Origin of the sequence: Siphonobacter curvatus (genome assembly GCF_002943425.1) — a bacterium.
Classification (GTDB): domain Bacteria; phylum Bacteroidota; class Bacteroidia; order Cytophagales; family Spirosomataceae; genus Siphonobacter; species Siphonobacter curvatus.
Genome location: NZ_PTRA01000003.1, coordinates 1 through 57,671, shown reverse-complemented (window position 1 = coordinate 57,671; position 57,671 = coordinate 1). Strand labels below are relative to the sequence as shown.

Here is a 57,671-nt window from a genome sequence, read left to right as displayed (position 1 = left end):
AAGTAATCAAACCTACGGATGTTTCACTGGCTACGTTGAACGTATATCCTAATCCTACAGCGGATTATGTCAGCATTGCCTTAGACAATGACAACTTGGGACCGGTTGACGTACTCATTTACGACATGGCCTTAAGCCGGGTACAAAACCGCATTGCTTATAAGAAGGAGAAGACTTCATTCATCCGTAAAATTGACCTAACAAGCTTACCCAAAGGTTTGTACCTGATTGAGGTAAAACAGGGTACGCAGCGTTCCGTGAAGAAAGTCATTAAAATGTAAGGGCTTCGTTGACAGCAATTAAAAAAAGAGACTTGGCTGAAAAGCCAAGTCTCTTTTTTATAGAAAAGGGTAAATAGCGTCAGACCTATACGCCTCCGAAGAATGAGTACCTGCTTTGTAAGTACTACTTCAGCCACTCCCGCTCAATAAACTGGAAGATTTCCGGCTTTTCCCGAGCGTGTAATATCTGGGCTCCCGAGAGTTTAGGGAAAAGATTTTCGTATTCGTTGAAGGCGTGTTCCATGCCCCAGTTGGGATTGGAAAGGATGATATTGGAGCCGCCGAAGCAACTCGCCAACGCTGCCGTTCCGCCGTGCATGGAGATGAAACGCTCCGAGTTGGCGTATACCATCAACTGCAGGTGGTTGTAGCTAATCACGCTTCCCGGATGATACTGTCGATACAGATCATTCATCTGGATTACTTCGGGGTGGTTTTCCCGTAACCAGGCATGCTCTCCTAAATCAAGCGTTTCGCTGTTATCCTGTACAATTTGCGTAGGCAGGGGCCGGTTATATACGATCTGGTATTTATCCCGGCACAAGTGAATGATCCGTTCTAATTCAGCAATGCCCAGAAAATTGATGGGCGGCTGATCCCATTCGCGATTGTACTTATTGGCAATCAGCAGAATGGGTTTATCGTAAACGAACAGATCATTTTTGTAATGCTCGCGAAAGGGTACCTGAGCCCATTTCTGAAAGCTGTACGAGTTACTGTGCGTCATGTTCGGCACGTCGTAGTGATCGTACGATTCGGTCCAGATCCGTTCTTTGTAACGTTCTTCGTGATTGGGACTGAAGAAGTAAAACTCCTTGGTATTACTGGCAGAGATGGTTTTTTCAAGGGTGCCATTCAGGTGATGCCAGTACGCAAAAGGCAATACGTAGCGTAATTCCTGATCGAACTCGCCCCGATACTCGATGACTTTATATGGCTTTTTCTCTACGTAATCCTTCAGCAAAAACTTCGTCTGCACGAGTTTGCAGTAGTAATTATCCCGAATAAAGTAGAGCAGATATTTTTTCTTAATGTTGGGGTACCGAAGAGCCGCCAGTGCATACAGCGACTTCAACATCAATTTCTTCATCGTCAGCGAGGCCTTTAAAATACATGGAATGCGTTACTCCGCCCGGCGTACTTTTTCCCAGATGCCGGAGGCCAGTCCGTTCCGGTACCGAAAGTACCCCAGAATGGCACACCAGTTCATAAACGAAAAGTAGTAGGGTACAAACAAGGCCTTCACGCGAAGCTTCTTGTTTTCCAGCCAGTAGCCCAGCAATGCGGCTGCGTAAAAAGCAATCTGAGCGATCAGCAATACCGGATATAACCAGCCTTCACTGAGCAGCACCAGTAGCACATTCAAAATAAACACCAGCGGTAGAGCAAACGGAGCCACGGCCCACCGCATCATCCGGTGAGAGATGTACTGAAACGACAACCAGCCATAGCGGAAAATATTCAGCAAATGCGGTAAACGGGCAATGGACTGAAAGCCTCCCGCGGCAATGCGTACTTTACGTTTCTGTTCGTCGCCGATGGAAAAAGAAGGCCGTTCCAGGGCATAGGCCTCGGGATCGTACACCACGCGGTACCCCCGGGTGGCAATGCGAAGCGAAATCATGAAATCATCGAGCAACGTATCTTTTTCAACGTGCTCGTAAAGTTCCGTCCGAATGGCGAATAATTCACCCGCGGCCCCCACTACGCTGTAGAGTTCAGTATCGAGTTTTTTCAGGAAGGATTCGTACTTCCAGTACAAGCCCTCGCCCGCTCCGGCAGCGGCTTCATTTTCGAACGTTTGAATGCGTTTTTCTCCCGAAACAGCCCCCACTTGCGGATCGGCAAAGTGTCGTACTATGTTAGCTACGGCATCCGGATTCAGATTGGTATTAGCATCCGTATAGATAACCAGCGGTGTATGCACCCAATGCATGGCCTGGTTGATGGCTTCAATTTTGCCCCGACGCTCACTCCCGCCCATGACGGAAATTCGTGGATGGCTACCGTACTGCTGCTGCAACCACTCGGTACTCCCATCCGTCGAGCCTTCCGTTACGAAAAGAATCTGTAAGTGCTCGGGGGGGTAATCCAGTGCCAGGGAATTATGAACCTTTTCGGCCAGGCAACCCATTTCATTATACGCCGGAATGACCAGGGTGACATCGGGCTGATACGAGGCAGAAAATTGGGACGTACGCCTTTTGCGGAACTTTAGCAGCAGCCAAAGGAAGATTCCATAGCCGAGGTACGTATAAAAGACTAGAAAAATCAGGAACCAAAATAGAATTTCGAAGAAAATCTTCATATAACGTTGGCGGACGATTACATCAGTCAAAGATAGCTTTCCAGCGTAGTTCTTGAGCCGTTTTCCACGGGAATTATCATTCTTTTTTGATTTTAATGGCCGGAATACTTTTTTCTAACCACAGGAATTTATACCAATGTGTTTGTCTGAAAATAATTGCTGTCTATTTTTGTACCCAGTCCCTGACAATATTCTCCTTATGAAGCGAGTACAAGCCATTCTATCCGTTCTGATGTTAGGTAGCCTGCTGGCTTCCTGTGCTTATCAACGAGCCAATACCATTGACCAGGCTGATGTCCGTAAAAACAATAAAACGGTCTATGGCGTTTCTCCTGACAGTGCTGCCGCTCAGCTCAAAAATACCTGGCCTGATAAAGAAGGCACAGCCGAACGAGCTGAAAACATCCGTTTGAAATTACTGTCCCTGAAGGGTTCTACCCATAACTAACTCCTGGTGAGTAGGTGACAAAGTATACTCTAAAAGCGGTGATCGTAAACGATTATACCGCTTTTTTAGTTTATCGGTTTAATGAAGTACTCTCCGCCGCTATTGCTGTCATTCTTCTCATCTTATTGCATTTTTAAAAGCCTTTGACGTATGAATATTGCTTTAGTTACCGGTTCAGCCGGATTGATCGGAAGCGAATCGGTCGCTTTTCTTGCCGACAAATTTGACCTGGTTGTTGGGATTGACAACAACATGCGGCAGTACTTTTTCGGTGCCGAAAGTAGCACCGACTGGAACCGCAACCGTTTACAGGAAAGATACACCAACTACGTGCACCGCACCGCCGACATTCGTTCGGTTGAAGAATTAGCCCTTATCTTCAAGGAGTACGGCAGTGATGTGAAGATGATCGTGCATACGGCCGCTCAACCCAGCCACGACTGGGCCGCCCGTGAACCTTTTACGGATTTCTCGGTCAATGCCACCGGTACGCTGAACATGCTGGAAATGACGCGTCAGCACTGCCCTGAGGCCGTCTTCATCTTCACTTCTACGAATAAAGTATACGGCGACAATCCCAACTTCCTGCCCTTAGTAGAGCTGGAAACCCGTTGGGAAATTTCTCAGGATCACGCCTATTACGAAAACGGGATTGACGAAAATCTGAGCATCGACCATACCAAGCACTCCTTGTTCGGAGCTTCAAAAGTAGCGGCTGATGTACTCGTACAGGAATACGGCCGGTATTTTGGCATGAAAACCGGTGTTTTCCGGGGCGGCTGTTTGACGGGTCCTAACCACTCGGGTGCTCAGTTACACGGTTTTCTTTCGTACCTGATGAAATGTGCCATTACCGGTACCCAATACACCATTTTCGGTTACCAGGGTAAGCAGGTACGTGATAACATCCACGCACATGACTTGGTGAACATGTTCTGGCATTTCTACCAAAATCCACGTCCGGGCGAAGTTTATAACGCGGGAGGTGGTCGTTTTGCCAACGTTTCCATGCTGGAAGGCATCAAGATTTGTGAAGAGATTTCCGGCAATAAAATGAACTATACGTATTCAGACACCAACCGCATCGGTGACCACATCTGGTACGTGTCGGATTTGTCGAAATTCAAAGCCCACTATCCCGGCTGGAACTGGACCTACGATATCCACTCGACGCTGGTTGAAATTCACGACGGTATCGCCGAGCGTTTACGTACTGCCTAGGCGAAAAGTAGTATATTTTTAAAACACCGGGCTTACGTCCGGTGTTTTTGTATACATGGGATTTGCCTACTTGTCAGAGACCTTGCCAAAACATGCGATTCATGCGTACCTTTGTAGAACTAGTCCTATGACTTTCAACTAACTATCGACCCATTCGCAACGCTTGATCCTTCGCTTATGAAACTCAGTGTCGTCATTCCCGCGTATAATGAACAGGATTCTATTTCAGAAACCTTGCTTTCGCTGTATCAAACGTTAGCCCGCGAGGGAATTGAACACGAGATTTTCGTAACTAACGATAACTCCAAGGATAATACCTTACAGGTACTCGAACGACTGTCCTTACAGATTCCTACCCTGCATTACGAAACCAACCTGGGGCCTAACGGCTTTGGATACGCCGTTCGTTACGGTCTGGAACGTTTCTCGGGCGACTGCGTGGCTGTGATGATGGCCGATTTGTCGGATGATCCCGAAGATCTGGTAAAATATTACTACAAAATGCGGGAAACCGACGCCGATGCTGTATTCGGTTCCCGCTGGATGAAAGGCGGCAAGGTGATTGATTATCCCGGACTGAAGAAATTCATCAACCGGATTGCCAACCTGATTATCCGAATGATGATTGGCATTAAGTATAACGATACAACGAACGCGTTTAAATTATACAAACGTGAGACCATTGAAGGCATTAAGCCCTTCCTTTCCCCGCACTTTAACTTGACGGTTGAGTTACCGCTGAAAGCGTACGTTCGTGGCTATTCGTTCGTCGTGATCCCCAACTCCTGGACCAACCGGAAATACGGCGAGTCTAAACTGAAAATCAAGGAAATGGGTAGCCGTTACTTCTTTATTTTACTGTACTGCATGATTGAGAAGTTCTTTTCACGCGGCGATTTCATGAAGAAAAAATCAGCCAAGACTGCTTCGGTAAGCCGTTAAGCGTACTTCACATAGGTCAATAAAAAGAGCCATCGGTTAACCGATGGCTCTTTTTATTGACCTATGCTTCAACGGGCCGTCTATTTTCGTTTGTAAAAGACGAACCCGTTTTCCGAACCGATTTTCTTTAAGGTTGGAATGGTATCGACTTCCGCTTCCAGCAGGTTTTTAGCAATCACGTATACCGGCTTGTCCACTTCCGGGCTGTGAATAGCCCAGTCATCGTCCCAGCTTTTGGGATGGCGTTCGGGCTGCTGACGAGCGTAGAAGAAAGGTCCGTAGCTGCGGTACTTATACGTTACAATGTAGCAATCTTCGCCCTGGCGAGCTTCAAAGAACCGGATGGCCGCCGCTTGCGAGATACTCTCGATACGGGCCACAAAGAACCACAGCGTCAGGGTGGTGAACACGGCTGTACCGATAAAAAGCGTTACCAGTCCACGTTCGTACTGTTGACGACTCAGGAAACGAATACCGAAGAGAATGACCAAGAACAGAACTACACCGGGGGTAGCCTCCCAACCCGTCCAGTTGACTTTAGCATCCAGATTAGCCGCCGCAAAGCTATCGTCGGGGGCAATCTGAGCCTGTAACCAATCGACGTAGTGCGATAATATAGGTAAGCCAATGGTTAAAATGACGAAAATCCCACCCGATACCGCCAGACTTACTTTCATCCAGGTACGAAAGACAATCCGGCCCGTCCACAGACGATAAATGGTTAAACTAGCCAGATACGTTAGCGGGAAGTAACACATGGATGAGTAGTGTACGATTTTCGACTTGACGATCGTGAAGATGATCAATACTACCCAGAATAAAATCACCATCCATTTCTGGTAATCCCGCTGGTAATCCGTTTCGCCCGATTCCGTACGGAAATTCAGGGCCCGCAAAGCAAACGTACTCGCCGGGAAACAGCCAAAGAACAGAATGACGAAGTGGTAACCCGGAAAACCCGCGTGCCCGGCATCGGGGGTCGAGAATAAGCGATAGTTGTACTTGATGAATTCCTGAATAAACCAGGGACCGTGCTGCCAGGTTTCCAGGCCGTACCAGGCCAGCGTTACCAGCGAAGTCATCACCGTATAGACAATGAAGTGAAGTGGGCTAATAAATAACTTGAAGCCATTCACCACAAAGTAAACCCCAAGGGTCACACAGACCAGCATATAGGCTACGGGACCTTTCGTCAGTACACCCATCCCGAGCAGAAAGCCGCCTAGCAGGAGGTAAAACCATTTGCTCTTAGGTAGCAGAAAGGTAAAATGATCCTTCTTCCAGCGGAAAAAGATAATTCCGTTTAGTCCAATGAAAATCCAGAGGTTGAACCAGGGGTCGATAATGCCCGATCGGAAGTACAAATGCGGCAGAATGGAGCCCAGATACGTTCCTACCCAAATCAATCCAAATCGCCGATTAAATAGTCGTTCGCCCAGCAGATACAGTAAACTCAGCGTCAGGATTCCGCACAAAGCGTTGGGCAGGCGGGCTGCAAACTCCCCTACGCCAAACGTATGCATGGCTAGCGACTGTAACCAGAAAAAGAACGGTGGTTTCTCCCAGAAAGGTTTGAAGTCGACGTGTACCCGCAGGTAATCCTTGAGGACCAGCATCTCGCGGGAGATTTCCGCGAAGTTGATTTCATCCCAGTCGAACAAATGCACGCCGCCCAGGAAGGGAATAAAGAACAATCCCGCCACCAGGGCGATGAGTACTAGAGTGGTTAAACGATTCATACGTGAAAGACGATCCCCTTACTTTTTCTTACCTCCAAAGATATTGAGCACTTTACTGACCATTTTGTCATCAATACCCAGGGTACGTTTCACCCGCGTATAGGTAGCTACGGCTTGTTTATCCAGCCAAATGGCAACCGACTTGATGCCATCGCCGGGACGGGCCTGATAGTTGGTAGGACGCAGTTTGGGCGTTTCTTTTTCTTCCGTGAAGTAATACAGGGCAACGGATTTCCGCGTCATATCCTCCGGGCACTGGATGGGATCCGGCAGACCGTGGAACGAATCGTCATCGGTATTAAATACCGCAATGCGGTTAAAGATCGGAGCGATTTTTGCCTCAACCCCCGTCATTTTGCGGTCCCACAGTTCCAGATCTCCGCGGTATTCGGGTTTCCAGTCTTTGTTAAGGTACAGCAGCAAATTTACCCGGCGTCGCCAGTTTCGCTTGTGCGGGTGTACGGTAAAGTCCGCGTGCACGTTCAAAAAGCCCCCGCGTTTGGACTGGTGTAATCCGCCTCCCTCGAGCATGTCATCCGCTTTTAGATTCGGAATCCCGGTAAGTTCGCTCATAAAAGCGACAAATTCATCGGAGTTGAGGTAGGTAATCACTTCCTGAATGAAAGGGGGCAGCAGCTCCATTTTATTGAGGCCGTGCTTTTTTTCATTTACGTGTACGTAGTGAATCCACCCTTCGTCCTGAATGGCCGGAAAAGATTGCATGGCCTTTTCGGCAGCCCACTCTTCCAGAAAATTGTCAATGGAAATGTGCGGATACGGATGTTCCGTCTGATATTGAGCTTTCAACTCCGGCAATTTGGCCTTCCAGGCTTCCAGATTGACAATGTTGGCAGTAGTATGAACCGTCGTATTCATAGATGCAGAACGCAAGGAATGGAATGAAATAAGTGAGTGAAACCCAGTTGAATGTACCTCCGGTTGGTTTCCCAGAACAAAAGTAGGCCGCGAAGGGGAGTTTTCGGAATGTAGGGGTTCGTTTTTCTACGAGACCTTACAACCAAATACACGAAAGACTGGCTCCCGGCGTGGTTTGACCCTTTTTATAGCTAGCTCCCTGTAATAGCAGGGGTTGGCCTTCGGCCCCCAGCTCCCAGAGTTCTCCTTTCAGAAAAACCCCAATCGCTTTCGTAATGGACGCCTCCTGGGGGGCCCGCGTCGGGAAGCTGTATTTGTCCCAGGCTTCTGACTCGGTGAGTTTGTTCACGTCCGCTCGGGCTTCAGCGGGTGTGGGGTAATTTTGATATCCTTCCCAGGGAAGCCGCAAATAGTTGTTCAACGTAATATTCGCCGGAACGGCCAGCATACAGGCTCCCTTTTCCCGCAGATTAGCATACGCCTGCGGAAACCACGAATCCTGGTGGATGAGTACGCCCAATTTGCCAGCTGGCGTATACACCACGGGTACATCGTTGATCGTTCCGGGAGTTATATACGTTTGCTCCTGCTTGGAGAGATACGCTTTCTTTACCAGTCCCGCCAGTGAACCATCGGGCAGAAAAACGCCCGATACGCTGTACAGGGCTCCACTTTCGTAGGCTAGCTTTTGCTCTTTGATGGCGGGCTCGGGCAGTACCGTAGTTCCGGCTACAATGGTAACGTCGTAGGTACTGGCCAGGTGCGAAAAGGTTTGCTGGTAGATATTAGCCATGTCAGCGGCTTTCATCGCTAGCAAACTATAGCTGGTGGGGTCCCGCAGCTCCTGTGGAGCCTGCATCCGGGTAGACAAATACGTAAAGAAATTACTATACGTGAGCGTCCGAATGGCGTCTTGTAGTTTGGGGGCGGCGTATACTTCGCGTTTTTCGCCCACGATCACCAGCCACAGCCCAATATTTTCCGGCAACACCACAATGCTTTTCCGGTTGAGCCAGCCTTTCCGCCGGGCTTCGGCAAAATAGCCATTCATTTTCTGAAAGAAAGCCTCTTCACTGGAGTAATCGACGGGTAACATATACGGCTGAATGCCAATCAGGTTGCCCCGCCCCGAATCGCGACCCATTTCGGCAAAAGATCGGTACTGGACATCGGCCGGCGGCAGAGCAATATTTCGATTTTTATTAGACCAAATCACGTACAGAGCCCAACCTAGCATCAGCGTACCCAGGATGATCAGTAAACGTTGTTTAAACATACAGGAGCAGTTGACGTATCGCTTATTATGTGTTGCTCAGACAAAGAAACACCTGGAAGTTTAACCAGGCCTCTGCTTAATTATTGCCGTTGCTGACTATAGGTTTGTAAAAAGGCTCCTAATTCCATCAGCCAGGCTACGCCCAGGTGAATGGCAATGCCACCCCAGATCGTCCGGCTTTCGTAGGCCAAAATGCCCAAAATATAGCCTCCCAGTACGGAGCCGAGGGTTTCACCCAGCGGTTTACCAAAGTGAATACAGGCGTATACCGCCACCATTGGTAGTACCGCCCCTCGTCCCAGCACCTGAGCCATTCCAATCACCAGAAAGCCCCGCAGCAGTAATTCCGTCGACACGAAATCAAAGCCGTAACAGGCTTCAAAGCCCAGGGCCGTTACCCATTCGGATACACCCAGAGCCGCTGCCGCTCCCCAGCCTTTATAAATCGGGTAGGTTTCCAGAAAACTCGGTTGAAAGGATGCCCAGCCAATCAATGGTACCATCAACAGCAACAGGGTTCCATACATACGCAGGCTTCCCTGGTCCGGCCGGAAACCATAAAAATACGAAGGTTGTGCATCCGTCCAACGATAAAATAGGGCGAGCGGTACCCAAATGGTCAAACCCGAACTTAGGTTGGATAAACAGTAAAAAGCAAATCGATAAACGGACTCGAATGCGGGCAGCGTAGCCAGAGGTTGGTAACCCGTAAAATCCTGCCACCAGGCCAGGATAATCATCCCAAATCCGCTAAAAAGCCAGAAAGTAGGCGTTCGTAGCAAGGCCAGTCGCTGGTGAAAAAAAAGCCAGAGTAGCGTTACGGTATAGTAGACGAACGCGTCGAGTCCCAGAAAGAGTACGAAGCGAATCCAGCTTCCCCGGTAGGCATCGATGTAAGTGTCCTCCAGATCAACGGCGTAATTGAAAGCGATACAGATCGCCAGAAACAAAGCCGTACAGCCGTAGAGTCCCGGCTTAAAATCCGCCTGAATGAAATCAACGAGATAGGTGCGTAACTTCCGCATAAACCGGGTGACGTAAAAAAGGCCTTGACAACGAAATGCCAAGGCCTTTACGGCTACTTCTAATGATTAACAATTAGAATTTAGCTCCAACTTCTTTCAGAACGGCTTCAATGCCTTTCTTGTTGATCGTACGGATCGCTTGCGTCGAAAGTTTGATCTGAACCCACTCACCCGTAGAAGGAATGAAGAATTTTTTCGTTTGCAGGTTCGGATAGAATTTCCGCTTCGTTTTGTTGTTGGCATGCGAGACGTTAAAACCCGTCTGCGTCTTCTTGCCCGTGATTTGACAAACCCGTGCCATAATAGTATTTTTTATTAGTTATCAGTAGACCGAATAAATCGGCTTTAATTTCTTGAGAATCAGCCCGGTAAGAGCAGTTCTGTAAAACGAGTCGCAAAGATAGCTTTTTCGTGGGAATCAGCCAAATACAGCCCGAAAGTTTTGCATTTATTTTAATCCCCTCACCGACGATTCCTGCTCCGTGTCCAGGTTGGCCAAGTACAAATGTTGCGTTGGCAGGGCAAAGGCTACGTCCATTTTTTTCAGCTCTTCGTAAATCCGGATATTGACTCGCTGATGTACGTTCATGTATACGGTATAGTCAGCATCCAAGACGAAGTAAACGATCTCAAATTCAAGGCCGTACGCTCCGTAATTGAAGAAATGAGCCCGGTCAAACCGCACGGGACTTTGTTCTTCTACGACCTGCTTGAGCATGGCTGAAATCGCGGTGAGTTTCTCGGGAGGCGTACTGTAATTCACCTGAATTTTAAACAGTACCCGCCGCTGCTGCATATTCTTGTAGTTATGAATTCGCGAGCCCGTCAAGTCACTATTGGCAAACACCAGCATTTCCCCCGAAAGACTTTTAATCCGGGTCGTTTTCAGGCCGATGTAATCCACGACTCCCATCTTGGTATCAATGATGATGAAATCTCCGACCTCAAAGGGCCGATCAAAGAAAATGACGAAGTAATTGAATACGTCACCCAGGATGTTCTGGGCCGCCAGAGCAATGGCAATACCCCCAATACCCAGACCGGCAATAATGGTGGAGACGTTGTAGCCGAGGTTATCAATCAGAAAGAGAATGCCCAGAATCCAGATGACACTGTTGATGATGAGCATCAAACCACCCATCTGCTTGACCTTCTCCTCCCCCTGTTGCTGTTTGCGGAGATTGGCCTGTAAAACCAGCAAGATCGTCGAGGACAGAATACGTATGATCAGGATTGTAATGATGATGGTGGTAATCATCGTTACGATCTTATCGACCTTTCGAGACAGACGAATAAAATCCAGGGCAAAGTAAATGACGGCAAAATTCAGGGCTGGAATCCCAAAGCGGTCCATACTATCCACCAGATAATCGTCCAGATTGCTCTTGGTTCGGCTGGTCCACTGGCGTAGCTTTCCTAAGACTCCTTTCTTGAACAAACGTACCAGCACGATTCCCAACAGAATAATACCCAGCGTAATGAGATAATCCTGTACGGTATTTCGCCAGTAGACCCGCTGTAAAAAATCCAGATTGAAATTCATGTGTTCTCTGTTTGTTGGGAAAAAGGCCTTTATCTCTTTAACCCAAACGAGCGCCCGCTTGTTGTTATTGATTCAATTTTTGGGGGAGACTAGGCTAGCCCTCTCCCAACCCTTGCGTTAGGTAAAGCGAATGTAAATACCCATACGCCAACGGAGCTTCTTACCCACGGAGATCAGATCCCTCGTCTTTTTAGGGCTTTACTGGTTTAACGCCACGGTAACCGTTATTTTTTTTCAGGCTTGGAAAAAAATTTTTGAGCATAAAAACAGGGTTTATCCCTGCTCTATCCAGTCCCGTACCTTGCTAATAAACATTTATCAATACATGGATACTAACCAATAAACGGGCATTAAATCCACAATATTTATCCAAAAAGCATACTAAACGTATAGTAGTAGTATTTTTTTATCCCACTCTTATTTTTACTTATCCTATCCGAAACTAAATTTTATAAACAAGCACTTACCTGAAATCAAGTACCTGTACTTTGTAGTACAATTACTACTAAAATATTTTTAAGTATTATTTGTTTTTTTATTTAAAATTCATCTAGTAGCTTGGCACCATAATCCAACATTAATACTCAATTAATCACCTACGTTATGCATCAATTATCTACTTACTTCTCTGATTCTGCTCTTCTTTGGATCTATCAGCCTGTTCAGCGGCCGTAGCTTTTTGCGGCTGAAACGCGTAAGCGAGCTACGGCTTGCGACTCGCCGTTGCTGATCAGGCACACGTGTGCCCTTTTCATTCTCTTACCAACGGGTTGTGGCTTTTTACTACCCTCGGTTTCCAATGCCTCTACCGACCTGTACCAACGCTATCCAATCAACGTATATAAATTACCGTAAGCAACCGTTTAACTCAAATCTACACGTATCAATGAAAGCAAAACAACTCCTGGGCACGGCCTGCTTTGTAGCAGCCCTTTTTACCTCTTCCAGCCTGTTCGCTCAGGTAAAAGTGGGAACTAATCCCACTACAATTGAATCCACTTCCAATCTGGAAGTAGAAGCTTCTACTTCGGGCCGTAAGGTTAAAGTAGATAAGACCACTGGCCAGATGACCATTGCCGATGGTACGCAGGGGGCCGGTAAATTGCTCACTTCCGATGCCAATGGAGGAGCGAGCTGGAAATCTATTGACAACCTGCGAATTCCTGAAACCATATGGATTGGCCAACAGTCTGGCACTTATACCGTAACTCCTTGGGAAGGTGTTCACAATGTAGTAAAAGACCGGATACCCCTTGTTCCCCGCACTGGCTCAATAGCTGGTTATAATACAACTACTAAGCAATACACTATTCAGGAAAGTGGGTATTATCGAATCCATGCGGGTGGAAACGTCGCCGGTACTGTTTCTGATCCTGCTCGATATGCTTTGGTACACTTTTACATTGGCTTTAATGGGGGACCTGGAGTTTTAATGCTCTATGACAAAGTTTCTACGGGTAATCGGCCTTATTTAACTGTTTTCTGGGAGGGATATCTAACTGCTGGATCCACCTACAACGTTTTTATTAATAATTTGACAGCATCAGGTAATGTTAGTGATGCCCAAAACATCAACGTAACGAGTGCCTTTATGTCCGTTACCAAGCTCTTCTAAGCCTATTTACTAATTGTCAGTATCCATACTATCATTTAAGCGTACAATTTTTATAAGCCTCTATTCAGAGGTCAGCCTTCCGTGCTACAATCTCTTTCAAAAACCAATTATCACCCATTCCAATGACACCCAAACAACTACTCAGCACGGGCTGCTTTTTCGTAGCCTTTATGTCCTCTGCTACGCTATTCGCTCAGGTAAAAGTGGGCTCTAACCCGACCACGATTGGCTCTAATTCTAATCTGGAAGTTGAAGCGACGAATGGCAATAAAACCGTCGTTCAAAAAGACAACGGTAATGTCGGTATTGGTACGGCGACACCGGGGGCAAAACTGCACGTAGCGGGCAATCAGATTTTGGGACAAGCGACTGCTTTGAACTCTATTTCAGCCACTTCGCAAGTGGTGCGGGATAATTCGACGGGCGAATTAAAGGTGTTACAAAACGCTCCGAATAACTCGTTTCCTATTTCAAACGTCACGTATACCATCAGTAACGTACAAAAAGATTGGCTTGGTGATTTTGATACCAAAATCAATAGTTCGCAGTACGTAGTCATTATAACCGGAATAATCTTCGGCAAGACCAATCTGATACCTTCGGGCAATTTACCTGGTTATAACCCATTGAATTATCGGGCCTTTGTGGGGGGCAGTACCTGGCACCTTTCGGCGGATTATAATGGTGGTACCACCGCTGATAACTTAAACGGGACCTGGGTAATCAACTGTCTGGTAATTAGTAAAGCTATCCTTCAGCAATTACCCGAACAGACGGCAGATTTAGGTGGTACGAATACCGGAGCCGCCGCCGCCTCCCCCGCTGGTTTGTAATCAGCGAAGCTTAGTACCTCGCTTTTACTATTCATTCAACCAAATCCACCATTTCCAATGGCACCCAAACAATTACTCGGCACAGCCTGCCTTGTAGTGGCTCTGCTGACCTCTTCCAGCCTGATGGCTCAGGTGAAAGTCGGCACGAACCCAACTACGATTGAAACCAACTCCAATCTGGAAGTAGAAGCCTCTACCTCGGGCCGTAAGGTTAAGGTCGATAAGACTACGGGCCAGATGACGATTGCCGATGGTACGCAGGGAGCGGGGAAAGTGCTCGGTTCCGATGCCAATGGCGGAGCGAGCTGGCAATTGCCTCTTGTAGGTTCTTTAGTTAATGCTAATACCCTGGGGACTACGCAAACCATTACGGAAACGGTCAATTAGGTTAGGGTCTATTCCGGTGGAAATATAACTTTCCCCGAAGCAGGTACTTACATTATTTATGGAACCTATTGGATACCCTTTGGCTCTACCACTAGCTATACGGATGCCCGGCATTGTTTTATAAATCTAGGCTTTTCGAGCAGTGCCACAACGTATACCCAAGTGGGATTATCGTCTCAATGGCGGTATGTCCCTGCCCAAGCTAATGCTAACTCCATCCCTTCTGTTAAAATAACGGTTACGAAAGGACAAACGCTGTATGCGTGGTTCTTCACGGGTTATTTCCAAGGCAATATCTACTTAACTGATCTGTACGCCGTTGGGCCCTTCTAATACAAGAGCTTGAACGTAAGCAACAAATAACTGATCTTTTAATGAGGGTAGAGTCGACGAATTTTATTTAAAATATTCTCATAGCACATCATGAAAAAACAATATTTACCAGCCTTAACGGGTTGTCTGGCTGTGTTCTGCCTGATGGCTTCCAACCTAAGTACCTTTGCTCAGCAAGGTTCTCAGGGTAATACTACCATCTTCGGTGGTGCTCAAATGACCGTCTTTGGTGCTCACAACTTTGCCAATGGGGGTTCCGGCGTTCAGCCCGGTATTGTCAACACCATCCGCACGGCTCCCTACGGCGTGCTGAACTTTGGTACGGCGGCTACGTCCAGTGGAGCTTCCGATGCAGCCCACGTCGATGGTTACGTTCAAAAGTTTGGTACGACTTCGTTTGTCTTCCCCGTGGGCGACAACGGCCAGTACGGACCCTTTGCCGCCGCCGCCGATGGCACCACCGGAGCCTACTTCCACGTCGACCCTTCTTCGGCCATCACCTCCATGGTCGGCGGCGGTAACTATCCCGTCCTGCCCACGGGAGGGCCCTTTGCTACTTCCAGCAAAGCCACCGACGTCACCACCGTCAGCACCAAGGAATACTGGGACATCGACGGCACCAATGCCACTAAAATCACCCTCACCTGGGACGCCATCAGTGACGTCACCACCCTGACCGGCAGCAGCCTCACCAAGCTCGGCATCGTCGGCTGGAACGGGGCCCAGTGGGTCAAAATCCCCGCCACCGTCGATGCCACCTCCATTCTGGGCGGCACCAGCTCCCTAACGGCGGGTTCCATCACCACCAATACGGCCCTGGCCCCTAATACCTACACGGCCTACACCCTGGCATCGGTCGTCAATGCCGTGCCCGACTTGACCCCGGCCCAGTTCTTCTCCAACTCCTCGCTCAACGTTGGGGATTCCATGGACTACGTGCTCACCGTCAGCAATGTCGGTCCCGTGGCCACCAGCGGACTCATTGAATTCTTCGTTTCCCGCTTTGGCTCGGCCACCGGCTTAACCATCACCCTGAGCACGGCCTCCAGCCTGACCATCGATGGGGATGAGTTTATCCTCAATAACAACGAATTCGACATCACCACCACCACGGGCCGCTTCAGCTTCGCTTCCAAAGCCGGCGTGAGCATCCCTTCCCTGGGCTACAAAAACATCGGTTTTACCGTCACCCGCACGGGCGGTGAACCCGGTTCGACCAACAACACCGCTACCATCATTAACAACACCGGTGGTGGCGAAACCCCCGTCAACAACAACACCATCGCCAACCCTATTACCAAGCTTTAATTTAATTTGCTATGAAAAAGCTCACTCTCTTTACCTGGTTTTTGTTGCTGGGTACATTCCTGCAAGGCTACGCTCAATCGGGCGATTTAGAAGTCGTTTCCATTGACCCGGCCAAGTCCCCCCTCTCGGTGGGCGAAACCTCGGAGTTGATTCTGGCCGTCAATCAAAACGGTCCCCAGGACTTGCCCACGGGCTCGGCCCGGGTAACGATTTCGATGGACACCCGCTACACCAACTGGGTGACGCCGCTGACCATTACCGACGAATGCGGGGGCATCTGGACGCTGCAAACCACGAATGTGACGGGTACCACGGCCCAGATTCAGATTCGCAACAACGGCGGTCCGCTCACCTTTCTGGCCGAATGTATCATTCACATTCCCATCCAGGCCGTGGCCGTAGGTAAGGGTTCCATCACGGTAGGTTCGACCGTCTTTGGTCCGGGCGTAAGTGACCCCAATGGCACCAACCAGGGAGCCAATAGTGCGGTGAACGTGATCGGACCCACTCCGGTCACGCTGGGCAGCTTCGTGGCCAGCAAAGAAGGGCTGAGTGCTCAGCTGGGCTGGGTGACCTTGCAGGAGAAAAACACGAAAAGCTTCGAAGTCGAGCACAGTCTGGATGGACGCAGTTGGCGGCAGCTGGGTTCGGTAGCAGCGGTGGGTAACAGCCTGACCCAGCAGCGCTACAGCTACCAGGACACCGACCCGGCCAACGGGCTAAATTACTACCGCTTGCGGATGGTGGACTTGGATGGTCACACCGAGCTGTCGCGATCGCAGAGTCTGTCGTTTGAGCGGGGCCTGCAAGCCAGCGTATATCCCAATCCGGCGGTGGATTATCTGACCCTGGAGGTCAAGGATATCAGCAAGGTAGCCAGTGTGCAGATTCTCTCGACGACGGGCAGGGCGGTTTACGAGAGTGCGGCTCCCGCCACTCAGGTCAAGGTCAGCAGTCTGACCAAGGGTCTCTACCTGGTCCGCTTCCAGTTCAAGAACGGTTCCACCGAAACCTATAAAGTCATTAAGCAATAAGTACTAGTGTATGATATACCTACCGCTGGCAGAGCTAAACTTCTGCCAGCGGTAGATTCAGACTGCGATAGAAGCCATCTTTGATGGTAACTACTCATTTCCTATCCAACCCCATACTTATGAGTCATTTTACGCTTCCCACCTCGGTTATTTCGGCTCCCTCCCGTCGGGTTATTCATCGCCTGCGGAAGGGAAACCGTACAGGAAAAGGCTTATTATTGATTACGGGTTATGATTACTTTTTAACCAAACGGGATTATAAACGCCTTTTACCCCAATACGAAGAAGTTATTCTGGTGCCTCGGCATACTGACGACGAGTATTTGTTGAATGTGATTCTATACCCCATTCTCAGTAAATACGCCTTGATTCATCTGGTGGCTAATCCAGAGTACGATCAGCAGCACCATCAGGTTTACCAGTTTATGGTCAAACAGAGTAAGATGATTCGAGTCAGTACCATCACTGATTTCTGCGAACAGATGCTAGGGAAAGTGTACATTGCTCAAAACGCCCACGAACGCACCTTTACGAACGATTTACCCGTTTTTAGACCTGGGATTCGCGTTTTGAAGAAAGGCATGGACGTGCTGGCATCGATCTTCTTTTTGTTTTTTACCTCTCCATTCTGGGTCTGGTGTGCCCTTCGAATTAAGCAACAGTCACCGGGACCTGTTTTCTACCGGCAAGCCCGCGTTGGACGACAGGATCAGGAGTTTTACTGCGTCAAGTTTCGCTCCATGCGACTGGATGCCGAGGTAGCTGGAGCGGCCTTCTCCAGTAAAAAGGATCGTCGTACCTTCCCTTTTGGAGCGTTCATGCGAAAAATTCGACTGGATGAATTACCCCAGTTTCTCAATGTACTCAAGGGTGAAATGTCATTGGTAGGTCCTCGTCCGGAACGTAAGGTATTTACCACTTCTTTTGAGAACCAGATTCCGCATTACCAAACCCGTCATCAGGTGAAACCGGGCATTACAGGCTACGCCCAGATCTGTTATCCGTACGGAGCAGGCGTAAAAGATGCTCGTCATAAACTCATGTATGATCTTTATTACATCAAGCACTGGAGCATTCGGTTGGAAGCCTATATCCTCTGGCGTACGGTGATTACCGTTATTACGAAACAGGGATGCTAACTCCTAAGACCCACCCTATATGTCCGAAGAAACCCTCCGAATTATTCTGATTCTTTGCATCGCCTTCGTTGTACAGTGGGTTGATCAAAAGCGAAGAAAACGAAAAAAAGTTACTAGTCCCGTTTTGATACCCAAACCTACCTTATCCAGACTTTACCGACATTCGCTACGGATGAAGCAACTTCGCCAAACCGTACGTACTCCCTCTTCCAGGCGATACCAGACGAAAGAAATAGTTACTTATAAGATCTAGTAAGCGGGTACTTCTCTGTCATTTCAGGGAAGTACCCCTTTTACTTGTATACGTGACCTAGTCTTCTGCTTCTAGTTCAAAAATACTCTCCAAGGGCTTTTCGAAGTAACGGGCAATTTTAAGGGCCAGTACCGTAGAGGGTACGTACTTGTTCGCCTCAATGGCATTGATCGTCTGGCGGGACACCTGTACGGCTTCGGCCAGCGTAGCCTGCGTAATATCTTTGATTGCCCGCTCGACACGAATGGTGTTTTTCATAAGCTTCTTGATTCTCCCGGTAATGGACGCAACGCCTATACGAGGGGCATCATGTTGCGTCTGAATAGCAGGGGTTTAATGTATAAAATCCAGTTAAACCGGATGACAAAGAAGGCTAAAGCCGTAAAAACGTTGTAAATCAAAATGCTTAGATAGGCTCCATTGTATACCAGTAGAGTGGCCAGAATGATTAGCAACGCATTAATCATGACGCCCCACTGCAGGGATTCGAGCCGTACCTGTGCTACCCATTCATCTTCTTTCCGTTCTTTGGAGAAAGCCACCAGCACAAGGCCAAGGGTCAGCCCTACCGTGATGATTTCATCCAGCAGGTTATTTTGCGTATTGCCCAAAAGCTCCGCATCCCAGGTCAATTTCTGAGGAATATGAATCGTAAGCCAGTCAACCGACTTTTCCAGATTCGGGAAATAGGTCTCCCGAAACATGTAAATAATCCCCAGAATCAAAAAGCAAAAAGTCAGGCCCCAGCCTAAAGCCTTGGCCCAGTGCGGAAAAAGAAATCTCGTTTTCATAGGTAATAGATCCGTTAGTAGAGTGGAAACTAATTTTTACTAAATGTAAAGTATACATTACTTTATGACAAAATAGTATGTCAATTATTTTTATAGACCATAAAAAAAACGCTGGCAGGGCTTGAGCCTCACCAGCGTTCGAGTATATACAAATGATTCGTCCTTACGCTACGACTTCCACCTTCACACCCAGTTCTGCTTCGTCCAGTTCGACGGCTACACTGTCGGCCAGCGTATCGAGCAGGTTCAGACTCAGGGCCTGTACTTCGGTGCAAATGTATTCGCGGTTCGTTTCCAAAGCCGTTTTTACCAATGCTTCAGTCGTAGTCACCGAAATGGCAATCTTATCGGCTACTTCGAAACCACTATCTTTCCGCAGGTTCTGAATCCGGTTGACAAACTCACGGGCGATTCCTTCGTACCGCAGTTCTTCCGAAATGCTTACATCCAGCGCTACCGTCAGTCCGTTTTCCTGAGCGGTCAGGAAGCCCGGCAGATCTTCCGTCAGGATTTCCACGTCGCTTAACGTGATTTCATGGGTACCGCCTACGGTCAGCGTACCGGCTTTTTCCAGCTCGGCAATATCGCTCGTGGTCATGGCCTGAATACCGGCAGCTACTTCCTTCATTTTTGGACCGAATTTGGGGCCCAATGCTTTGAAGTTTGGCTTCACCTTTTTGTTCAGTACACCGGAAGCATCATCGAGTAACTCGACCGACTTTACGTTCACCTCGGCCTTGATGAGTTCCTCAACCCGAGCCAGCCGTTGTTTCGTGAATTCGTTGAGCACCGGTACCAGTACCCGCGAAAGCGGTTGCCGTACCTTGATTTTATTAACTTTGCGGATGGAGTGTACCAGCGAAGAAACCCGCTGAGCCAGTTCCATCGACGCTTCCAGTTCCAGATCAATGTAATGCTGATTTGCCGCCTGCAAGTCCGTCAGATGTACGGAAGGGTACTGCAAGGCAGAACCATTGGCTACGGCCGCTTGGCGAACGCCTTCCGTCAGGTTACGGTACAGCCAGTCGGCATAGAACGGGGCAATCGGTGACATCAGCTGCGACACTTTCAGCAGACATTCCTGCAAGGTTTCAAACGCCGCCCGTTTGTCAGCGGTCAGTTCACCTTTCCAGAAACGTCGGCGTGACAGACGCACGTACCAGTTCGACAAATGATCGGATACAAACTCCTGAATGGCCCGACCTGCTTTCGTCGGTTCATAGTCGGCGTAGAAACCATCTACATCTTTGATGAGCGAATGGAGTTTTGAAAGAATCCAGCGGTCCATTTCGCTCAATTGCTCGTACGGTACCCGATTGCTTTCGTCCAGGGTATAGCCGTCGAGGTTAGCGTACAGAGCAAAGAAGTTATACGTATTCGTCAACGTACCGAAGAATTTGTTCCGTACTTCGGTAACGCCTTCCAGGTTAAAACGCAGGTTGTCCCAGGGATTCGAGTTGGTAATCATGTACCAGCGAATCGGGTCCGTACCATACTTGGCCAGCGCTTCGAACGGGTTCACGACGTTGCCTTTCCGCTTCGACATTTTCTCGCCGTCCTTATCGAGTACCAGACCCGTTGAGACGACGTTTTTGAATGCTACCGAGTTATTCAGCATGCCTGAAATCGCGTGCAACGTAAAGAACCAGCCCCGGGTTTGATCCACGCCTTCGGAGATAAAATCGGCCGGATAGCTTTTTTCAAAGATATCCTGATTTTCGAAGGGGTAATGCCACTGCGCGTAGGGCATCGCTCCTGAATCGAACCATACATCAATCAAATCGGACTCACGGTACATCACCTTACCAGAAGCCGATACCAGGAAGATGTCGTCTACATACGGCCGGTGCAGATCAAACTCGCCCGTACCCACTTTGGCCAGATAGCCTTCGTTGGCGGTCTGTTGTTCCGCACTCAGACTGTCGGATTTCAGAGAGTGTTCCAGGGCGGCTTTCAACTCGGCAATCGAGCCAATACAAACTTCTTCCCCGTCTTCGCTCCGCCAGATGGGCAGCGGCGTTCCCCAGTAACGGCTCCGGCTCAGGTTCCAGTCAACCAGGTTTTCCAGCCAGTTGCCGAAACGACCCGTACCCGTACTTTCGGGTTTCCAGTTGATGGTTCTATTCAGCGCTACCAGTTCGTCTTTTTTCGCCGTTGTCCGGATAAACCAGCTATCAAGCGGGTAATACAGTACAGGTTTGTCCGTCCGCCAGCAGTGCGGGTAGGTGTGGTCAAACTTCTGAACGTTAAAGGCTTTGTTTTCCGTTTTCAACAAGATGCCGATGCGTTCATCGACCGACAGGTATTTGTCGCGGCCCTGCTTTTCACGTTCGGCTTCTTTCTGTTCGTCGGACAGGTATTGTTCCTTTACAAACTCACCCGCAAAATCCGTCACCTCCGCTACGAAGCGACCCCGTTTATCCACGAGAGGTACGTCTTTCCCGGTTTCATCCTTCACCATGATGGCGGGGATACCGTTTTGCTGCGATACCCGGAAATCGTCCGCTCCAAAGGTAGGAGCTGTATGTACAACACCCGTACCGTCTTCCGTCGTCACGAAATCACCCATGATGACGCGGAACGCCGGACTTTCGGGTTGTACGTAAGGCATCAGTTGTTCATACTCGATGCCTTCCAGGTGTTCGCCTTTCAAATCCATCAGGACTTTCCAGGGAATGAGTTTGTCCCCCGGCTGATAGGCCAGCAAATCGCCGTCTTTTCCTTTTTCGGGGAAATAGCCACTCACCCGATCTTTCGCAAGGATGACGTTGATCGGCAAATGCGTATAGGGATTATACGTCTGGATTAACTGGTAGTTAATGTTTTTACCCACCGTCAGGGCTGCGTTGGAAGGCAGCGTCCAGGGCGTGGTCGTCCAGGCCAGGATATAGACATCATCGCTATCGGCCGTATCGAAGAGGTAACCCGATTTTCCGGTCAGTTTTACTTTAAACTGGGCGACGATGGATACGTCCTTGATTTCCTTGTACGTACCCGGCTGGTTGAGCTCATGCGAGCTCAGGCCCGTACCCGCCGCTGGCGAGTAGGGCTGAATGGTATATCCTTTATAGAGCAGCCCCTGGTTATGCAATTGCTTGAGCAAATGCCAAACGCTCTCAATGTATTCGTTATGGTAGGTCACGTACGGACTTTCCAGATCGACCCAGTACCCCATTTTTTCGGTCAGGTCATTCCACTGGTCCGTGTACCGCATGACCGTTTCCCGGCACTTGCGGTTGTATTCCTCTACACTGATTTTCTTACCGATGTCTTCTTTGGTGATGCCCAGCTCTTTTTCCACCTGTAACTCAATGGGCAGACCGTGCGTATCCCAGCCACCTTTCCGTTTGACCTGGCGACCTTTGAGGGTTTGGTACCGACAGAAAATATCTTTAATCGACCGAGCCATCACGTGGTGGATACCCGGCGTACCGTTGGCCGACGGGGGTCCTTCAAAAAACGTAAAGCTGGGCTTACCTTCCCGCAGTTCAATCGATTGCTCGAAAATCCGGTTGTCTTTCCAGAATTGCCGGACTTCGTCGGCGACAGCGGCGTAATCGAGATTTTTGTATTCGGGGAAATTCATAGATGCTATGGTATGGAAACAAAAGACTAGATCTACCTATCAACACTGATACTTGTGTACTTCGTTCCAGCCTTTCGGAGAAGACGATAGATTTGCAAAAGTAAGATTTTCGGGCGAGAAAAGATAGTAATAAGTCCCCATGGCCCGCATGACAAACGTTAAGATAGAAAGCGAAGTTGACCGAAAAGCCGTACCCAATACCTTTATTGAGCACTTGCCCGTTAACGGTACACGTAAACCCAGAAAATGCACTACTGGCCAGCAACAAACAACCCCTAACTAATCCTCGCCCAGTTACTTTCATTTTCCCGAATCTGATCGAGCTGGCTCCGGATGGCCTGGTTTTTCGGCAGTACCAATTCAGGATCTTCTTCCAAGATGCCCTGAGCCGACTCGCGGGCCGCCTTTAAGATTTCCCCGTCTTTCGACAGATCAGCCAGTAACAAATCTACCACCCCGCTTTGCTGCGTGCCCGCCATGTCGCCCGGCCCCCGGAGACGTAAGTCGGTATCGGCAATCACGAAGCCATCGTTGGTTTCGGTCATTACTTTCATGCGGGTACGGGTTTCGGCACTGAGTTTCAACCCCGTCATCAGGATACAATAACTCTGATCCGCCCCCCGTCCGACGCGGCCCCGTAGCTGGTGCAACTGCGACAAACCGAAGCGTTCGGCACTTTCAATGATCATGACCGACGCGTTGGGTACGTTCACGCCTACTTCGATTACCGTCGTGGCCACCATAAGCATGGTTTCCCGACTGATGAACCGCTGCATTTCGAAGTCTTTGTCCTTGGCGGGCATTTTACCGTGCACAATACTGATCTGGTAGTCCGGGAACGCCCGAACGACACTTTCGTATCCATCCATTAAATCTTTGAAATCCAGTTTTTCGGATTCTTCAATCAGGGGATAAACGATATAGATCTGCCGTCCTTTTTGTAGCTCGTTCCGCACGAAGCCAAAGACTTCCAGCCGGTGCTGATCGGATTTCCAGCGAGTGACGATGGGTTTGCGGCCCGGCGGCAATTCGTCGATTTGCGAAAGGTCCAGATCTCCGTATAAGGTCATGGCCAGCGTACGCGGAATGGGCGTGGCTGTCATCACCAGAATGTGCGGATAGATGACTTCGTTTTTCTGCCAAAGTTTGGCCCGCTGGGCTACACCAAAGCGGTGTTGCTCATCAATGACCACCAAGCCGAGATTCTTGAATTGGACAATGTCTTCCAACAGAGCGTGGGTGCCCACCACAATATGAATGGAGCCATCGAGTAAGCCTTCGTGCAGTACTTTCCGATCTTTTTTCGGGGTCGAACCCGTCAGCTTGGACATACGCAGGCCCATGGCTTCCGCAAAAGGCAGCAAGCCTTTGAAATGCTGATCGGCCAGAATTTCGGTAGGAGCCATTAAACAGGCCTGCGCCTCGTTTTCGATGGCCAGTAACATGCAGATGAAGGCTACAATGGTCTTGCCGGAACCCACGTCACCTTGCAGCAGCCGGTTCATTTGCTTGCCCGAACGCATGTCTTCGAAAATCTCACGAATGACCCGTTTCTGGGCTCCGGTCAGATCGAAGGGCAGATGCTTTTCGTAAAAGTCACGAATGAGCTGCGTCCGTTGAAAAACCTGGCCGGGATATTCCGTTCGCCGCAGGATTTTCTGTTTGATGAGTCGGAGCTGATTATAAAAGAGCTCCTCGAATTTCAGGCGTCGTTTGGCCTGATGAATGTGCTGTTCGTTTTCCGGAGCGTGAATGCCCCACAAGGCCTGAGCCTTGGATGCCAGCCGGTATTTTTCGATGAGGAAGCTGGGCAGGGTCTCCCGGATGTGTGGTCCGGCCAGTTCGAGTACCTGCCGCTGCCACTTAGCAATCGCTTTGGCATCGACGTACCGCTTGCGGAGTTTTTCCGTCAGGTTGTACACCGGTTGCCAGTAGCCCCCTTTTTCGTTTTCGGCCGTCAGCAGGTCCATTTCCGGGTGTACGATCTGAAACTTGCCGTTAAAACTCGTGGGCTTGCCATAGACAATGTACTGTCCATCCCGGTGTAAGCTTTTTTCCAGGAATGAAATGCCCTGAAACCAGGTTAGTTCCATGGTTCCTGAACCGTCGCTGAACTGGCCGACCAAACGAGCCTTATGCCCTTCACCGATCACCTCCCAGGTACGCAGCCGTCCTTTGATTTGGGCTCCGGCCATTTCTTCCCGTAATTCCGAAATTCGGAAGAACCGCGTACGGTCTTCGTACCGGAAGGGATAATGTTGGAGTAAATCGCCAAATGTAAAAATATTCAATTCCGTATTGAGTAGGGCCCCTTTCTGCGGGCCTACGCCTTTGAGGAATTCAATTTTTGTATCAAAAAAATTTGTTGGTCGGTCCATGGTACTAACGTATTCGCTCTTCCGCTCCCCGGTTGTGTCTATCGGGTATTTCCAGCCTGCTACACAAAAATAACATCGGTAAGCTCCTTTGATGACCCGATGGAAGGGTTAAATTAATTCGGGAAAGGGAAGGCACCAAAAAAGGCACTACCCTTTCGGAATAGTGCCTTTTTACGAACCAGTAGTGCAGAGACCGCTTAGGGGTTTTGCACCACCTTGGGGTTTACGTTCAGCTCCGCCCGTGGGAAGAGGTACTGCCATTGGGGATCACCGGCGGGAATGGTCATCACCAGGGCCAAGGCTTGCTGATGGTTGGTTCCTGTACGATCCAGGGCTTGGTTGAGGCGTTTCAAATCAAAGAAACGGAATCCTTCACCCCAAAGCTCTACCCGACGTTGCGTCAGAATTTCGTTCAGCAGAGCCGTACCGGTAGCTGTACTTTGCTTGTAGGACGGATCACGCGATACGACCAGATCGTAAAGGACTTTAGCAGCGTCGGCATCTTTACCGGCGTGAGCCAAGGCTTCGGCTTCGATCAGGTACATTTCGGCGGCCCGCATAAAGGCTACATCGCCTAAGCTACTGCTGGAGCTTTCAGAAAGGAACTTACGGTTCATATAAGCGGCCCGGTTACCTGAAGGAGGAATCGGGAAAGCGGTATTTTTACCCGTTGGGTCCCACAATTGCTTCCGAACGTCTGTACTGGCAATCGTTTCGTACAACTTGGAATTGATAGCTTTCGGGTTCGTACGAACGTTCGTGGAATTAAAGTTCGCCGACATGAAAGCAAAGAACGAGTGGAAGTACGTCGTTTGCGTCGACAAGGGGTTACTGCCCCAGATCCACTCCGGATTGCTGATGCTGTTGAACCCTTGCAGGTACTGAGTCTGTGACATCAGCGTGTATTTCGCACGAGCGTCTTTGGCCAACGTAGCCGCTTTCGTCCAATCACCCATCGTTAGAGCGACGCGGGCATAAATACCCTTCGTCGAACTAATGTTGAAGTGTGATTTAGGGTGCGTAGCGGTCACGGTACCGAACAACGAGACGGCTTCATCCAGGTCTTTCGTTACCTGAGCATATACTTCAGCTACCGTAGCCCGAGCCTGTCCTTCCGTCGTGTTGATGGTCATAACGGGAACACCCAACTGCGTGTTGGCTGCCCCTGCCTGATACCGCTGTCCGTATAACTGAACCAACATGAAATGACACCAGGCCCGGTAGGTCAGCGCCTGAGCCTTGATATCGTTCTTCTCCTTCTCATCGCCCGTGATTTTATCGATATTGGCGATAATCATATTGGCGTTGGCAATGAGCTTGTAGTAGAACAGGTACGTGAAGCGTACGGTACTGGCCACGTCACTGCGGTGCATGGTCCAACGGTACGTACCGTTGTACCAGCCGTTTCCGGTGCTCGTCATGACCACGTCGTCACCTAGGGCATCGAAGTGGATCATTAGGCCCATTTGACCGGCCTGATCCATATCACCCTGCTGGCTGTATAGCTGACGGTGAATTCCGTTGAGAGCCGCCCAGGCGTTAGGCAAACTGGTGAACACATCCTGCTCGGATACGGCATTGGTCGGTTGCGTTTCCAGGTAATCTTTATCACAGGCCGTCAGCGAGAAGGCTAGGCCGGCCATAAGCAGATACTTACTGATCTGATTAATTTTCATGGATTTTAATGCTTAAAGAGTCAGGTTCAATCCTACCGACACAACCCGGTTGGGGATGTAGGCATTATTCACGATACCGTTAAATGACTGCGTTACGTTCATACCCTTGCGAGCCGAGAACAACCACAGGTTTTCACCACTTACGAATACCGACGCATTCTTTACATTAATTCGGTTCAGCAGAGCCGGAGCGAAGTTGTACGATAAGTTTACCGTACGAATACTCAAATACGAAGCACTCGTCAGCCAGCGATCCGAAGCTGCATTAAAGAAGCTACGTCTGGCTTCATCCATCCGGGGTACATCCGTTACGTCACCTGGGTTCTGCCAGCGTTTGAGTTGGTCTTTGTGCAGAGCGGTTCCGTAGTTACCACCGGCCATCAACTGAGCGTAGGAATTGTCCAGAGCCAGGCCACCGATTTGGTAATTCAAAAGAGCCATCAGCGTAAACCGCTTGTAGCTAAAGGTGTTTGAGATACCACCGTATACGTCCGGAATAGAGCTTCCTGCGTAGTGGAAACGGGCGTTGTTGGAGTTGTTGGTTACCGTATCCTGTCCGATCACGTACGTTTTCGTCGTTGTGCTGTTTACCCACTGATCGGCCCGGTACAAGGCGTCTCCATTTTCGGAATCCACGCCGTACCATTCTCTCAGCCAGAAATCATAGATCGATTGACCGACCGCCCGGCGGAAGCTTCCGCTGATGATGGGTTTGTTGTTTTCGGGCAACGACGTAATGCGGTTTTTCAACATCGTAGCGTTCACATCAATGTTCCAACGGAAATCGTTTTTACGAATGATGTCGGCATTTACGTGAAGCTCGATTCCTTTGTTCCACATCGAACCAATGTTGGCCAGTCGCTCCGAAAGACCACTTGCCAGCGAAATAGGTACGCTAAAGAGCAGGTTATCTGACTTGCGGTGGAATACTTCGATGCTACCCGACAGGCGATTGTTGAGTAAACCGTACTCTAGTCCTAAGTCAATGCTGCGGTTCGATTCCCACTGCAAGTTATTCGCTGCCAATTGACTCTGGATGAAACCAGATTCACTATTGTTGTTATAGCTTTGACCAAAGGCGTACAGCGCCGGATACGCGTAGTAAATACGGTTTCCGTCTGAATCCAGAATACCATCGTTTCCAGAAGTACCCACGGAGCTTCTCAGCTTCAATAGGTTCACCCAGGAAATACTCTTCATGAAATTCTCATTGTCCAGACGCCAGCCGGCTCCTACGGACCAGAAATTACCCCAACGTGACTCGCGGGCAAACTTTGAAGTACCATCCCGACGGAACGAGGCAGACAGGATGTATTTACCATCGTAGTCGTAATTCACGCGGGAGAAATAGCCTTCCGTGCGATACTTGTCCGTGTAGGAAGTTGACGAGTTGATCGTCGTGAAGTTCCCCAGCTCATCGTTACCCGTTACGATCTGACCCTGACTCATCGCGTAGATGTAATTGTAGGTCCAGTCGTAGTTTTCGTGACCCACCAAGGCGTCAATCGTATGGTGCGTATGGAACGTTTTTGAATAGTTCAATAATTGGTTGATGTTATACGTAGTCGTCTGACGGTTCGTACGGTTGGCACGACCAGCGGGAGCTCCGTCCCCTACTAACGTGTTGTCATAACCAATGCCTAAATCGCTCGTAATATCTACGCTGACGTTGGTCGTAAACTTAAAGTCTTTCAGGAACGTCACTTCGCCGTACGTACGGGCACTCAATACATTCCGACGACGCAGGTTTTTATTGAGTTCCGTTTCAGCAACGATGTGACGACCGGGACTCGCTCCAGCCGGACGGGAAGGCAGACCCAGAGCCGTCATGTTACCCAAATCGTACTGAGCATTACCAGCCGCGTCCAGAATCAGTTCACCCGATTGCGGATTACGAGCATACACCGGATAAATCGGTCCCATACCCCGGGCAAAATTGAAGGGGTTGGCATACCCGCTGCTATTATCTACCGTATTCGCCTGTTTGGCATCGGTTACCGTTCCAGCTAAGTTCAAGCCCGTTTTAAGCCACTTCGTAGGTTTGAAGTTCGCGTTCAAACGACCCGTATAGCGTTTAAAATCGGAGTTGATCAGATAGCCTTTTTCATTGACATAACCCATGGAAACGAAGAAATCACTCTTATCGCTGCCACCACTGTAGTTCAGGTTATAATCCGCACGGCTTCCTTGACGGGTCAAGGGGTCAGCCCAGTTCAGATCATTCGGGTATTTCAACCGAGCATTCGGGTTGATTTTTCCGTCAGCCGTAACGATTTCGTTATCGGCTACATTGAAGGGATTGTAGCCCAACAAACCTTTGATACCTGCCGTAGCCCGAGCGTTAGCGGCATCCAGACCGATTGCTGAAGCAGCAGGAGCTCCGTAGGAAAGGCTGTTCCGGTACGCTTCCCACATCAGCGGGTAGTACTCAAATGCATTCACGCGATCGTACTCGGGAATACCCCGAGACATCACACCCTGACTGGCGTTGATCGTGAACTGGCTTTTGTTGGTTCCTTTGCGGGTCGTAATCATAATTACGCCGTTGGCCGCCCGTGATCCATAAATGGAAGAAGATGCGGCATCTTTCAGCAAGGAAATGCTCTCAATATCTGAAGGGCTGATGTTGGCGATATTACCCGAGTAAGGTACCCCATCGACTACATACAAGGGATCATTAGAAGCATTGATCGATCCAAAGCCGCGTACACGGATGGAAGGACCATCGCCCGGTTGACCACTACCCGCACTCGCCTGAATACCCGCAGCTACCCCGGCCAGCGCGTTGTTGATGTTGGAAATCGGACGGGTTTGGAAATCCTTTGTACTCAGCTGGTTTACCGAACCTGTAAACAGTGCTTTTTTAGCCTGTCCGTAAGGTACCTGAACAACAACCTCTTCCAGGTCTTTCGCATCCTGCTTCAACTGCACATCAACCACCGAGTTGTTACCAATCGGCATCTCCATCATCACAAATCCAATGGACTTAAAGACAAGCACGGTACTTCCAGCCGGAATGTTAAGCGAATACTTACCCTGACTGTCCGTAACGGTTCCGGTAGTGGTTCCCTTTACCAGTACGCTTACGCCCGGCACTGGAGAGTTGTCCTCTACCGCCGTAACCGTCCCCCTCACTAACGTTTGAGCGTAACTCAAACTCATGCTTAGCAGAAATGCTAAGCAAAGAAGTAACTTTTGTTTCATTGATAGTTTTAGTTAGGTAAAACCCTGGAGAAGTGTAAAAAAAATATTGACTTAATCTAGATTTCTGGAAATTAGATTTTTCTAATATCTCGCTTGGCTCGTTACCCGCGAAACAATACTAAATCTTTCAGAGAAGAATAAATCTCAGCACTTCTTACTCGGATAATTTTACAAAAATATAAAATGAGCATTAAGAATAAAGCGTTTTCAGTAACAAAAAATTAATTTATATTAAAACCAGGTTAGTAATGAAATAATATTTGGCAAACAAAAAATGTACTTGAAGATTGTACTTTGTAAATAAACCCAGGCTAAGCCCTTAAATCAAGACTTACATTTAGTATAATATATTTTTACCAATTAGACGATGTGTGAAATATTATTTTACCATACAGGCTAATGGCCAATTTTTATTGAGCGGTTTTTAAAATTTACCCATATCTTCTATACGTAGCTTTATAGAAGTATGTGTTTAGTGAAATGCAAACCCTGGATTCAACGTTTTTCCGGAGATAGTTTTCATCTTCGTATATGCCTATGAATAAATGGTACCTTGGATTAGTCCTCTTTTGGGGCGTGCTTTCGCCTGCCTGGGCCAATCACATTGTTGGCGGAAATTTTGAAATGGTGGCGGTATCCAATACGCCCGGCCGGTTTCATTTATACATGAATTTATTCTTCGATGAAATTGGCGGCAGAACCTCCCCCAAGGAACGCGACATTGTGATTTCGATTTTCCGAAAACGGGACAATAACCGTGAGGTAAATATTCGGATGGATCTGGAGAGCGATCAGCCCCTTCGCTATACCAATCCGAGCTGTGCAGAAGCCCGAAATTTAAAGACCTCCATCCTCCGTTATCATTATGAGCTGAATCTGGACCCCAAGCAATACAGCGATCCTCAGGGGTATTACGTCGCTTTCGAACGGTGTTGCCGGAATACCGCCACGGTGAATCTGGTATCACCCGGCCGGTCGGGGATGGTTTTTTATCTGGAATTTCCGGCTCTGCAACGCAACGGACAGGCTTTCCAGAACTCGTCGCCCGTCTTTGGTACGCCCAACGGCGAGTATTTGTGCGTGAATAAGCCTTTTACCCTCAACTTTGGAGCCAGCGATGCCGACGGTGATCAATTACGGTATTCGCTGGAAACGCCTTACATGGGTTTTACGACGGACGCCCGTCCCAATCCTTCCATACCGGCTCCCAGCCCCTACCCCTTGGTGAGCTGGGGGAATTCGTACGGAGTCAACAACCAGATCCCGGGAAATCCTGCTTTACAAATCAATCCGAATACGGGCACGCTCAGCGTAACGCCCTCGCAATTGGGTCTTTTTGTCTTTTCCGTACAAGTAGAAGAATACCGGAATGGGGAGAAAATTGGAATGGTTCGTCGGGATTTTCAGCTACTCGTCGTCGATTGTCCGGACAATACCTTACCCGATCCGATCGTGTTTCAAACGGACTCTACGAAACAACTCCTCCAAGGCGAAGTTTGCGAAAGCGGCTCTTTTGATTTGAAAACCCGACAACTACCCAATGCGTCCTACCAATGGCAGAAAGACGGACGTAATATTGAAGGAGCTACCTCCTGGCAGTATCAGGCTCAATCGCCGGGCACCTATCGCGTGGTTATCAGTTCGACTACTGTTTGCTCGGCCTCGAAAGAATCCGAATCCGTTACGCTGACGCTCAAGCCCGGTCCTGCGGCCAGCATTACGGCCGACGTACCCCTACCTGCTTGTGCTACGCAACAAATCATACTCTCGACGCTGACGGGCAATTACAGCTACCGTTGGCAGCGAGATGGCGTATCGCTACCCGAAAACACGTCCTCGATTACGGTCACCCGGGGCGGATTGTATGCGGTACGGGTACAAAGTCTGGACGATGCTTGTTACTACACCCCTTCCCAGCAAATTGACATTTACGACACGCCGCAGGCCCGCTTTCAAAATCTGCCTCCGGCGAATCGTTTTTGCCGGGATGCCAACGTAACACTGATGGCCTACGATTCCACGGGTTACCAGTTTCAGTGGTACCGCAACGGCCAGCTCATTGCCGGAGCTACGCAAAATCGCTACGTTGTTCAGGCGTCGGGGACGTATTCTTTTCAAGTCAAAATTGGAAACTGTACGGCTTTTTCACCGGACTATACGGCGGAGCTTTACCCGGAAACACCTGCCACGTTTGAACCCATCCCTTCCATTTGCCAGAGCAACGTGACCAAACTTACGCTTCGCGGTACGCCCGCGGGAGGCGTCTTCGCGGGTCAAGGCGTGATTTCGGGTACGGATCAGTTCGACCCTTCGCTGGCGGGCGTGGGGAGTTTTCCATTGACATACACGTATACCAATGAACAGGGTTGTAAAACAGTAGTGGAACAAACGGCAACCGTTTCGCCCGCTCCGCGACTTAATGCGGGGCCGGACCTGGGTTTTGTCCGCGGGGAATCGGTCGTCATCCAGACGCAAAGCGACGACAACCTGTCCTTTGAATGGACCCCCGCTACCGGCCTTAGCTCGACGACCATTCAAAGTCCTACGGCCGCTCCGGATCAGACCACCCGTTATACCGTTCGGGCCACCTCCGCGGCGGGTTGCCAGGTGGAGGACGACGTACTGGTGACGGTGTGGGAAGCCCTTACCATTCCCAATGCCATCACCCCCAATGGAGATGGTACCAATGATACCTGGGAACTACCGGGCATTGAGTTCTATCCCAACGCCGATGTGCGGATTTTTAACCGCTGGGGTACGGAAATCTTCGTTTCCAAAGGTTACGGTACTACTTTTGATGGCACCTACAAGGGTACCCGATTACCGCCGGCTACGTACTATTACGTCATCCAGCCTAACAATGGTCGACCGACCCTGAAAGGGACCTTGACGCTGGTCTACTAACCTATGAAACTCAGTATCATCACCATTCATTATAATCAGGGCGAGGGTTTACGGAAAACGCTGGAAAGTGTCTGGAGTCAGTCCGTACAGGATTTTGAATTCCTGGTGATTGATGGCGGATCGACGGACGGTAGCGTAGAGTTTCTGCGGGAACAGGAGGCAAAGCTTACCTACTGGTGCAGCGAGCCGGATGGTGGTATTTACCCCGCCATGAATAAAGGCATTGCCAAGGCTAGTGGGACGTACCTGATGTTTCTTAACGCGGGCGATTGCCTGAGTGACGCCTCCGTCATTAAAACCTGCCTTGAACAAATCGAAGCACACCCGACCGTAGACGTTTTCTACGGCGATATGTACGGCTTTCAGGGCGATGTTACCCAAAAATGGCTGCACACGCACCCGGCTACGCTGGATTTACTTTTTCTGGAAACGCAGAATCTGAATCACCAGTCGTCGCTTTTTCGGGCGGACCTTTTTCGGGAATTGGGTCCGTATCCAGCTTCGTATCCACTGGCGGGGGATCACTGGCTTTTCCTCCGTAGCTTTCTGGCGGATAAAATATTTCACCATATTAGTTATCCACTGGTTGTCTTTGACTACGGCGGCGTGGGTTCCCGCAACCGGGAGCAGTACGTACGGGAAATGGCGGCACTCTGGGAGGAACTTGTCCCCGCGTACGTCCGCAGGCTCATGCCCGAGTACCGATCTTTAAAACATCAAACGTCCCGCGGATTCATTCGTACGGCCATTCGGCTATACCAGACGTTTTATCGACAGAAAAAATAAGCTCCTTGCATGTCCCCGCTTGTATCCGTTATCATTCCCTGTTATAATTCCGGAACGTATCTACCCGAAGCCCTATCCAGCGTAGAAGCGTATCGGGGTTCGTACGCGTACGAAATCATTATTATCAACGACGGCTCAACCGACGCGTATACGCTTGAGTACTTACGGGAACTAGAAACGCGGGGATATCCGATTCTTCATCAGGAAAACAAGGGAGCCGCGGCCGCCCGCAATACGGGTGTTCGGGCCGCTCGGGGGAAATATCTGCTATTGCTGGATAGCGACAACCGAATTCGTCCGGCGTACCTTGAGAAAGGAATTCCCGTACTGGAATCGCGGCCTGACGTGGGCGTGGTTTACGGTAATGCTCATTTTTTTGGAGATACCACGCGGAAAGGTTTCAAAGCTGCCGTATTCGACGGTTCGCAGCTGTTTATTTCCAATGCGCTGGATATGTGTACGCTCGTTCGGAAAACCGTCTGGGAACAGGTCGGAGGACTGGACGAACAAATACCGGGTTGTGAGGACTGGGAATTCTGGATTCGCGTGACGCAAACCGACTGGCAATTTTTCCACATTTCGGAAACGCTATTCGATTATCGGATTCGCCAGGGTTCGTTATCGGATTTTACGAACCTGGAAACGGACGACCGGATTTACGCGTACCTCTACGCCAAACACGCCCGTACCATTCGCGAGCAGTACCAGATTAATCTGAAGAAAGCCCGCTTGTACGACAAAGCCATTGAGCAGCCGTTTCGCTACTTTTTTAAATTCATTTTCAACAAGTATTTCAAGAAAACGAAAGACAAAGTATAGCCATGCCCGAGCCTCTACGCGTAACGCTGGTACAGACCGACTTGTACTGGGAAAATCCAACGGCGAATCTGGCGATGCTGGAAGAAAAGCTGAGTGAACACTCGGAACCAACGGATGTCATCATTCTGCCCGAAATGTTCACGACGGGTTTCACGATGAATCCGGCCGCGGTGGCGGAACCCATGAATCTGACCACTACCCGCTGGATGCGGCAAATCGCTGCTCAGTACGAAGCAGTGGTGCTGGGAAGTTTTGTAGTACAGGAAAGCGGAAAGTATTACAACCGGCTCGTGTGGATGCAGCCCGACGGGACCTGCGAAACCTACGACAAGCGGCATCTCTTTCGGATGGGGAACGAACATGAGGTATATACAGCGGGTACCCGGCGACTTATCCACACTTGGAAAGGCTGGAAGATTTGTCCCCTCATCTGTTACGATCTGCGATTCCCGGTTTGGAGCCGGAATGTGGATAACCAGTACGATCTGTTGATTTACGTAGCCAACTGGCCCGCCGCCCGGGAAAATGCCTGGAAGAGCCTGTTAACGGCCCGAGCCATTGAAAATCAATGCTATACCGTAGGCGTTAACCGCGTAGGCAACGATGGTAAAGGCGTACCGCATGCTGGAGCTTCGGGTTTAATTGACTTCAAAGGCAACTGGATAAGTTATCCACATAGCGATCCACTTATCCACACCTATACCCTGAATCACGAAGAGTTATCCACATTTCGGGATAAGTTTCCAGCGTATCTGGATGGGGACCGATTTGAAATTGTAATGTAGCCCGATCCGAGCGATGCGTTTACAACCTCGCTCGGATCGTTTATTCCAGTACTTTCGGCACGCGGAAATAGTTCTCATCCCGCTTGGGAGCGTTCACGAGTCCCTGCTCGTGCGTAAGGGTTTGCCGGGCTTTATCGGGCCGTAAGGCATTTACTTCCAGACTCATGTGGGTCAGGGGTTCTACCTGCGTAGTATCGAGTTCGTTGAGCTGTTCCATCCAAGTCAGTACGCTGCTGAGCGTATGGGTCAGCTCTGCTTCTTCTTCGGGACGAATAGTCAAACGGGCCAACTGGGCCATTTTGTGTAGGGTCTGTTTTTCAACTTGCATAAGTGAGTTGTCAGTTTGCTGTTTTCCGTTTTCAGAAGTTAACCACGGAGTTACTCAGCCTGAGGCACCAAGGTAAGGGCGTTTTCCTTGGTGAACCTTGGTATCTTCGTGCCTTGGTGGCAAAAATACTTTTTAAATCACCGTCAGCCGTTTGTATTCACTGGCATGAGCCTTCGGATTCGCCGTGTACTCATCCAACGTACGTTGAATCGTTTCGAAGACCTGATGCCGTAAGTTTTCCACATCTGCTTCGGTCAGACCCTTCGTTGGAATGGGCGTATGAATTACTGCCCGGACGGCTCCAGGATTCAGCCGCATATTCTTCTTATCGGGCAATAACAGGTAATTATTCAGTAATGAAATGGGCACCAGCGGTACTTGCTGGCGAATGGCCATCCGAAACGCTCCATCCTTAAAGGCCGGGTGCATCTGCGGTGGGTTCGTTGCCCGAATGCCTCCTTCCGGATAGATTACCATACTTCTTCCTGATTCCAAAGCCCGGTACGAGCGTTGCAAGGATTTCGAACGACTCTGGGGATCATTCCGATCTACCTGAATGTGCAGTTTCGAAAACATGTACCCAAACAACGGAGCTTTCTTCAAAACGCTTTTTCCCAGAAAGGCAAAATAGTTATCCACAATCAGCATCATCGAAGCCACGTCCAGATACGAAAAGTGATTGGACGCAAAAACGTACGCCTGCTTAGGATCGGGTTTACCACTTTCGTATCGGACCAGAATCGGCATACCTACCAGGGGGAAAAACAGGTGAGCCCACACCCGGTTACAGCGGTGAGCCAGGGGTTTCCAGGCTTCTTTTTGCAGGAAAATATACTGAAACGGGAAAATCAGCAGAAACGTAAACACAAACCAAAAGGCCGCCCAGATGGAATACACATTCACGAAAAAACGCCGCATGGTTCGGATCAACAAGGGTGAATCGTTCGACTTTCGTCTACTTGAACTAGAGTACAGTTCGCAAAAATAAGGCATCCATCAGCAAATCAGTGCGTTTGTGAAACGTCAATTCAAGAAATGCCCCTTCCGAGCCGCTTCCGAATTGCGTATCTTTGCGTAATAAATTCTGTTGAGGGTGATTTTTCCTCCCGAACGATGACTACCATGAGCACGATTTCCAAAACGTATTCGCCCACCGAGGTTGAAGATAAGTGGTACGCCTACTGGCTCCAGCACAAGCTTTTCGCGTCCCAGCCTAATCCTGAAAAAGAGCCGTACACCATTGTGATTCCTCCCCCAAACGTCACGGGAATCCTGCACATGGGCCACATGCTCAACAATACAATTCAGGATATTCTGGTCCGCAAGGCCCGTATGGAAGGTAAAGAGGCGGTATGGGTGCCGGGTACGGATCACGCCTCTATTGCCACGGAAGCCAAAGTCGTAGGCATGCTCAAGGAGCGGGGAATCGCCAAGACCGATCTGAGTCGCGAAGAGTTTCTTTCGTATGCTTTCGAGTGGAAAGACAAATACGGCGGAATCATTCTCGAACAACTCAAGAAACTCGGAGCTTCCTGCGACTGGGACCGTACGCGGTTCACCATGGACGAGAAGTACTACGAGTCGGTAATTGATGTATTCGTTCGTCTGTATAACAAAGGCCTCATCTACCGGGGCGTACGGATGGTCAACTGGGATCCCCAGGGAAAAACGGCACTATCGGACGAAGAGGTAATCTTTAAGGAAGTACAGTCCAAGCTGGTCTACATTCAGTATCCGGTAGTCGGTGAAGAGGGAGCCTCGGTAACCATTGCTACCGTTCGCCCGGAAACCATCATGGCCGATGCGGCCATCTGCGTTCACCCGGAAGACGAACGGTACACGCACCTGCACGGCAAGAAAGTACGGATTCCGTTAATTGACCGGGAAATTCCCGTGATTCTGGATGAATACGTAACAATGGATTTCGGTACGGGAGCTTTGAAAGTAACGCCGGCTCACGATTTAAATGACTACGAACTGGGCCAGAAACACCGGCTGCCCGTGATCGATATTTTGAGTGATGACGGTACGCTCAACGAAAAAGCCCAGCTTTTCGTGGGCATGGATCGTTTTGCGGCCCGCAAAGCCATCATCAAGGAACTCGAAGAAAAGGGTTACCTGGAAAAAATTGAGGAGTATAAGTCGAACGTCGGTACGTCCGAGCGTACGGGAGCCGTTATTGAACCCAAGCTGTCCATGCAATGGTGGCTGAAGATGGATGATATGGCTAAGCCCGCGCTGGATTCAGTGATGAACGACGACGTAGCTTTGATTCCCGCTAAATTCAAGAATACGTACCGCGTGTGGATGGAAAACATCCACGACTGGTGTATTTCCCGGCAACTCTGGTGGGGTCAGCAGATTCCGGCCTTCTATTTGCAGGACGGTACCATCATCGTTGCTAAAAACAAACGGGAAGCCCTGCGAAAAGCTCAGCACGAAATGCAGCTATTCGCCTTGACCGAGCAGGATTTGGAGCAGGACCCGGACGTACTCGATACCTGGTTCTCATCCTGGCTATGGCCGTTTGGCGTATTTGATGCCCTTTCGAATCCGGATAACGAAGACATTAAGTTTTATTACCCCACCAGCGATCTGGTGACGGGTCCGGATATTCTGTTCTTCTGGGTTGCCCGGATGATTATGGCGGGCTTTGAATTTATGGGCGAGCGTCCGTTCAAGAATGTATACCTGACGGGTATCGTTCGGGATGCGAAGGGCCGGAAAATGTCCAAGCAACTCGGGAATTCTCCTGACCCACTGGACCTGATTGCCAAATTTGGTGCTGATGGCGTTCGGACGGGACTTTTGTTCTCCGCTCCCGCTGGTAACGATTTGCTGTTCGATGAAAAACTCTGCGAACAGGGACGGAATTTCTGTAACAAAGTATGGAATGCCTTCCGTCTGATCAAGGGCTGGGAGATTTCCACGGAATCCGCTCCGGCTTCGAATCAGCTGGCCTTTACCTGGTTTGAATCCAAACTCAACGCCACGCTGGCCGAGATTCTGGATCACTTCAGCAAATTCCGGATTTCGGATGCCCTGCACGCGGCGTATAAGCTGATCTGGGATGAATTTTGCTCAAATTATCTGGAAATCATTAAGCCCGAATTCGGCAAACCTATCGACGCTGAAACGTACGAAACAACGGTTGTTTTCTTCGAACGCCTGATGGCTTTGATGCACCCGTTCATGCCGTTCATTACGGAAGAAATCTGGCAAAACCTCCGCGAACGTTCCCAGGGCGAAAGCCTGTGCCGGGCGGCATACCCCACCGTGGGCACCATCGATGCTGCACTGGTAGCGGACTTCGATGTTCTGTTTGAAGTAGTAACGAAAGTTCGGGAAACCCGTAACTCGAAGGGTCTTTCCCCGAAAGAAACCCTGCCGCTAGTGGTTCGTACGGATAATACCGAACGCTATCAGAACGTGGACCCCATCATTCAGAAACTGGCCAATACCACACCAATTGAGTTTGTAACGGAAGATGTAGCGGGTGTTTCGCCCTTCCTGATTAAAGCCGATAAAATCTTTATCGCTTTGGGTGAAAAGATCGACGTGGAAGCCGAACGCGACCGTTTACAGAAAGAAATCGAGTATAACGAAGGATTTATGAAATCCGTAGACGCGAAACTTTCCAACGAACGCTTCGTACAGAATGCGAAACCCGAAGTCGTAGAGAAAGAACGTCAGAAGAAAGCCGACGCCGAATCAAAGCTGGTAGCCTTGCGTGAAGCATTGGTGAATTTGGCTTAGTAGTTAGGTGGATGGTTAGTGCCTCCTGAAAAGCCTTTGGTTTTTTCAGGAGGCTTTTTTATGTATCGTCAGTTGCGTCGATTCACACTCTCCCTACAGCTAAAACTTCCGAATTAACACCACTCCGCCCACAATCAGCATCGCACCCACGATTCGCCCGATGGAAATGGGTTTGACGGCTACGCCCAGCCAGCCGTAATGATCGAGCAACAGGGATACGATCATTTGTCCCAGTACCACTAGTCCAAAGGTTAAGGCTACCCCCAGGCGCGGCATTACCACAATGACCGTACTGATGTAATAAGCTCCCAAAACGCCAGCAAACCAGACGTACCAGGGAGCCGTTTTCGCCGCCGCCACCGCTTCCCCAAAGGAGGTTCGGGTTGTCAGGCTTGCCAGGAACAGAACCACTACCCCCATAACAAAGGAAAAGAAAGCCGCCCAGAGTGCCTGTCCGGTCAGTCGGGCCATCTGAGCATTTAACCCCGCCTGCGTAGGAAAAACAGCCCCGCATAAAATGGCCAGTACGAAAAAGATAAGCTGTTGCATAAAGGGCGTTTGAATGGGTTTGATAAAGGTATGAGATCGTTTGCTAAAGCATCCCCTATTACTACAACCAACTTCAACCTTTATTCACTAATTTAACAGGTCAACGATTTTTCCCATGCAAAAAAAGAGAACCCTTTTGTCCCTATGCCTGCTCAGCATGGGCTTCGGAGCTTTTGTCATGAAAGCCGTCGATGATCGGGCCATTACCGCCGCCGTCGTCAAAGAAGCCGAAAAGCTACTGGGTCTGGAATTTACCGCCGCCGAAGCCGACTCCATGCGGGGCGAGTTACTCAGCAAACGTCAGAGTTACGAGCGTATGCGGAAAGTCGAACTAAGCAATGACGTCGCTCCCGCTCTGTACTTCAATCCCTTACCGCCAAACTTTGTTTTTGAAAGTCAGACGCTGCCCTTCAAAGTCGCTCCCGCTGGCAAGGTAAAATTACCAGATAATCGTGACGAGCTGGCCTGGTATTCCGTACGCGAACTGGCTGAATTACTGCGAAGCCGGCAGCTCACGTCGGTTGAATTGACCCGCTTTTTTCTGGAACGTTTGAAGAAATACGACGTACACCTACACTGTGTCGTTACCCTGACGGAGACCCTGGCCCTGCAACAAGCGGCACAGGCCGATGCCGAAATCAAGGCGGGTAAGTACCGGGGCCTATTGCACGGTATTCCCTACGGAGCAAAAGACCTGCTGGCTCAGAAAGGCTACCCAACCACCTGGGGTTCGACCGCCTACAAAGATCAACAGTTCGCCTATACTGCCACGGTCATCGAACGACTCGAAAAAGCCGGAGCCGTACTCTGTGCCAAGCTCACGCTGGGCGAGCTGGCGATGGGCGACGTCTGGTTTGGGGGTAAAACCCGGAATCCTTGGAATCTCAACCGGGGCTCCAGTGGCTCCTCGGCGGGTTCGGCCTCGGCCGTAGCGGCGGGCTTACTGCCTTTTGCCATCGGTTCGGAAACCCTGGGCTCCATTGTTTCCCCATCGAGCGAATGCGGCACGACGGGATTACGGCCCAGCTTCGGTCGCGTGCCCCGCACGGGAGCCATGACGCTCAGCTGGAGTATGGACAAACTCGGTCCGCTGGCCCGTACCGTGGAAGACTGTGCCATCGTTTTCAACGCCATCCAGGGTCCCGACCAGAAAGATTATACGATCATGAAGGCTCCGTTTAATTACGACGGCACCCAAACGTCCCTGAAAGGCTTAAAGATCGGATATCTTCCCACGGCCTTTGATCGTAACTATCCTACTAAAACGCAGGATTCGCTAACCCTGGCTACCTTACGATCCCTGGGTGCCGAACTTGTACCGATGCAGTTGCCGGAGTATCCCGTCAGTGATATGGCTTTGTTATTAACGGTGGAGGGAGCTTCCGCCTTTGACGATTTAACTACTAGTAACCGCGACGATCTGCTGGTTCAACAGCATAAAAACGCCTGGCCCAATTATTTCAGAGCCAGTCGCTTCGTACCGGCTGTGGAATACCTGCGGGCAAATCGGTTACGGACGAAACTCATCGCGGCTATGCAGGAGAAAATCAAAGGACTGGACGTCTACCTAACGCCTGCTTTTGGAAATCCTAACCTGACGCTGACGAACCTGACGGGCCACCCCTGCGTAGTGTTGCCGAACGGTTTCCGAAGCGAGCAGGGCGTGCAGCGACCAACCAGTATTACGTTTATGGGATCCTTATTCGGGGAAGCCAAGCTGCTTCAGGTAGCCAAAGCCTATCAACAGGCCACGAACTGGCATCGGCAACACCCCAAGCTTTCGTACAACCATGATTAAATACCGTCTCTATCCCACCCTAATGCAGCTGTTTTCGTGGTACCATCACGAACTCCGAAACGCGGATGGAGAATTATACGTAACGGAGCGGCACCTGCTGGATCGGATCAACCGGGTCCCGCAACCTACTACACCCGCCCAGCAGCGGGGCATTAGTTTTGAAACCGCTTTGACTACCGGACGGGGGGAAGAGCAATTTCCGGCTCCCATCATCGAAGCCATGCGAAAACAACTCCCCATGCGGTACAAAACCCAGTTTTTCGTGCGTACGGCGATTAAGAATGTGGAGTTTTATGGACTGATTGACATAGTGGGCGGCGACCGGGCGATTGATATTAAAACGACCTCCCGGTACGAGCCTCCCAAGTTCGCCCATCACTTTCAGACCCTGTATTTGCTGGGTTTGAAAAGCTGGAATATCAAACAACTGGATTACCTGATTACGGATTTCAAGGAAGTGTATACCGAAAGTTATCATTACGACACCTATGACTTCCAGCCTTTACTCGACGAGCTGGAGTTGTTCACGGATTTTTTAGAGACGCACCGTCCGCAGATTACGGACAAGAAGATATTTAACAATGCCCAAAACGGTTTACAAACATCTCTTTTTTGACCTGGACCATACCCTCTGGGATTTCGAACGCAATACCAACGAAACGCTCGTAGAGCTTTTTGAAACCTTCGATTTACGGAAAATCGGCGTAAAAAGTGCGGAGGATTTGCAGCAAACGTTTCACCGGGTCAACGCCGAACTCTGGGAACTGCACGATACCCGTCAGATCTCGCAGGAAGAACTCCGTAGTCGCCGTTTCCGGCAGGTACTGCAAGTACTCGGCTGCCCGGAGGATAGCTCCTGTGATGAATGGACGGACTGGTATCTGGCGAATTGCCCGTACAAACCGCATTTACTGCCCGGAGCCCTGGAATTGCTGGAGTATCTGGCCCCCCGCTACGAAATGCACATCATTACCAACGGTTTTGGCGAGGTGCAGTACATCAAAATGGATAGCAGCGGGCTAACGGGTTATTTTAAGGAAGTGATTACCAGCAAGCGGGCCGGAGCCAAGAAACCCGAACCCGAAATGTTTCAGTATGCCATGACGGCCGCGGGTTGTACCGCCTGCGAATCGCTGATGATTGGTGATAACCCCGAAGCCGACGTAGCCGGTGCCCTGGGCGTGGGTATGCACGCTGCCTATTTCCGGCCCCGGCAATCACTCTACCCGGAACGGGAGGCGACGTATCAGCTAAGTTCGTTACTGGAACTGAAGCAGTGGCTGTGATTAAACTGTATACGCTTACTTTTGTGGACTACTATCATGCGTATGTCCGAAGCTTTTCAGTATCCCCAACAGGGAATTCGTTTAACGGTAGATGCCGTGGTGTTTGGATACCACTCGGATCGGCTACAGGTTCTGTTGATTCGTCGCAAGTATGCCCCTTTTGAAGGACAGTGGGCCTTACCGGGCGGTTTCGTTGCGGAGCCAGAGAGCCTGGAACAGGCCGTTGAACGCGAACTTTCGGAGGAAACGGGCCTGAAAATCAACTACCTCGAACAACTCTTCAGCTTCGGCGAACCCCGCCGGGACCCCCGGTTTCGGGTGGTTTCGATTGCCTATATGGCCATTATTCGTTCGGACAACATGCCACTACAAGCTTCGACGGATGCTACGGACGCCCAGTGGTTCGATACGCAGGAACTGCCCCCGCTGGCTTTCGATCACGCCCAGATTCTGGAGAAAGCCATCACCCGACTCCGCTCCAAACTGCGGTATCAACCGATTGGCTTTGACCTGCTGCCGGAAAAGTTTTTGTTCAGTGATCTGGAACGGCTCTACAGTACTATCCTTGATCAACCGCTGGACCGGCGGAATTTTCGCAAGAAGATACTTAGTTTTGGTATCCTTGAAGAATTATCCACCAAAGTCTCCGATGGCCGGGGCCGCCCTGCTTCGCTGTATCGCTTCGATCTGGACCGCTATCAGGCCCTGCAACACGAAAATTTCTACTTCGAAATTCCCTGATTTCTATTTTGCGTAGTTTTTACACAAAATTTTTCCTGATTTACTTGTAGGATTAATCGGCCTCCTACATATTTGCGTAAAATATACGCAAATATGAAAGTTCTCAATCTCGAACCCACCTTTCAGCCCTACGGCCCTGGTTTGGCTTATGAGGCGTTTACATTCAACGGCGGCGAGCCCCACATTCGCATTCAGGAACCCGTCGCCGGAGCCGACGTTCAGGTGACTACCCGCATACGCTCGTTCCAGGATATGGGCCTTTTACTGGTAGCCGTTGATGCCCTTCGGCGGGCGGGTGTACAAAACCTGTATTTGTTTCTTCCTTATTTTCCCGGTGCTCGTCAGGATCGTTGTACGCAGGTGGGCGAAGCCCTTACGGTGAAAATCTATGCAGATCTGATCAATGCTCTACAATTCAAAGAAGTACAGATTTTCGATCCACATTCCGACGTCACGCCTGCGTTACTGCAAAACGTAAAAGTCATTTCCAATCAGACGTTTGCTCTAACGTGCCTTGCTTCCCTTTCAGACTACCTACTCATTTCGCCGGACGCCGGAGCCTTGAAAAAGACCGTAGCCCTGGCCCAACGTCTCGGCGTTGCTTACGTGGAATGCAGCAAAAAACGCAATACCGTTACGGGTCAGCTCAGTGATGTTCGGGTATACGCGGACGATTTGCGGGGACAGACCTGCGTCGTAGTTGATGACATTTGCGACGGCGGTGCCACGTTTCTGCAATTGGCCCAGGCTTTACGTCAGCACGGAGCGGGTTCACTGGTTCTAATCGTTAGTCACGGAATCTTTAGCCGAGGCTTCACCGAGTTATCCGCCTACTACGATCGGATCTTCAGTACTGATTCCTTCCAGACGCTTTCCAGCGACGCCCTGACCCAAGTTCCTCTTTCACCCGCTCTTTTCTAATGCCTTTCGCTATGAATCCCATTCATCTCTCCGACGGTTACAAAGTCGATCACCGCAACCAATACCCAACGGGTACCGAACTGGTATACAGCAACTTCACACCCCGTAAAAGTCGCATTGAAGGCGTCGATCACGTGGTTTTCTTTGGCTTGCAATACTTCATAAAGAAGTATTTGCTGGAAGAATTTGAGGAGCAGTTTTTCAAAAAACCGAAAACTGAAGTCGTAAAAAAATACCAGCGACGGATTGAAAACTACCTCGGCAAAGGAGCCATTACGTACGACCACGTCGAAGCCTTGCACGAGTTGGGTTATTTGCCGCTGGAGATTCGGGCCCTATCCGAAGGTACACTGACGCCCTTCCGCGTACCGATGTTTACAATTCAGAATACACAACCGGAATTTTTCTGGCTGACCAACTTTCTGGAAACCCTGCTTTCCTGCATTCTCTGGCTACCCTGCACCAGTGCCACCACGGCGTTTCATTACCGGAATCTACTGGATCAATACGCTGAAAAAACGGGCGGTGATACTGCTTTTGTCCCCTGGCAAGGGCACGATTTCAGCTTTCGCGGGATGGCCGGACTTGAAGCTGCCGAGCTGAGTGGAGCCGCTCACTTGCTGAGTTTTACGGGTACGGATACCATTCCGGCCATCGACTTCCTGGAAACCTATTACGGGGCCAACGTCGATACAGAACTGGTCGGCGGTAGTGTTCCCGCTACTGAACACAGCGTCATGTGCATGGGTACGCAAAGCGGTGAGATAGATACCTTCCGCCGCCTGATCAACGAAATTTATCCACGCGGGATGGTTAGTATTGTCAGCGATACCTGGGATTTCTGGCAGGTGATTACGGAATTCATGCCTGAGTTGAAAGAAGCTATTCTGAGCCGGGAAGGCAAAGTGGTGATTCGTCCCGACAGCGGCGATCCGGTTTTAATTCTCTGTGGAGATCCGGCAGCTCCTGTGGGAACGCCCGCCTACAAAGGAGCCGTGGAGTGTTTGTGGGAAACGTTTGGCGGTACGATCACCGCCACGGGTTACCGCCTACTCGACGCTCACATGGGGTTGATTTATGGAGACAGCATTACGCTGGAACGTTGCCAAACCATCTGCCAGCGGCTGGCGGATAAAGGTTTTGCCAGTACGAATGTGGTTTTCGGCATTGGGAGTTACACCTATCAGTACGTCACCCGCGACACCTTTGGCTTCGCCATGAAGGCGACCTATGGCGTAGTCAATGGCGAAGGACGGGCCATTTTCAAAGATCCGAAGACCGATGACGGTACCAAACGTAGTGCCAAAGGACTCATAAAAGTGGAAGGAGAAAATGGCTGGGTAAGCGGTCTAAGCGACGAGGTAAGCCCGGAAGGGGCCACGCGTGGCTTATTACAAACCGTATTCAAAGATGGGAAATTACTAGTAGAACACCGTCTAGCCGACATCCGTAACCGATTACAGCAGCAGCGGAAATTCCTTTTGCAAGCCAGTAACTAAAGTAAACTCCGCAAACGACTGGCGTTCAGATCGCAGCGGTAGGCCGAAATTTCCGGGTGCTTGTTACACTTTTTGAGCACCTCGGCCCACTTTTTCCGGCGGGCTTCGCTTTCGTTCAAATACCAGACCCCTTCGGCAGGCATGCTTACGAAAACCATTCGCAATCCCAAGCGTTCATAGACGGCCCGCTGGGACGGTGTTCGATGTACGTTGAATTCCGGTAAAAGCAACAATCCATCCGCCTGACGAATCGTTTCCTCGCTCGTAATCGGACATACGCTGAATTCATTTAGGAACGCTTCAGGAAAAAAGGGCACTAAATTTTCGTCAATATATACGTTCATTGGACCGGGCGATTAACAAAAAACAACGCTTCTTCCACCTGTGTCTGCGTCAATCCGTACAGTTGAGCAATCGTAGGCGTATCCTCTCCGCCCAGGTGGAGCCGGTGCAGGGTTTCGGCCAGAATATTCGTACCCTGGACGGTAGGCTGTCCGAGCTGCCGCTGTGGATCAATCACCACTGAACGGTCTTTACCCAGGGGCCAGAATTTCGACGCCAGCTTATCGGCATCGAATTCAATCTTCCGGCAAAACCCTTCCATGACTTCCTTGATCTCGTACTGAAGTCGGGCATCCGCCGTAATCAGGATTTCATTACCAATTTCGACGAATAACGTCTTACTATCGGTTAATAAAAACGAAGAAGCAAAGGGGAAAGGCGTCTGTAACAGGCGTGAACTGACTTCGTGAGCCTGCAGGATCTTGGGCGTGGAGATACCCAGCTCCCGCAGTTTGAAGAAGACGTAAAACTCGATGAGCGTCTGAAAATTCACCACCCGCTCCCGGCCTTTCCCCCAGGAATAGGATATTTTGGTCGTTGCCGAAAGTCGTCCGTTCCAGAATTCATCCAGCCAGCGGCGTACCCGCGTGAGGGGAAGTCTCAAAATCTGAGCCACATCGGGCACCGTGTAGATACCCGTTCCCAAGGCAGGTTCAATCGACTGGATTTCTTCTGGATTCATACGTCGTACGCACTTCGGGATTTACCGCTTAATACACAAACTCACCAAACTCGCTACGCACGGTTACGCGTTTGCCTTCGAAGGCCTCCACGCGACCGATCACCTGAGCCTCAATGCCAAACGAATGGGCAATTTCAATCACTCGCTGGGCCTGACCCTCGGGCAGGTATACCTCCAGGCGGTGACCCATATTGAATACTTTGTACATCTCCGACCAAGCCGTACCGCTTTCCTGCTGAATGAGCTTGAACAGCGGCGGAATCGGGAAGAGATTATCTTTAATGACGTGTAAATTATCGATGAAATGTAACACTTTCGTCTGGGCACCACCCGAGCAGTGTACCATTCCATTCGGACGGATTTCGCTGAGCAGGGCTTTCACAAAGGGTGCATACGTCCGCGTGGGTGACAGCACCAGTTGTCCTACGTTCAGCGGCGTACCTTCTACGGGTTCGGTCAGTTTTTTCGAACCACTGTAAACCAAGTCAGATGGCACTTCCGGATCGAAGCTCTCGGGGTAGAGCGAGGCCAGATAATGGCCCAGTACATCATGGCGGGCCGAAGTTAGTCCGTTTGAACCCATTCCTCCGTTGTACTGATCTTCGTAGGTTGCCTGGCCGAACGAAGCCAGACCTACCACGACATCTCCTGCCTGAATGTTATCATTCGAAATGACATCTGAACGTTTCATGCGGGCCACTACCGTACTGTTCACCGTAATGGTACGTACCAGATCGCCTACATCCGCCGTTTCACCGCCCGTTGAGTAGATCTCGACGCCGTATTCCCGCAACATCGCCAGCACTTCTTCTGTACCGTTGATGATCTGGGAAATGACCTCGCCGGGAATCCGGTTTTTGTTTCGGTCAATCGAACTGGAAAGCAGAATAGGCCCCGTACAGCCTACGCACAGCAGGTCGTCGGTATTCATAACGATGGAATCCTGAGCAATGCCCTTCCATACGGAAACATCGCCGGTTTCTTTCCAGTACAGATACGCCAGAGCGGTTTTCGTACCCGCTCCATCGGCGTGCATGACGGTACAATAGTCCGGATCGCCCGCGAGCGTATCGGGAACGATCTTACAGAAAGCTTTAGGAAAAAGGCCTTTGTCGAGAGCCGCAATGGCCTGATGAACGTCTTCTTTGGAGGCTGAAACGCCCCGTTGTGCATAGCGATCTTGCATGCCGCAAAGGTAGGGCGATTTTACGAGTTTAGGGTTTTCCGTTTCGAGTTTTCTACGGATACCAGCCCAGGGAGTATACGCTTTGGGGAGAGGTTTTTTAAATCTTCCGTTTCAATTCAAAGTGTTTACCCAGATATACCCGCCGTACCACCGGGTCAGCGGCCAGCTCTTCGGGCGTACCGGATCGCAGGATTTTCCCTTCGAACAGCAGATAGGCCCGGTCAGTGATTGACAGGGTTTCGTCTACGTTGTGGTCGGTGATGAGAATACCGATGTTACGATATTTAAGTTTGGCCACGATCCCCTGAATTTCTTCGACGGCAATCGGGTCCACCCCGGCAAAAGGTTCATCCAGCAGAATAAACTTGGGATCTACCGCTAAACTCCGGGCGATTTCCGTCCGCCGACGTTCTCCCCCCGAAAGCACCTGCCCCTTATTTTTTCTAACGTGGGTTAAGCTCAGCTCTTCCAGTAGCGATTCCATTTTCTCCTTGCGTTCGACCTTGTTGAGATTGCCGCGTAGTTCGAGTACCGCCAGCAGGTTCTCCTCCACCGTCAGGCTTCGAAAGACGGAAGCTTCCTGAGCCAGATAACCAACGCCCAGACGGGCCCGCTTGTACATCGGCAGATTCGTTACGTCCAGATTATCGAGGTATACTTTTCCGCTGTTGGGCTTCACTAGGCCCGTAGCCATGTAGAAAGAGGTCGTCTTTCCGGCTCCGTTGGGTCCGAGTAGTCCTACAATTTCTCCCTGAGCCACCTGGTAACTCACGTTGTCATTCACCAGCCGCTGTCCGTATTTTTTTACCAGGTTTTCCGTGCGAAGAATCATGTCGATAGTGGAAAAGTATAAGGCTTTACTAGCTAAAACTTAATGTCTTTAATCTGTAACTGAAGGCTCCGTTTACCCTGAAACTCATTGATCTCAATCTGGTAGCAGAGATCAAAGGGACGCCCGTCGAGCAATCGTTCGTAAAAGTGTGCCATGCCGAATCCGATACACGAGAAAATAGCCGAGCCTTGCTGGCGAATATCCATTTTCAGGTGCTTTTCTTTCAGGATTCGCGGTGTGCCATATAAATGCACCTGTTCGGCGACAAATACGGGCGTCATATTTTCCGGACCAAAGGGTCCCATTTGACTGATTATGGCGTGAAATTTCTCCGAAATGGCGGATAAAGGTAATTTCATATCTACCTCTACCAGTGGTTTCAAATGCTCCACCTGTATTTTCCGGGATACTACTTCTTCAAATCGTTGCTGGAAGGCTGGAACATTTTCTACTTTCAGCGTTAAGCCCGCCGCGTACATATGGCCGCCAAACTGTTCCAGTAAGTCCGAACAAGCTTCGATGGCTTCGTAAACGTCAAAACCGGGGACCGAACGAGCCGAACCCGCCGCTTTTTCATTGGATTCCGTAAGAATAATCGTCGGCCGGTAGTACTGCTCAATGCAACGACTTGCGACGATACCAACAACCCCTTTGTTCCAGTCATTTTTGAAGAGTACCGTCGATTTGGCGGACTTCATGAGTTGATCCCGTTCAATCATTTCCAGGGCTTCCTGGGTGATTCGGGTATCAAACTGGCGGCGATCCGTATTATGAACGTTGATAATTCGGGCGAATTCTTCGGCCTCGTGTTCATCCTCGCTCAGCAAAAGATTCACGGCATCGTAGGCATGCTTGATGCGTCCGGCCGCATTGATTCGCGGGCTGAGTCCAAAAACCACATTGGTAATGTCCAGCGGTGGCTTTAGTGAAGCGGCCTTGATGAGAGCCTGAAGACCCGTACGCGGAGCGGCATTGAGTCGTTTTAAACCGTAATGAGCCAGAATCCGGTTTTCGCCCGTAATGGGTACGATATCGGCGGCGATACTAATGGCCAACAGATCCAGATACTCGAACAAGGGCTCAACGGGTAGCTGATGGTACTGGTTGTAGGCTTGCAGCAGTTTGAAACCGACGCCACAACCGGTTAACTCTTTGAACGGATACGGACAATCTTCCCGCTTGGGATCAAGTACGGCGACGGCATCGGGTAATACCTCACCGGGTCGGTGGTGGTCACAAATGATAAAATCAATACCCAGACTTTTGGCTTCCGCAATCAGCTCTACGGATTTGATCCCGCAGTCGAGTGTGACAATGAGCGAAAAGCCTTTTTCAGCGGCGTACCCGATACCCGGACGCTGAACGCCGTACCCTTCCTTGTAGCGATCCGGAATGTAAAATTCGAGGTTGGGATAAAATGTCTTGAGATAGCCGTAGAACAAAGCCACCGAAGTAGTACCGTCTACGTCATAATCGCCATAAATCAGAATTTTTTCCCCCTTGTCAATCGCCCGACTCAAACGCTCGACGGCCCGATCCATATCCTTCATCAGATTCGGATCGTGCAACTGACTCAACTGTGGACGAAAGAACGACTTCGCCGTATCAAATTCGGTGATGTTTCGTTGCCAGAGCAGCGTTGCCAAAAACGAGTTCACATTGATTGCCTGAGCCAGGGAATCAATGGCTTGCTGCTCTTCCGTTGTTCCAGGAAGTTTCTGATATGTCCAACGCTTCTCAACCATACGTGCAAAATAACGAAGAAACCGGGCGGGGTCGGCACCATTTAGAAATTTTAAGCCACCTCAGGTACCGGTATATAACAAACGAGTCGCCCTTTTCAGAACGACTCGTTTGATTCACTCAAGTTCTACGTCCCGCTTACAGCGTTTCCATAGCCTTGCTGGTATCCTTACTTTGGCGTTTATCATCCATGGTATTAAATATATAATCCCAAAGTGGAGAGGATACGCCAAATACTACGTTGCCGTCCTTGTAATGATGGATTGCATGATTAATCCACAAATGCTTTAAAAAGTTCTTCGGTGGTGCGTACGCGTGTACACAATAGTGCACGAGCAAATAACCGGCGTATCCCCAGATGAAGCCCGGGAAAAACGCATACGCTGCTTCACCCATCAACAGGAAGAAAATAGCGAACAGCGTACCGGAAATGATCACGGCCAGGATCGGAGGCATCGCCAGACGGCTTTTATCTTTCGGGTATTCGTGGTGTACGCCGTGCGTAGTATACTGAAACTTTGCCCGAGCAGGTGTAGTGGGCTCAATATGGTATACGCTACGGTGCATCCAGTACTCAACGAACGTAAATGCAATCAGGCCTACAACGAACAAAACGCCGATCAACCAGTTGGTTAGATCCGTATGCGTGAATGCGTACCAGCCCAATACGGCTCCAAGAATAAAAAACAAAGAAACCGGAATCGCAATGTGGGTCCGGGAAAGAGCTTCTAGAATGGGATTATCGAAAAGCTGTTTGGTGCCGTTATTTTTCGGCTTGATTTTCTGTGGTTCCATGGCTACACGTAAGGAGGAAAGTGTAGAGAAAGTATAAATAACGGGGGCAAAGGTACGGCTGAATGGCTTTTCTTGCTCCTTAAATTTTTAATTAGGATGGATTTACGTGCGTAGGCTCCGCTTCTTCAACTTCTGACTTGATAATGGGCTCTTTGGAACGGATGATTAGACGTAAGGACTGATCGTAAGTAATGTAGTTCCAGACCCAGTTAATGAAGATCATCAGACGGTTTTTCACCCCCACAATAGAGACCAGGTGAACAAACATCCAGGTAAGCCAGGCCAGAAATCCCTGAAATTTCAGGAAAGGTAAATCCACTACAGCTAGGTTGCGACCTACCGTAGCCATCGAACCAAGATCTTTGTATTTGAATGGAACCAGGTTTTCTTTCCGAATAATTCGAATTAAATTTTTGGCCAGTAGTTTGCCCTGCTGAATGGCCGGCTGAGCCAGCTGGGGGTGACCGTCTGGAAATTTTTCGTCGCCCATCACCGCCGCAATGTCACCAATGGCAAATACGTTGGGCAGACTTTCAACCTGACAATACGCATTGGTTTTGATCCGCCCCCCGCGACCCATGACTTCCGAGGGAATCCCTTCGAATGTAGTAGCTTTAACGCCCGCTGTCCACACCAGGTTATCGGTGCGAAGTTTCGTACCGTCGAGCAAATACACGTATTTTCCGTCGAAATCCGTTACTCGGGCATTCAGCATGACATTGATTCCCAGTTTTTTCAGGTATTGTTCCGACTTAATCTGCGACTGGCGGGACATGGGTTCCAGCAGTTCTCCTCCGGATTGTACCAGATAAATCTGCATTTGCCGGAAATCCAGCTCCGGGTAATCCTTGGGCAGAATGTGCACTTTCATTTCAGCCAGCGTGCCGGACAACTCTACGCCCGTTGGCCCGCCTCCTACCACGACGACGTTCATCAGCCCCTGCCGCTCGTCCAGATCATCGGAAATCAAAGCCCGTTCGAAATTCTCCAGCATTCGGTTTCGTAAGGCCAGAGCCTCACCGACGGACTTCATGGGTAAGGCCCGCTCGATGATATTCTTCATCCCGAAAAAGTTAGTTTCCGCACCCGCCGCAATAATCAGATAATCGTACGAAATTGCCCCCATTGTGCTGGTTTCTACTTCCTGCCGTTCGGTATCGATGCTGGTTACACTGGTCACCCGAATGTGCATATTCGAGCGATTTTGAAAAGCCTTTCGTAAGGGAAATGAAATCGAACTGGGTTCCAGCCCCGCCATCGCTACCTGATAAAATAGTGGCTGAAACTGGTGAAAGTTATTGCGATCAAGTAATACGGTCTGAATTTCCGGGTATGTGGCGAGTTTTCGAGCCACGGCGAGTCCGCCGAAACCAGCTCCAATAATTACGACCCGCTTTTGAGATGTCTTGGGAATACCTGAATACATATGGCAATCGGTTGAGAAGAACGTTACAGCGTACAGGTTCGCCTCTCCCTACTCTGCTACCTGATACCCTGCTATGGTGCTTTGTTTCAATACCTTTTCGTAGAAAAATTCGTACCTCGGTAAAATACGATTAATATCAAATTCTTTCGCCCGAGCCAGTGCATGAGCCCGAAAAATAGGCAATTGATCATCCTGAAGGATAATCGCTGCTTTTTCAGCCATATCGGCAAAATCGCCAATGGCTGAAATAAAACCGGTTTTGCCCTGAATATTTACTTCGGGAATCCCTCCGGCGTCGGAAGAAATAATCGGTACTTCACAGGCCATGGCTTCCAGAGCGGCCAGCCCAAAACTCTCCTTTTCGGAAGGCATCACGAATAAATCGGCAATGGAAAGTACTTCTTCGATGGCATCGAGCTTACCCAGGAAGCGAACGTCCGAGCTAATGCCTAATTCACGGGCCAACTTCTCCAAACCAGCCCGTTCGGGTCCATCACCAATCAGTAGAAGCTTCACGCAGGCTTTTTCTCGTAAGAGAGCAAACATGCGTAAGATGTCGTCAATCCGTTTGACTTTCCTGAAATTAGAAATATGAACCAGAATCTTTTCGCCATTGGGGGCAATGGCCGTTTTGAAGTGGTCTTTTTTCTGTTTGCGGAAACGTTCTAAATCAATAAAGTTCGGAATCACTTCGATTTCCCGCTCAATAGGAAACTGGTCGTAGGTATCTTTCCGTAAACTTTCCGAAACCGTAGTTACGCCATCCGAAGCATTAATGCTAAACGTGACGACGGGCTCGAAGGATGGATCTTTTCCGACTAAAGTAATGTCTGTTCCATGCAGTGTAGTAATAACGGGAATATGGATGCCTTGCGTGCGTAAAATCTGCTTGGCCATATAAGCCGCAGAAGCATGCGGAATGGCGTAATGCACGTGCAGTAAGTCGAGCTGATGATTTTTTACTACTTCCACCATCTTACTCGAAAGAGCTAATTCATACGGTGGATGCTGAAACAGCGGGTAAGAAGGAATAAAAACCTCGTGGTAAAAGACATTTTCATTAAAGAAGTCCAGACGGGGAGGTTGACTGTACGTAATAAAATGAACACGATGTCCATTTTTGGCGAGTGCTTTCCCAAGCTCGGTAGCTACTACGCCACTTCCGCCGAAGGTTGGGTAGCACACAATGCCGATATTCATAGTGATAAGTAAGTTAGTCGGGTGTACAACAGAATGAATTCCGGGTTGGTTTCGCAAGGAAGCTACAAGTCCTGTATTAATTTTGGATGACCTGTTCGTTCAATACTACGTTTTCATTCGCTGCTTTAGCGTAGAATGGGTACTCGTTCTGATTTTTCAAAGCCATCGCTTTATGCGTCATAAACCCAAACCTACTAGTAGTCAGATTACAAGCGGCTTTCTTCGATTGATTCGGTGGCCTAATTTACTCATTCTGGCGGCTACGCAATACCTGGTCTATACTTGTCTTATTTTTCCGGAACGTTCCTGGACGGCGGGCTTCCAGGATACTCCTCTCTTCTGGCTGATTTTTTCAACCACCTGTATTGCCGCTGCGGGTTACATCATCAATGACTACTACGACATTAAAATTGATCTGATCAACAAACCAGATAAAGTAATTATTGGCCGCTATTTAAAACGCCGCTGGGCGATGGGTATCAACCTGGGGCTAAATTTTATGGGCGTAGCGGCGGGATGGCTGGTGGATAAGAAGATTTTTCTGATCAACGCGTGTGCTTTCTTTTTTCTCTGGCTGTATTCCAATCACTTAAAACGGCTGCCGTTTTGGGGTAATCTGATGGTGGCTTTTTTAACGGCCCTCTCCCTGATTGTACTAGCGGTTCATTACCAGATTCACGAACGGGAGGTGTACATCTACGCCCTGTTCGCGTTTACCATATCCTTGATTCGGGAAATCATTAAGGATATGGAAGACGTTCGGGGGGACGCCTCATTCGGCTGTCAAACCTTACCCATTCGCTGGGGACTCGTACGAACCAAGTATTTTCTGGAAGTACTCATTGCCGTTTTCCTGGTGATTCTCTTCGTCATGACGCGGCCCCTGCACGCTCCTACGCTCACGTATATTTTCATGGTGATTTCTGTACCGATCCTGTTCATGGCTTACCGGCTTTTCTACGCGGATACCAAGCAGGACTTTGCCTTCCTGAGCAGTTGGTGCAAGTATATCATGATGGCTGGCGTACTAACCATGCTTTTGGTATGAATTAGGAGAAGGCTAAGGTTGTTTCCTGAGCAGTAACGGTCAATTCAGCGGTTCTGCCCAGCGGTAAGGCTACATTAACGGCCTCATGACCTACGGGAAAATCAAAGGCGATCGGGAAATCATACGCATCCGTCCAGTATCGAACGATTTCGTAAATGGAGCTACCAAAATCTTCGGGCTGGTCTTTCAGATCAGAAAAACTACCTACTAGTAATCCAGCCAAGTTTCCTAGCTTTCCAGCCCGATGTAAGTGTACCAGATAGCGATCCAACGCATAATGATACTCGTCGGTATCTTCCATAAAAAGGATACAGCCTTCGGTATTAATTTCCGAGCGAGTACCCATCAGATGAGACAGTAGGCATAAATTTCCACCGATTAAAGGAGCCTGTACCTGGCCCAAACGGTTGAACGCCTGTGGAGGGCTCTGATACCGTACCGATTCGCCGAAGAGTACCTTTCGCAACGATTGTAGTGAAAATTCATCCCAAGCAAAAGTCTTTGGCATCGGTCCATGGATACTTTCGTATCCTAAAGCGTAAACATCACAGAGTACAGCGGTAATATCCGAAAAGCCGACGATCCATTTCGGCGATTTTCCAAAAGCCTCATAGTTAATCTCATCCAAGAAACGAGTCGTTCCATACCCCCCGCGAGCCGAGAAAATAGCTTTTACGGAAGGATCATCCAGAAACTGTTGGAAGTCTTCACAGCGTCTGGTATCAGGGCCTGCAAAGCCATGGAAACTTTCATTCAAAGATTTACTCTCTACAACGTTCAGTCCCCAGCTTTCCAGAATTTCTCTGGCAGGAATCACGTATTGATCATAATCGATTTTACTGGCCAAAGCAGTAATGGCTACGGTATCACCCGCTTGTAGGGCATTGGGACGAATCATATTCAAATCATTACAGGCAGTCTAGCCGACCGCCGTCTACGGGTAAGTTAATGCCATTGATGTAAGCAGCAGCAGGTGTACAAAGGAAAGCCGCAGCAGCTCCGAATTCTTCGGGTTTTCCGATGCGGCGGAGCGGTACGCCCTGAGCCATTTCCTGCTTAACTTCTTCAGCGGTTTTGCCTTCTTTCTGAGCCCGACTTTCGGCTAGCGAAGTCAAACGACTGGTGTCGGTATAACCGGGTAAGACATTGTTAACCGTAATACCCCAAGGACCTAATTCGGTAGCTAAGGTTTTAGACCAACTAGCAACGGCTCCCCGAATAGTATTCGAAACGCCCAAGCCCGCTAGCGGAGCTTTCACAGAAGTAGAAATGACATTGACAATACGGCCATACCCAGCCTCTTTCATACCGGGCACCAGTAATTGAACCAGTAGCTGATTACAAATAAGATGGCTATTAAATCCCTGCAAAAAGGATTCTGGCTTAGCCTCTAGGATAGATCCTCCCGCTGGGCCGCCGGTATTATTAATTAAAATGTGAATCGTGGAATGTTCAGCTAAGGCTGTACGCACGGCTTGCTGAACCTGTTGGGGGTACGTAAAATCAGCAACGAGATACGAATGATGCTGATCGTTCGCTTTCGCTAACAGCGAAAGCTTTTCCTGGAGCGTTTTTTCGTTACGAGCTAATAAGATAACGTTAGCTCCTAGTAAAGCCAATTCCTGAGCAGTGGCCCATCCGAGTCCCTGGGTACTGCCACAAACCAAAGCGGTTTTGTTATGAAGATTTAAATCCATAGCAACTGAGTTTGCTGCAAGTTTATGGATTTATACGAACAATAAGGCAGAAGATTTAAAAGCTGTACTTAATCTACTATTGTATATCGGAGTAGAAATACGATAGTGTTCAAAAGGTATAATACTGTATACTAAAGCTATTACAGACGGTATAGGTGGAAAGGATCAGATAAATAATAGTAACGCTATCATCTAGGGTAGCCAGCAAAAAAAAGAAGCTCCTATGGAAGGGAGCTTCTTTGATAAAGGGGAGGCGATTACCTACTTTCCCGGGGGTGAACCCAGTATCATCGGCGGAGCGGGGCTTAACGGCCCTGTTCGGGATGGGAAGGGGTGAACACCCGCCCTATGA

49 protein-coding genes and 1 rRNA gene (1 of these 50 running past the window's edge) are annotated in these 57,671 nt (G+C 49.5%); 22 read left to right on the top strand and 28 right to left on the bottom strand.

Annotated elements, in window-relative coordinates:
• Nucleotides 1–281, top strand: partial view of a carbohydrate-binding protein gene (locus C5O19_RS17280; RefSeq protein WP_104714659.1) — the 3' end only. The gene continues 3,109 nt to the left of window position 1, outside the view; the window shows 281 of its 3,390 coding nt (coding positions 3,110–3,390); its start codon lies beyond the left edge, outside the window; the stop codon is at nucleotides 279–281.
• Between the two features lie 124 nt (nucleotides 282–405).
• On the opposite strand, the gene C5O19_RS17275 is transcribed toward C5O19_RS17280, so the two are convergent.
• Together C5O19_RS17275 and C5O19_RS17270 are read right to left on the bottom strand one after the other, a co-directional pair.
• Nucleotides 406–1,371, bottom strand: coding sequence for a hypothetical protein (locus C5O19_RS17275; protein WP_104714658.1), 966 nt, complete (start codon nucleotides 1,369–1,371; stop codon nucleotides 406–408).
• Between the two features lie 33 nt (nucleotides 1,372–1,404).
• The gene (locus C5O19_RS17270; RefSeq protein WP_104714657.1) at nucleotides 1,405–2,589 is read right to left on the bottom strand and encodes a glycosyltransferase family 2 protein; all 1,185 of its coding nucleotides are present in this window, start codon (nucleotides 2,587–2,589) and stop codon (nucleotides 1,405–1,407) included.
• 199 nt (nucleotides 2,590–2,788) lie between these two features.
• Between C5O19_RS17270 and C5O19_RS17265 the strand changes: the two genes are divergently transcribed.
• The 3 genes from C5O19_RS17265 (at nucleotide 2,789) to C5O19_RS17255 (ending at nucleotide 5,200) form a co-directional block, all read left to right on the top strand.
• Nucleotides 2,789–3,037, top strand: coding sequence for a hypothetical protein (locus C5O19_RS17265; RefSeq protein WP_133163383.1), 249 nt, complete (start codon nucleotides 2,789–2,791; stop codon nucleotides 3,035–3,037).
• 150 nt (nucleotides 3,038–3,187) lie between these two features.
• Nucleotides 3,188–4,258: an NAD-dependent epimerase/dehydratase family protein gene (locus C5O19_RS17260; protein WP_104714655.1), complete on the top strand. Its 1,071-nt coding sequence runs from the start codon at nucleotides 3,188–3,190 to the stop codon at nucleotides 4,256–4,258.
• Nucleotides 4,259–4,435: 177 nt separating this feature from the next.
• Nucleotides 4,436–5,200, top strand: a complete 765-nt coding sequence (locus C5O19_RS17255) for a glycosyltransferase family 2 protein (RefSeq protein WP_104714654.1) — start codon at nucleotides 4,436–4,438, stop codon at nucleotides 5,198–5,200.
• An 80-nt stretch (nucleotides 5,201–5,280) separates the two neighbouring features.
• Here the strand turns inward: C5O19_RS17255 and C5O19_RS17250 are convergent, their stop codons facing one another.
• From C5O19_RS17250 to C5O19_RS17225, 6 genes are all read right to left on the bottom strand, one after another.
• Entirely contained in the window at nucleotides 5,281–6,939 is a 1,659-nt protein-coding gene (locus C5O19_RS17250; protein WP_104714653.1) for an ArnT family glycosyltransferase, read from the bottom strand.
• Between the two features lie 18 nt (nucleotides 6,940–6,957).
• A complete protein-coding gene (locus C5O19_RS17245; RefSeq protein WP_104714652.1) occupies nucleotides 6,958–7,815 on the bottom strand; it encodes a 2OG-Fe(II) oxygenase in 858 nt (285 codons plus the stop codon).
• Between the two features lie 136 nt (nucleotides 7,816–7,951).
• On the bottom strand, nucleotides 7,952–9,091 hold the full coding sequence (locus C5O19_RS17240) for a nitrilase-related carbon-nitrogen hydrolase (RefSeq protein ID WP_104714651.1): 1,140 nt from the start codon (nucleotides 9,089–9,091) through the stop codon (nucleotides 7,952–7,954).
• 80 nt (nucleotides 9,092–9,171) lie between these two features.
• Entirely contained in the window at nucleotides 9,172–10,116 is a 945-nt protein-coding gene (locus tag C5O19_RS17235; RefSeq protein WP_104714650.1) for a CPBP family glutamic-type intramembrane protease, read from the bottom strand.
• Between the two features lie 73 nt (nucleotides 10,117–10,189).
• Nucleotides 10,190–10,417, bottom strand: coding sequence for a 50S ribosomal protein L28 (gene rpmB / locus C5O19_RS17230; protein WP_094812054.1), 228 nt, complete (start codon nucleotides 10,415–10,417; stop codon nucleotides 10,190–10,192).
• A 147-nt stretch (nucleotides 10,418–10,564) separates the two neighbouring features.
• Nucleotides 10,565–11,659, bottom strand: a complete 1,095-nt coding sequence (locus tag C5O19_RS17225) for a mechanosensitive ion channel family protein (RefSeq protein ID WP_104714649.1) — start codon at nucleotides 11,657–11,659, stop codon at nucleotides 10,565–10,567.
• Nucleotides 11,660–12,545: 886 nt separating this feature from the next.
• Between C5O19_RS17225 and C5O19_RS17220 the strand changes: the two genes are divergently transcribed.
• From C5O19_RS17220 to C5O19_RS17195, 6 genes are all read left to right on the top strand, one after another.
• Nucleotides 12,546–13,274 carry a hypothetical protein gene (locus C5O19_RS17220; protein ID WP_104714648.1) on the top strand — a complete coding sequence of 243 codons (729 nt, stop codon included), beginning with the start codon at nucleotides 12,546–12,548 and terminating at the stop codon, nucleotides 13,272–13,274.
• Nucleotides 13,275–13,396: 122 nt separating this feature from the next.
• A complete protein-coding gene (locus C5O19_RS17215; protein ID WP_104714647.1) occupies nucleotides 13,397–14,107 on the top strand; it encodes a hypothetical protein in 711 nt (236 codons plus the stop codon).
• Between the two features lie 57 nt (nucleotides 14,108–14,164).
• The gene (locus tag C5O19_RS17210; protein ID WP_104714646.1) at nucleotides 14,165–14,494 is read left to right on the top strand and encodes a hypothetical protein; all 330 of its coding nucleotides are present in this window, start codon (nucleotides 14,165–14,167) and stop codon (nucleotides 14,492–14,494) included.
• Between the two features lie 423 nt (nucleotides 14,495–14,917).
• Nucleotides 14,918–16,135, top strand: a complete 1,218-nt coding sequence (locus tag C5O19_RS17205; RefSeq protein WP_104714645.1) for a hypothetical protein — start codon at nucleotides 14,918–14,920, stop codon at nucleotides 16,133–16,135.
• Between the two features lie 11 nt (nucleotides 16,136–16,146).
• Complete coding sequence (locus C5O19_RS17200) at nucleotides 16,147–17,169, top strand: T9SS type A sorting domain-containing protein (RefSeq protein ID WP_104714644.1); 1,023 nt, start codon at nucleotides 16,147–16,149, stop codon at nucleotides 17,167–17,169.
• A gap of 119 nt (nucleotides 17,170–17,288) precedes the next feature.
• The gene (locus C5O19_RS17195; protein ID WP_104714643.1) at nucleotides 17,289–18,308 is read left to right on the top strand and encodes a sugar transferase; all 1,020 of its coding nucleotides are present in this window, start codon (nucleotides 17,289–17,291) and stop codon (nucleotides 18,306–18,308) included.
• 310 nt (nucleotides 18,309–18,618) lie between these two features.
• Here C5O19_RS17195 and C5O19_RS17190 read toward each other — a convergent pair whose 3' ends face one another.
• The 6 genes from C5O19_RS17190 to C5O19_RS17165 form a co-directional block, all read right to left on the bottom strand.
• Nucleotides 18,619–18,819, bottom strand: a complete 201-nt coding sequence (locus C5O19_RS17190; RefSeq protein ID WP_104714642.1) for a helix-turn-helix transcriptional regulator — start codon at nucleotides 18,817–18,819, stop codon at nucleotides 18,619–18,621.
• 35 nt (nucleotides 18,820–18,854) lie between these two features.
• Nucleotides 18,855–19,352 carry a hypothetical protein gene (locus C5O19_RS17185; protein WP_104714641.1) on the bottom strand — a complete coding sequence of 166 codons (498 nt, stop codon included), beginning with the start codon at nucleotides 19,350–19,352 and terminating at the stop codon, nucleotides 18,855–18,857.
• A 163-nt stretch (nucleotides 19,353–19,515) separates the two neighbouring features.
• Nucleotides 19,516–22,938 carry an isoleucine--tRNA ligase gene (ileS, locus tag C5O19_RS17180; RefSeq protein WP_104714640.1) on the bottom strand — a complete coding sequence of 1,141 codons (3,423 nt, stop codon included), beginning with the start codon at nucleotides 22,936–22,938 and terminating at the stop codon, nucleotides 19,516–19,518.
• A 275-nt stretch (nucleotides 22,939–23,213) separates the two neighbouring features.
• A complete protein-coding gene (recG, locus tag C5O19_RS17175; protein ID WP_104714639.1) occupies nucleotides 23,214–25,316 on the bottom strand; it encodes an ATP-dependent DNA helicase RecG in 2,103 nt (700 codons plus the stop codon).
• Nucleotides 25,317–25,513: 197 nt separating this feature from the next.
• Nucleotides 25,514–26,992: a RagB/SusD family nutrient uptake outer membrane protein gene (locus tag C5O19_RS17170; protein ID WP_104714638.1), complete on the bottom strand. Its 1,479-nt coding sequence runs from the start codon at nucleotides 26,990–26,992 to the stop codon at nucleotides 25,514–25,516.
• A 12-nt stretch (nucleotides 26,993–27,004) separates the two neighbouring features.
• Nucleotides 27,005–30,154 carry a SusC/RagA family TonB-linked outer membrane protein gene (locus C5O19_RS17165; RefSeq protein ID WP_243406430.1) on the bottom strand — a complete coding sequence of 1,050 codons (3,150 nt, stop codon included), beginning with the start codon at nucleotides 30,152–30,154 and terminating at the stop codon, nucleotides 27,005–27,007.
• A gap of 579 nt (nucleotides 30,155–30,733) precedes the next feature.
• On the opposite strand from C5O19_RS17165, the gene C5O19_RS17160 reads away from it, so the two are divergent.
• Genes C5O19_RS17160 through C5O19_RS17145 form a run of 4 tightly spaced genes read left to right on the top strand, consistent with a single transcriptional unit; the run spans nucleotide 30,734 to nucleotide 35,490 of the window.
• Nucleotides 30,734–33,100: a gliding motility-associated C-terminal domain-containing protein gene (locus C5O19_RS17160; RefSeq protein ID WP_165796050.1), complete on the top strand. Its 2,367-nt coding sequence runs from the start codon at nucleotides 30,734–30,736 to the stop codon at nucleotides 33,098–33,100.
• Between the two features lie 3 nt (nucleotides 33,101–33,103).
• On the top strand, nucleotides 33,104–33,886 hold the full coding sequence (locus C5O19_RS17155; RefSeq protein ID WP_104714635.1) for a glycosyltransferase family 2 protein: 783 nt from the start codon (nucleotides 33,104–33,106) through the stop codon (nucleotides 33,884–33,886).
• A gap of 9 nt (nucleotides 33,887–33,895) precedes the next feature.
• The gene (locus C5O19_RS17150) at nucleotides 33,896–34,705 is read left to right on the top strand and encodes a glycosyltransferase family 2 protein (RefSeq protein WP_104714634.1); all 810 of its coding nucleotides are present in this window, start codon (nucleotides 33,896–33,898) and stop codon (nucleotides 34,703–34,705) included.
• A 2-nt stretch (nucleotides 34,706–34,707) separates the two neighbouring features.
• The gene (locus C5O19_RS17145; protein WP_104714633.1) at nucleotides 34,708–35,490 is read left to right on the top strand and encodes an amidohydrolase; all 783 of its coding nucleotides are present in this window, start codon (nucleotides 34,708–34,710) and stop codon (nucleotides 35,488–35,490) included.
• Nucleotides 35,491–35,530: 40 nt separating this feature from the next.
• Here the strand turns inward: C5O19_RS17145 and gatC are convergent, their stop codons facing one another.
• Nucleotides 35,531–35,818, bottom strand: a complete 288-nt coding sequence (gene gatC, locus C5O19_RS17140; protein ID WP_104714632.1) for an Asp-tRNA(Asn)/Glu-tRNA(Gln) amidotransferase subunit GatC — start codon at nucleotides 35,816–35,818, stop codon at nucleotides 35,531–35,533.
• A 132-nt stretch (nucleotides 35,819–35,950) separates the two neighbouring features.
• The gene (locus C5O19_RS17135; protein WP_104714631.1) at nucleotides 35,951–36,736 is read right to left on the bottom strand and encodes a lysophospholipid acyltransferase family protein; all 786 of its coding nucleotides are present in this window, start codon (nucleotides 36,734–36,736) and stop codon (nucleotides 35,951–35,953) included.
• A gap of 204 nt (nucleotides 36,737–36,940) precedes the next feature.
• On the opposite strand from C5O19_RS17135, the gene C5O19_RS17130 reads away from it, so the two are divergent.
• A complete protein-coding gene (locus tag C5O19_RS17130) occupies nucleotides 36,941–39,574 on the top strand; it encodes a valine--tRNA ligase (RefSeq protein ID WP_104714630.1) in 2,634 nt (877 codons plus the stop codon).
• A 99-nt stretch (nucleotides 39,575–39,673) separates the two neighbouring features.
• Here the strand turns inward: C5O19_RS17130 and C5O19_RS17125 are convergent, their stop codons facing one another.
• Nucleotides 39,674–40,123: a DMT family transporter gene (locus C5O19_RS17125; protein WP_104714629.1), complete on the bottom strand. Its 450-nt coding sequence runs from the start codon at nucleotides 40,121–40,123 to the stop codon at nucleotides 39,674–39,676.
• 115 nt (nucleotides 40,124–40,238) lie between these two features.
• On the opposite strand from C5O19_RS17125, the gene C5O19_RS17120 reads away from it, so the two are divergent.
• The 6 genes from C5O19_RS17120 (at nucleotide 40,239) to C5O19_RS17095 (ending at nucleotide 46,368) form a co-directional block, all read left to right on the top strand.
• Nucleotides 40,239–41,921 carry an amidase gene (locus C5O19_RS17120; protein WP_104714628.1) on the top strand — a complete coding sequence of 561 codons (1,683 nt, stop codon included), beginning with the start codon at nucleotides 40,239–40,241 and terminating at the stop codon, nucleotides 41,919–41,921.
• Entirely contained in the window at nucleotides 41,914–42,537 is a 624-nt protein-coding gene (locus C5O19_RS17115) for a hypothetical protein (protein WP_094812961.1), read from the top strand. The genes C5O19_RS17120 and C5O19_RS17115 overlap by 8 nt, the downstream gene beginning before the upstream one ends.
• Nucleotides 42,503–43,207 carry a YjjG family noncanonical pyrimidine nucleotidase gene (locus C5O19_RS17110; RefSeq protein WP_104714627.1) on the top strand — a complete coding sequence of 235 codons (705 nt, stop codon included), beginning with the start codon at nucleotides 42,503–42,505 and terminating at the stop codon, nucleotides 43,205–43,207. The genes C5O19_RS17115 and C5O19_RS17110 overlap by 35 nt, the downstream gene beginning before the upstream one ends.
• 42 nt (nucleotides 43,208–43,249) lie before the next feature.
• Complete coding sequence (locus C5O19_RS17105; protein ID WP_104714907.1) at nucleotides 43,250–43,948, top strand: NUDIX hydrolase; 699 nt, start codon at nucleotides 43,250–43,252, stop codon at nucleotides 43,946–43,948.
• Nucleotides 43,949–44,041: 93 nt separating this feature from the next.
• Entirely contained in the window at nucleotides 44,042–44,869 is an 828-nt protein-coding gene (gene prs / locus C5O19_RS17100) for a ribose-phosphate diphosphokinase (RefSeq protein ID WP_104714626.1), read from the top strand.
• 11 nt (nucleotides 44,870–44,880) lie between these two features.
• On the top strand, nucleotides 44,881–46,368 hold the full coding sequence (locus tag C5O19_RS17095; protein ID WP_104714906.1) for a nicotinate phosphoribosyltransferase: 1,488 nt from the start codon (nucleotides 44,881–44,883) through the stop codon (nucleotides 46,366–46,368).
• Here the strand turns inward: C5O19_RS17095 and C5O19_RS17090 are convergent.
• From C5O19_RS17090 to bshA, 8 genes are all read right to left on the bottom strand, one after another.
• The gene (locus C5O19_RS17090) at nucleotides 46,365–46,712 is read right to left on the bottom strand and encodes a hypothetical protein (RefSeq protein WP_104714625.1); all 348 of its coding nucleotides are present in this window, start codon (nucleotides 46,710–46,712) and stop codon (nucleotides 46,365–46,367) included. The two genes, C5O19_RS17095 and C5O19_RS17090, sit on opposite strands and share 4 nt — an antisense overlap.
• The gene (locus C5O19_RS17085) at nucleotides 46,709–47,392 is read right to left on the bottom strand and encodes a DUF433 domain-containing protein (protein WP_104714624.1); all 684 of its coding nucleotides are present in this window, start codon (nucleotides 47,390–47,392) and stop codon (nucleotides 46,709–46,711) included. The genes C5O19_RS17090 and C5O19_RS17085 overlap by 4 nt, the downstream gene beginning before the upstream one ends.
• 28 nt (nucleotides 47,393–47,420) lie before the next feature.
• Nucleotides 47,421–48,578, bottom strand: coding sequence for an AIR synthase related protein (locus C5O19_RS17080; protein ID WP_104714623.1), 1,158 nt, complete (start codon nucleotides 48,576–48,578; stop codon nucleotides 47,421–47,423).
• Between the two features lie 97 nt (nucleotides 48,579–48,675).
• Complete coding sequence (gene lptB / locus C5O19_RS17075) at nucleotides 48,676–49,410, bottom strand: LPS export ABC transporter ATP-binding protein (RefSeq protein ID WP_094812947.1); 735 nt, start codon at nucleotides 49,408–49,410, stop codon at nucleotides 48,676–48,678.
• A gap of 32 nt (nucleotides 49,411–49,442) precedes the next feature.
• On the bottom strand, nucleotides 49,443–51,155 hold the full coding sequence (recJ, locus tag C5O19_RS17070) for a single-stranded-DNA-specific exonuclease RecJ (RefSeq protein ID WP_104714622.1): 1,713 nt from the start codon (nucleotides 51,153–51,155) through the stop codon (nucleotides 49,443–49,445).
• 136 nt (nucleotides 51,156–51,291) lie between these two features.
• The gene (locus tag C5O19_RS17065; RefSeq protein WP_104714621.1) at nucleotides 51,292–51,948 is read right to left on the bottom strand and encodes a sterol desaturase family protein; all 657 of its coding nucleotides are present in this window, start codon (nucleotides 51,946–51,948) and stop codon (nucleotides 51,292–51,294) included.
• A gap of 91 nt (nucleotides 51,949–52,039) precedes the next feature.
• Entirely contained in the window at nucleotides 52,040–53,374 is a 1,335-nt protein-coding gene (locus tag C5O19_RS17060; protein ID WP_104714620.1) for an NAD(P)/FAD-dependent oxidoreductase, read from the bottom strand.
• A 48-nt stretch (nucleotides 53,375–53,422) separates the two neighbouring features.
• The gene (bshA, locus tag C5O19_RS17055; RefSeq protein WP_104714619.1) at nucleotides 53,423–54,574 is read right to left on the bottom strand and encodes an N-acetyl-alpha-D-glucosaminyl L-malate synthase BshA; all 1,152 of its coding nucleotides are present in this window, start codon (nucleotides 54,572–54,574) and stop codon (nucleotides 53,423–53,425) included.
• 172 nt (nucleotides 54,575–54,746) lie between these two features.
• On the opposite strand from bshA, the gene C5O19_RS17050 reads away from it, so the two are divergent.
• On the top strand, nucleotides 54,747–55,622 hold the full coding sequence (locus tag C5O19_RS17050) for a geranylgeranylglycerol-phosphate geranylgeranyltransferase (protein ID WP_104714618.1): 876 nt from the start codon (nucleotides 54,747–54,749) through the stop codon (nucleotides 55,620–55,622).
• A gap of 1 nt (nucleotide 55,623) precedes the next feature.
• Here C5O19_RS17050 and C5O19_RS17045 read toward each other — a convergent pair whose 3' ends face one another.
• From C5O19_RS17045 to rrf, 3 genes are all read right to left on the bottom strand, one after another.
• Nucleotides 55,624–56,520 carry a S66 peptidase family protein gene (locus tag C5O19_RS17045; protein ID WP_104714617.1) on the bottom strand — a complete coding sequence of 299 codons (897 nt, stop codon included), beginning with the start codon at nucleotides 56,518–56,520 and terminating at the stop codon, nucleotides 55,624–55,626.
• 10 nt (nucleotides 56,521–56,530) lie between these two features.
• On the bottom strand, nucleotides 56,531–57,319 hold the full coding sequence (locus C5O19_RS17040; RefSeq protein ID WP_104714616.1) for an SDR family oxidoreductase: 789 nt from the start codon (nucleotides 57,317–57,319) through the stop codon (nucleotides 56,531–56,533).
• A 248-nt stretch (nucleotides 57,320–57,567) separates the two neighbouring features.
• Nucleotides 57,568–57,671, bottom strand: a 5S ribosomal RNA gene (rrf, locus tag C5O19_RS17035); the annotation flags it as partial.

Excerpts from the sequence above, each read along its gene's own strand:
- C5O19_RS17275 (WP_104714658.1), bottom strand. The coding sequence starts at position 1,371 with ATGAAGAAATTGATGTTGAAGTCGCTGTATGCACTGGCGGCTCTTCGG.
- C5O19_RS17270 (WP_104714657.1), bottom strand. The coding sequence starts at position 2,589 with ATGAAGATTTTCTTCGAAATTCTATTTTGGTTCCTGATTTTTCTAGTC.
- C5O19_RS17265 (WP_133163383.1), top strand. The coding sequence starts at position 2,789 with ATGAAGCGAGTACAAGCCATTCTATCCGTTCTGATGTTAGGTAGCCTG.
- C5O19_RS17260 (WP_104714655.1), top strand. The coding sequence starts at position 3,188 with ATGAATATTGCTTTAGTTACCGGTTCAGCCGGATTGATCGGAAGCGAA.
- C5O19_RS17255 (WP_104714654.1), top strand. The coding sequence starts at position 4,436 with ATGAAACTCAGTGTCGTCATTCCCGCGTATAATGAACAGGATTCTATT.
- C5O19_RS17250 (WP_104714653.1), bottom strand. The coding sequence starts at position 6,939 with ATGAATCGTTTAACCACTCTAGTACTCATCGCCCTGGTGGCGGGATTG.
- C5O19_RS17245 (WP_104714652.1), bottom strand. The coding sequence starts at position 7,815 with ATGAATACGACGGTTCATACTACTGCCAACATTGTCAATCTGGAAGCC.
- C5O19_RS17240 (WP_104714651.1), bottom strand. The coding sequence starts at position 9,091 with ATGTTTAAACAACGTTTACTGATCATCCTGGGTACGCTGATGCTAGGT.
- C5O19_RS17235 (WP_104714650.1), bottom strand. The coding sequence starts at position 10,116 with ATGCGGAAGTTACGCACCTATCTCGTTGATTTCATTCAGGCGGATTTT.
- rpmB (WP_094812054.1), bottom strand. The coding sequence starts at position 10,417 with ATGGCACGGGTTTGTCAAATCACGGGCAAGAAGACGCAGACGGGTTTT.
- C5O19_RS17225 (WP_104714649.1), bottom strand. The coding sequence starts at position 11,659 with ATGAATTTCAATCTGGATTTTTTACAGCGGGTCTACTGGCGAAATACC.
- C5O19_RS17220 (WP_104714648.1), top strand. The coding sequence starts at position 12,546 with ATGAAAGCAAAACAACTCCTGGGCACGGCCTGCTTTGTAGCAGCCCTT.
- C5O19_RS17215 (WP_104714647.1), top strand. The coding sequence starts at position 13,397 with ATGACACCCAAACAACTACTCAGCACGGGCTGCTTTTTCGTAGCCTTT.
- C5O19_RS17210 (WP_104714646.1), top strand. The coding sequence starts at position 14,165 with ATGGCACCCAAACAATTACTCGGCACAGCCTGCCTTGTAGTGGCTCTG.
- C5O19_RS17205 (WP_104714645.1), top strand. The coding sequence starts at position 14,918 with ATGAAAAAACAATATTTACCAGCCTTAACGGGTTGTCTGGCTGTGTTC.
- C5O19_RS17200 (WP_104714644.1), top strand. The coding sequence starts at position 16,147 with ATGAAAAAGCTCACTCTCTTTACCTGGTTTTTGTTGCTGGGTACATTC.
- C5O19_RS17195 (WP_104714643.1), top strand. The coding sequence starts at position 17,289 with ATGAGTCATTTTACGCTTCCCACCTCGGTTATTTCGGCTCCCTCCCGT.
- C5O19_RS17190 (WP_104714642.1), bottom strand. The coding sequence starts at position 18,819 with ATGAAAAACACCATTCGTGTCGAGCGGGCAATCAAAGATATTACGCAG.
- C5O19_RS17185 (WP_104714641.1), bottom strand. The coding sequence starts at position 19,352 with ATGAAAACGAGATTTCTTTTTCCGCACTGGGCCAAGGCTTTAGGCTGG.
- ileS (WP_104714640.1), bottom strand. The coding sequence starts at position 22,938 with ATGAATTTCCCCGAATACAAAAATCTCGATTACGCCGCTGTCGCCGAC.
- recG (WP_104714639.1), bottom strand. The coding sequence starts at position 25,316 with ATGGACCGACCAACAAATTTTTTTGATACAAAAATTGAATTCCTCAAA.
- C5O19_RS17170 (WP_104714638.1), bottom strand. The coding sequence starts at position 26,992 with ATGAAAATTAATCAGATCAGTAAGTATCTGCTTATGGCCGGCCTAGCC.
- C5O19_RS17165 (WP_243406430.1), bottom strand. The coding sequence starts at position 30,154 with ATGAGTTTGAGTTACGCTCAAACGTTAGTGAGGGGGACGGTTACGGCG.
- C5O19_RS17160 (WP_165796050.1), top strand. The coding sequence starts at position 30,734 with ATGAATAAATGGTACCTTGGATTAGTCCTCTTTTGGGGCGTGCTTTCG.
- C5O19_RS17155 (WP_104714635.1), top strand. The coding sequence starts at position 33,104 with ATGAAACTCAGTATCATCACCATTCATTATAATCAGGGCGAGGGTTTA.
- C5O19_RS17150 (WP_104714634.1), top strand. The coding sequence starts at position 33,896 with ATGTCCCCGCTTGTATCCGTTATCATTCCCTGTTATAATTCCGGAACG.
- C5O19_RS17145 (WP_104714633.1), top strand. The coding sequence starts at position 34,708 with ATGCCCGAGCCTCTACGCGTAACGCTGGTACAGACCGACTTGTACTGG.
- gatC (WP_104714632.1), bottom strand. The coding sequence starts at position 35,818 with ATGCAAGTTGAAAAACAGACCCTACACAAAATGGCCCAGTTGGCCCGT.
- C5O19_RS17135 (WP_104714631.1), bottom strand. The coding sequence starts at position 36,736 with ATGCGGCGTTTTTTCGTGAATGTGTATTCCATCTGGGCGGCCTTTTGG.
- C5O19_RS17130 (WP_104714630.1), top strand. The coding sequence starts at position 36,941 with ATGAGCACGATTTCCAAAACGTATTCGCCCACCGAGGTTGAAGATAAG.
- C5O19_RS17125 (WP_104714629.1), bottom strand. The coding sequence starts at position 40,123 with ATGCAACAGCTTATCTTTTTCGTACTGGCCATTTTATGCGGGGCTGTT.
- C5O19_RS17120 (WP_104714628.1), top strand. The coding sequence starts at position 40,239 with ATGCAAAAAAAGAGAACCCTTTTGTCCCTATGCCTGCTCAGCATGGGC.
- C5O19_RS17115 (WP_094812961.1), top strand. The coding sequence starts at position 41,914 with ATGATTAAATACCGTCTCTATCCCACCCTAATGCAGCTGTTTTCGTGG.
- C5O19_RS17110 (WP_104714627.1), top strand. The coding sequence starts at position 42,503 with ATGCCCAAAACGGTTTACAAACATCTCTTTTTTGACCTGGACCATACC.
- C5O19_RS17105 (WP_104714907.1), top strand. The coding sequence starts at position 43,250 with ATGTCCGAAGCTTTTCAGTATCCCCAACAGGGAATTCGTTTAACGGTA.
- prs (WP_104714626.1), top strand. The coding sequence starts at position 44,042 with ATGAAAGTTCTCAATCTCGAACCCACCTTTCAGCCCTACGGCCCTGGT.
- C5O19_RS17095 (WP_104714906.1), top strand. The coding sequence starts at position 44,881 with ATGAATCCCATTCATCTCTCCGACGGTTACAAAGTCGATCACCGCAAC.
- C5O19_RS17090 (WP_104714625.1), bottom strand. The coding sequence starts at position 46,712 with ATGAACGTATATATTGACGAAAATTTAGTGCCCTTTTTTCCTGAAGCG.
- C5O19_RS17085 (WP_104714624.1), bottom strand. The coding sequence starts at position 47,392 with ATGAATCCAGAAGAAATCCAGTCGATTGAACCTGCCTTGGGAACGGGT.
- C5O19_RS17080 (WP_104714623.1), bottom strand. The coding sequence starts at position 48,578 with ATGCAAGATCGCTATGCACAACGGGGCGTTTCAGCCTCCAAAGAAGAC.
- lptB (WP_094812947.1), bottom strand. The coding sequence starts at position 49,410 with ATGATTCTTCGCACGGAAAACCTGGTAAAAAAATACGGACAGCGGCTG.
- recJ (WP_104714622.1), bottom strand. The coding sequence starts at position 51,155 with ATGGTTGAGAAGCGTTGGACATATCAGAAACTTCCTGGAACAACGGAA.
- C5O19_RS17065 (WP_104714621.1), bottom strand. The coding sequence starts at position 51,948 with ATGGAACCACAGAAAATCAAGCCGAAAAATAACGGCACCAAACAGCTT.
- C5O19_RS17060 (WP_104714620.1), bottom strand. The coding sequence starts at position 53,374 with ATGTATTCAGGTATTCCCAAGACATCTCAAAAGCGGGTCGTAATTATT.
- bshA (WP_104714619.1), bottom strand. The coding sequence starts at position 54,574 with ATGAATATCGGCATTGTGTGCTACCCAACCTTCGGCGGAAGTGGCGTA.
- C5O19_RS17050 (WP_104714618.1), top strand. The coding sequence starts at position 54,747 with ATGCGTCATAAACCCAAACCTACTAGTAGTCAGATTACAAGCGGCTTT.
- C5O19_RS17045 (WP_104714617.1), bottom strand. The coding sequence starts at position 56,520 with ATGATTCGTCCCAATGCCCTACAAGCGGGTGATACCGTAGCCATTACT.
- C5O19_RS17040 (WP_104714616.1), bottom strand. The coding sequence starts at position 57,319 with ATGGATTTAAATCTTCATAACAAAACCGCTTTGGTTTGTGGCAGTACC.